Raw genomic sequence first — 55,703 nt, 5'->3', positions numbered from 1 at the left:
TCAGAAACGAAGCCTCTAGTTCTATCGCCGCCTCCCGCAATTTCTGGGAATAGGCGGGGGGTTGAGATGGGGAGAGAGGCGGGGAAACCTTCATTGCTTTCTCCAAAAATTGCATCGAACTTTTTCGATCAAAAGCGAAAGCAGTTAAAATAAACGTAACTTCCTGCAGGCAGGTTTCCGGTCACACAACCGGAGTCGGAGCATAATGCCCAACCCTCTTTCAGTGATGTCATCCTCGCCAACCGCAACCGCCAAACCCCACGGAATCAATCCCGAGCAGGGGGATGAAAGTGGCGCTACGTTTGAGGCCGTGCTCAATCAACACAAAGGTGAGAACAAAGAAGAAGCAGCCGCTCTTACAGGCGCAGAACCGGACGTGGACGTTGAAACGGACGAGGCTGTCTTGCTTGAAGATGCAGAAGTGTCCGCTGATCTCAACCAGAGTGAGCGGACACCCCTTCTGGACACGCGTCTTGAAGTGGGCACAAAACGCGATCCCTCCGAAACACCCGTGTCAGCTGCGTTAACCGACCCGCGCAGTCCGAAAGTGCCTGAAACCGAGCAAACCGGCCTATCCAACAAGGTCGATAGACTGGATGCAGGCATCAATGATTCGCGCATAGTCACCCCGGATTTTCGGCACAGCGCGGCTTTGAGCCCTGCGTCACAACCAATTGCTGCGCGGGGAAAGGTGGACCTTGCGGCTTTTGCGTTGCAACCTGTGGGCGTATCCCGAAAAGAGACCGCAGACCGGACCGTTCATCCAGAGCGGCACCGGCATGAAACGCAACATCCGCCGCAAAGCAATCTTGCACCTCAACAAACGACCAACCCGGATCGCGCACCAAGCATCGCTCAATTGCAGATGTTCGCGCCGGAAAAAACCCGTGCTCAGACTGACGCGCCAGCATTTCACGAGGTCGAAGACGTTCACGCCCTCAGGGCAGATTCGCCCGTTTCGGCGGGGCGGGATCCGGTAACTTTTACACAAGCCATGGCACAGACTGCCCGGGCCGAGACAGCGCGCGCCGTCGCCGGGCAAATGGCTGCCGTCATCACCACACAGCCGAAATCCGGTTCCGTTGAAATCGCGCTGAACCCCGAAGAACTGGGGCGGGTGTCCATCATGTTGAACGGCCGCGATGACGGATTGCATCTGACAATTTCCGCCGAGCGCCCGGAAACCCTCGAGATGATGCGCCGTCATTTGGCGGTGTTGGAGGAAGAGTTCAAAAATTTTGGCTTAGGCGATCTGTCATTTGACCTCGGGACATCCGGAGACGCCGAACAGAATCAGGCCGGCCACCAGGAAGGATCGCCTGCTGAGACCGCGCAACTCACCGATTCCTCTTCAAACGCGTCACCCATTCCCAAAACCGGCCCCGTTGGCCGCATCGACATGAGGTTGTGAAATTGATTACCCCGACCCAATCCAACGCCCAACCGTCAGCCACAGTTCAAACCCAAGACGCGTCAAAGCAAACAGGTCTGGCATCAGACTTTGAGACATTCCTGACAATGTTGACCGTACAGGCCCAGAATCAGGACCCGTTGAAACCGTTGGATGCCTCGGAATATGCATCGCAACTGGCGCAATTCTCGATGGTCGAACAACAGGTTCAGACAAATGATTTGTTGGCGACACTTCGACAGGCGCTGGGTGGCGCAAATTTGGACAAACTCGGCAAATGGATCGGGATGGACGTGCGAGCGCCCGCGGCTTTCCAATATGAGGGCGAGCCTTTGACGCTGTTTGCCACACCCGCACCAGATGCTGACAAGGCGGTCATAGTCATCCGCGACAGTGACGGAGCCGTTGTCGATCGTGTGGCTGTTTCCACGACCGACGATAAAACGGTTTGGACTGGTCAGGGAAGCGATGGGCAGCCTCTGGCGGCGGGGAGTTACTCGGCCACACTGGAAAGTTATGATGGCGACGAGCTGTTATCGACACAGCTGGCAGAGACCTATGGCGAAGTTGTCGAAGCTCAGGTTACGGACAATCAGGTTATGCTGACCCTCGAAAGCGGGAAGGTTGTCGCAGCTACGACGGTAACCGGGGTCAGAGCCGGAACTTGATCTGCCGGGCAAGACAGTTCAAACCTTGGCAGATTCGACTCGCTAACTGCATTGGTGAAACTCCTGCCTGCCCCAACCCGCCCCCCTTCTGATCTGGTCGACGATCTGCGCGCCCGTGACTTTGTTCAGCCCGGCGCAGAGTTTCAAACGTTGTATGGCGGGCGAACAAATCAGGTCTGGAAAGTACTGGGTGGCAGCGGTGACAAGGTTCTGAAGCTGTATCGCGCAACACCGCGCAATCCGCTGTTTCGCAACGACCCGGAACTCGAAGCGCTATGCTTACGCACCCTTGAGCCAACCGGATTTGTTCCTCGCCTGCGTGCGACAGGAACACATGATACAGGCCATTGGGTGTTCTACGATCACGCTCCCGGATCACCGTGGCAAGAAAGGCCTGAGAGTGTCGCTGGTTTACTGAGTGAACTACACAGGCTTGATGTTTTGGTCCAAGCGCCGGATGGCTGCAATGGCAGTCGGGACCTGGCTGAACATGCCGAGCGTATTCTAAGCGTCTGCACCTCTGATACACGAGCACGGCTCGCGCAGCTGCGCCCCAAAGGCCATGTGCCCGCGACCGCACACACATGCCTGATCCATGGCGATACCGTGGCCGGAAACATCCTTGTCGCGGCGACTGGCATGACCCTGATCGACTGGCAGTGCCCGGCTTGGGGCGATCCGTGCGAGGACATTGCGATGTTCCTGTCGCCGGCCATGCAACGGCTTTATCGGGGCGCACCCCTAAGCGTGACCGAGGAAGAGCGGTTTCTGGCTGCATATGGTCACGATGAAACTGTCGCGCGATACCGGGATTTGCGCCCGTGGTATGCGTGGCGCATGGCTGCCTACTGTTTGTGGCGCATCGAAAACGGGGCCGCGGATTATGCCCAAACGCTCGAACTGGAAATCGCCGCGCTTTAGAGCGATAGCCGATCCGCGATTGCCATCGCGGCATAGGCGGGCGGCATCAAGGCGCGCCGCCAGAACCCAAGAGGAAACCGTCCCGGCGGCTGTGCAATCGGCGCGGGCAACTCGGTCTGTTTATCCAAAACCAGGCGGGCAAGGGCGCGCCCGCAATACGTCCCCATGGCAACGCCGTTCCCGTGATAGGCAAAGGCGGCAAACATTCCGGGTTGATCGGGAACCGGCCCGACATAAGGCGTCAGCTTGCGCGACAGGCACACCATTCCGGACCACATATGGGTCACATCCACTTCTTTCCATTCCGGAAACATGGCCTGAAAGTCCCGACGCATTGTCCGGCGAATGGCGGCCTCGGCCCGAGGGGACGACTGTAACCCTCCGCGCATGCCGAACAGGAACCTCCGATCAGGCATCAGGCGGAAATAGTGCAGCAGGTTTCGGGTGTCATAACACATCTGCTCCGAGGTCCACCCCTGCGCTTGCAACTCAGCGTCTGTCAGGGGCCGGGTCACCAGAACCGTGGATTGCGTGGGCATGTAGCGTCCCGACAACCAGGGCGGCATATCCTCGCTGGAGTATCCGTTCGTGCAAATCAGAACATTCGTGGCGCGGATTTGACCTGATCCGGATTCAATATCGAACCCGGCCTGAGTTTTCTTGATGGTTTCAACCGGCGATTTCTGGAAAATCTGTACGCCCCGCGCCTGGGCGGCCCCTGCCAAGCCAAACAGATACTTTCGAGGGTTAAGAGCGAAACCAACCGGATTTGTATATGCACCATGAAAGAAACCGCCCAGACCCAGGCGCTGCAGGTCACCAGAACCGTGCAAGACACCTGATGCTTCTGCGTTACGACGTAGCTTTTCCATCGCCCGTGCCGAATGGGCCAGTTGGGTTTCCCCTTTCGAATGGGTATCGGCGTCGATCTGATGCTGTTCCAGCAAATCTGCGACAAGCTGAACAGCATCTTCTTCCGCTTGTTCGTAGGACTGCGTAGCCTCAACACCAAACCCACGGACCAAAGCCGCATGGCTCAGCTTGGACCCTCCAAGACAACAAAATCCTCCATTCCGGCCCGAGGCACCCCACCCCGGGGTTGCGGCCTCAAGAACCGCAACTTTCACACCTGCCTCGGCCAGATGCAGGGCTGCCGAAAGCCCCGTGAAACCGCCGCCGACGATTGCGACGTCAACGTTCAGATCACCTTTATGGGTCGGCCAATCAGGTGCCGAAATTGTCTGATCCCACCAGCAGTTCTGACGGGGTCCAGGCCCATAGGTGTAGTCCGGAAAAAGACGTTTCATTCGGTGCGCGCAGCGGCAAGTTCATCCTGCTTTTGCCGAACCATTGCGCGTTTCGTCACCAGCGAGGCGGTGATGACGCCAACCGTGACGACTGCAATCATGATGGTAGACAGCGCGTTGATCTCGGGGCTGACGCCCAGACGCACGGCCGAGAATATCTTGATCGGCAGCGTTGTCGCCGACGGGCCCGAGGTAAAGGACGCGATAACCAGATCGTCCAGCGATAGGGTAAAAGCCAGCAGCCAGCCTGAAATCACTGCGGGCGCAATGATCGGCAGTGTCACAAGACGGAACGCCTGCGCTGGCGAACATCCCAGATCCAAAGCGGCCTCTTCCAGCGACTTGTCAAATGTCACAAGGCGCGAGGACACGACGACCGACACAAAGCACATCGAAAAGGTTGTGTGGGCCAGAACGATGGTCAGAATGCCCCTGTCCAGCCCAATGCCGATAAACAGCAGCAGCAACGACAGGCCGGTGATCACTTCGGGCATTACCAGAGGCGCGTAAATCATTCCGGAAAACAGTGTCCTGCCAAAAAACCGCCCGCCACGGACCAGAACATATGCGGCAGCGGTGCCAAGAACCGTAGCCAATGTGGATGAGAACACCGCAACACGTATTGTCACCCAGGCCGCGTTCAGAAATGCCTCGTTCTGGGCAAGCTCACCGTACCATTTGGTCGAGAACCCTGCCCATACTGTGACCAGCTTGCTTTCGTTAAAGCTGAAGATGATCAGGATCACCATCGGGATGTAGAGGAACGCAAATCCCAGTGTCAGAGACACCGCGTTGAACCAACTCAGCCTGTTCATTGCTCGGCCTCCGTCTGTTTCTGCTGGTTGCGCTGGAACAGCACAATCGGGATCACGAGGATAAGCAACAACACAACGGCAACGGCACTGGCGACCGGCCAATCGCGGTTCGAGAAGAACTCTTCCCACAGCACCTTTCCGATCATTAGCGTGCTGGACCCGCCCAACAGCGACGGGATCACGAATTCACCGATCACTGGGATCATCACCAGGAAACAGCCGGCAATGATGCCGGGGCGCGACAGCGGTATAGTCACCAGCCAGAACGCCTTCAGACGAGAACAGCCCAGATCTTCGGCTGCTTCGATCAGGGATTCATCCATGCGCTCCAACGACGAATAAATCGGCAGGATCATGAAGGGCAAATAGGTGTAGACGATACCGATGTAGACGGCAGTGTTGGTGTTCAAAATGGTCAGCGGGGTCGAAATGATACCCAGCCACAACAGAATCTGGTTCAGATAGCCTTCATTGCTGAGAATTCCCATCCACGCGTAAACGCGGATCAGGAACGAGGTCCAGAACGGCAGGATCACCAGCATCATCAGCGTCGGGCGCCATTCGGCTGGCGCACGGGCCATTCCATAGGCAATCGGATAACCCACCAGCAACGTCAGAACCGTCGAGATCAGAGCGATCTTGACGCTGGACAGGTAGGCTTTCCAGTAAAGGTCATCTTCGGTCAGCCAGACGAAGTTTTCGAAATCCAACTGGCTGAAAAAGTCGGTTATCCCAGCCCAACCCTGCGACAGATCCAGTGTCGGCGTATATGGCGGGATCGCCAGTTCGACATCCGACAGCGAAATCTTCAGAACGATAAAAAACGGTATCAGGAACAGGGCCAGCAGCCAGACATAAGGAACAGCGATCAGAAGGGCGCGGCGCATCAGTTTGCCAACAAAACCGCAGCCGTTGCCGTCCATGACAGCCAGACCGGGTCTTCCCATGTAAACGAACGGCGCGAGATTCGGCGGGTGTTGGCCGATTGCGCCTTGATGATCGTGCCATTCGGCAGTTCCACGTAGTACGTGGACAGGTTGCCAAGATAGGCAATGTCAAGCACCTTGCCCTGTACCGCATTGATGGCATCCGCCGGGCGGTCGGCCGAGATCGTCACCTTTTCGGGGCGGATCGCCAGATGGCAGCTTTGCCCTTTTGTAAATTCTGTCGATGAGGTTGCTGTCAGCGGTGATTGCCCTTCGGCCCAGTCGATCTGATAGGCCTCATCACCGTTCGCGGTCGCCCGGCCTTCGATAATGTTCACATCACCTATGAAATCCGCGACGTAGACTGAATTCGGGTTTTCATAGATCCTGTCCGGCGTTGACACCTGCATCAGTTTGCCCTGATCCATCACGGCGACGCGGCTGGCGACAGTCATGGCCTCTTCCTGATCGTGGGTCACGATCACAAAGGTGGTGCCGGTCTTTTCCTGAATATCCATCAGCTCGAACTGGGTGTCCTGCCGCAGTTTTTTGTCCAGCGCACCCAAGGGTTCGTCTAGCAACAGCAGTTTTGGCGCTTTGGCCAGTGACCGTGCCAGCGCGACCCGTTGCCGTTGGCCACCCGAAATCTGGTGCGGTTTACGGCGGGCGAATTGCTCAAGCCGGGTCAGGCGCAACATCTCTTCCACGCGGTCTTCAAGATCCCGCTTGGGCATATTGTCCCGGCGCAGACCGAAGGCGATGTTCTCCCAAATACTGAGGTGAGGAAACAGCGCATAGGACTGGAACATCATGTTCACAGCCCGCTTGTTTGGCGGGATCGGGTCGATGTCCTGCCCGCCCAGCATGATGTGCCCTTCGGTAGGCTTTTCAAACCCTGCCAGCATCCTCATCATGGTCGTCTTGCCGCAGCCGGATGGACCGAGCAAAGCAAAGAATTCCTGTTCAAATATGTCCAGTGACAGGTTGTCGATCGCCGTGAATCCGCCAAAACGTTTGGTCACATTCTGGAATTGGATCAATGGTTTCGCCTGTGGATCTTCCCACGGCGCAAAGACGTTTGTGTTCAAGGCGGCCCCCGTTCGACGGTCTGATTGAAAGGGCAAGGCGGTCGGGCCGCCTTGCTCAGATACTTCGGTTCAGGTGCCCGATTTGATTTTTGTCCACAGGCGGGTCACGCTCCGCTGCGTTTTGACGGGATAAGGCGTCGTGATGTAGAGATTCTCCATCGTGGCATCACTCGGATAGATTGCCTGATCACCAATCACGTCTTCCTCAAGGAACTCCTGAGAAGCCTTGTTGCCATTGGCATAATACACATAGTTCGATGCGGCAGCCATGTTGTTGGCGTCCAGAATGAAGTTCAAGAACTGGTGTGCGCCTTCCGGGTTCGGAGCATCCGCCGGGATAGCCATCTGGTCGAACCACATCAGCGAACCTTCAGCGAATGGGTGGTATTCAATTTCCACGCCATTTTCAGCCTCGGCCGCGCGATCCCGCGCTTGCAGGATGTCACCTGACCAACCGACAGCTACGCAGATATCGCCATTTGCCAGCGCGTTGATGTATTCCGAGCTGTGGAATTTCTGGATATGCGGGCGAACGCCAGCCAGGACTTCTTCGGCTTTACCGATCACATCGGTGTCATGGCTGTCCGGATCTTCACCGATATACTGCAGCACCATCGGAATAATCTCGGCCGGAGCGTCCAGGAAATGGACGCCGCACGAGGCCAGCTTTTCCATATTCTCCGGCTTCAGAACCAAGTCCATGCTGTTCAGAGCAACGTCATCGCCCAGCACTTCCTTAACCTTACCAACGTTAACGCCGAGGCCGGTCGTCCCCCACATGTAGTTGATCGAATAGGCGTTGTTCGGGTCATAGCCTGCGGTACGTTCCTGAATCACGTCCCATAGGTTTCCTGAATTCGAAAGCTTTGCTTCGTCCAGTTCCTGAAAAGCCCCAGCCTGAATCTGACGCTGTAGAAACGTGCCCGACGGCACAACCACGTCATAGCCTGATCCACCGGCCAGCATCTTGGTTTCCAGAACCTCGTTGCTGTCAAACACGTCGTAGATCAGGGTCAGCCCTGTCTCTTCTTCGAATTTTTTCAGTAGATCCTCGTCGATATAGTCGGACCAGTTATAGACGCGCACCTCTTCGGCAAAAGCCGCCGAAGTCCCCAGCGCGACAATCGCTGTCATCGTCAGCGTTTTGATTGACATATTTCTCTCCCTGCAAGTGTACGGGTATTCTCCCGTTTTTTTTGATTTGATCAAGTTTTGCGTTTTCCCCCGATCCATCGTATGGTTTCACGAGGTCAGGCGTCTGGCAAGTCGACACCACGCGAAACAGGGTAAACCACTTGGATTTGATCAAAAATAAAGCATCCAGCTCGAAGGTGGATGAGGGAAAAAGACCGGCGCATGAACAGGTGTACCAAACCCTGAGATCGCAGATCATGTACGGTGATCTGGTCCCGGGACAACCCGTCACGATACAGGGTTTGACCGAATCGCTCGGGGTTGGAATGACCCCCGTCCGCGAGGCGATCCGGCGGCTGATTTCGGACGGCGCGCTGGTGTTTCAGGGCAATCGGCGCGTCTCCGTGCCTTTGTTGTCGGGCACCGATGTCGAGCAGATGATTTTTGCCAGAATATCAATAGAATCAGAGCTTTCCAGACGGGCAACCGCGAATCTAAAGCCTGCTGATGTCGATCAGCTCGAGAAGCTTGATCAGCGATTGGATCAGACCATCACAGACGGCGACGTCAGTGGTTATTTGCGCTTGAACCACCAGTTTCATGAAACGCTCTATGCGCATGCGGATGCTCCAATTCTCAACGATCTAGCCGAGAGGCTTTGGCTGCGGTTCGGCCCCTCACTACGCGTTGTTTGCGGACGATTCGGAACACATAGCCTGCCGGATCGACACAAGGACATCATCGCAAGCTTGCGGGCGAAAGATGCGGAAAAGGTGGCGAAAGCAACCGCTCAGGACATTGAGCAGGGTATGGAATTGATGTCGGACGCTTTGATCCGCGCCTGATTCACGTCGATTCGATTGACAGCAAAAAATTTGATCATATTGTGACAGGTAACCGCCTTTTGCAGGAGATTCTCTGATGTCGACCATCACCAATCACATGCCAACCGCCGAATTGCAGGCGCTGGATGCGGCGCATCATATGCACCCGTTTTCGGCCAACGGATCATTGGGCGAGGAAGGTGCGCGTGTCATCACTCGTGCCAAAGGCGTGTACCTGACCGATAGCGAAGGCGAAGAGATTCTGGACGCCATGGCGGGTCTTTGGTGCGTCAATATCGGTTACGGTCGCGATGAGCTGGCCGACGTTGCGGCCCGTCAGATGCGTGAACTGCCCTATTACAACACGTTCTTCAAAACGACCCATATTCCGGCCATCGCTTTGGCTGCCAAGATTGCGGAACTGGCGCCGGGGAATCTGAACCACGTGTTCTTCGCGGCGGGCGGGTCCGAGGCAAATGACACCAACATTCGTCTGGTTCGCACTTATTGGGCTGAGAAGGGTCAGCCCGACAAGAACATCATCATCAGCCGCCACAATGCCTATCACGGGTCCTCTGTCGGTTCGGCCTCGCTGGGCGGTATGGCGGGCATGCATGCGCAAGGCGGCATCCCAATCCCGAACATCCACCACATCAACCAGCCGAACTGGTGGGCAGAAGGCGGCGACATGGCGCCGGAAGAATTTGGCCTGGCCCGCGCGCGTGAGCTGGAAGAAGCCATTCTGGAACTGGGCGAAGACCGTGTCGCAGCCTTTATTGCCGAACCCGTGCAGGGTGCGGGCGGGGTGATCGTTGCCCCCGATACCTACTGGCCCGAGATCCAGCGCATTTGCGACAAATACGATATCCTGTTGATCGCCGATGAGGTGATCTGCGGCTTTGGACGCACAGGCAACTGGTTCGGGTCCGAAACCGTTGGTATCAAACCGCATATCATGACAATCGCCAAGGGACTCAGCTCGGGTTACGCGCCCATCGGTGGATCCATCGTGAATGACGAGATTGCCGAGGTGATCGGCGGCACCGAGTTCAATCACGGCTATACCTATTCCGGCCACCCGGTTGCGGCGGCTGTCGCGCTAGAGAATCTGCGCATCCTCGAAGAAGAATGCATCGTCGACCACGTCCGCGACGTGGCCGCCCCCTATCTGAAAGAGAAATGGGAGGCCCTGGCCGATCATCCACTCGTCGGTGAGGCCAAGATCGTCGGCATGATGGCCTCGATCGCGTTGACGCCGGACAAGGCCAGCCGCGCCAAATTCGCGTCCGAGCCCGGTACGGTCGGCTACATCTGCCGCGACCGCTGTTTTGCCAACAACCTGATCATGCGCCATGTGGGTGACCGGATGATCATCTCACCCCCGCTGGTCCTGACCCCTGCGGAAATCGACGAGATGTTCGTGCGGATTCACAAGTCACTGGACGAGGCGCAGGCCGAGATCATCGCGCAGGGTCTGATGAAGGCGGCGTCATAGCCCAGATTGCTACTATTCTGGTTTAAGGGGCGCACTGGATGCGCCCCTTCCCACTTTCTGAGTTGCAATTGCCCGTCAATCGATACAGCTCAATTCCTGAACACAACTAGATTCGATCAAATCGAGCGGCAAAAAGAAGTAATTTTGTATCGCGCGACAACCAAAAATTTATCGCGCGATAAATATCTTGATTTGATGTAATTCAGATTCAAGTATGCGAATGCGACTCGGTTAATTGTATTACCTCCACCGGCGTCGCGACCCGCTCTTCTGCTGGGTCCACCTCCCGTCTATCGTAGTGAGTGCCGGTAGTCGGGAGGTTGCACAGCCAATACCTGAGAGAGTATCCGCAGTGCATACCCAGGCAATAGATCAACGCCCCTACATTGTCACCGCAACGCTTCCAAGAGCTTCAGACTGGCGTATCCGTCTGGCAGCAACCCCTGCGCCAATTGATACGCCCGAACAGCTTTGACTGTGTTTGGCCCTGTGCGCCCGTCGACGCCTTGGGTATCAAAGCCAGCCTCGGTCAGGCGGGATTGCAATTCCTTTTTCTCGGTGAAACTCAACACCCGGTCACCACGCGGCCATTCGGTTTGGAACGCCCCCCGTCCGGCAAGACGGTCAGACAGGTGTCCTATCCCGATCACATAGGCGTCGGCACCGTTGTATTTCTCAATCACCTTGAAATTGTCGAAGATCATCAGCGCGACGCCCCGCCCTCCGGCGGGTAACAGAATTGCCGCTTGTCCGTGATCCGAAATGTGGGCGCCACTCGCCGCCACCACGCCACGTGCGGCCCATTGTGAGGGCATCAATGTGTGATCCCGCCTTGCGGTGGAATAGTCGAACACTTTGGGCAGGGTCACCTCAACGCCCCACGGCTGCCCCTTGGTCCACCCATGCCGCGCCAGATAGGCGGCGGCCGAGGCCAGCGCATCGGTTGGATCGTCCGACCAGATATCGCGCCGCCCATCCCCGTCGAAATCAACTGCGTGGTCCAGAAATGAGGTTGGCATGAACTGCGTATGCCCCATCGCCCCAGCCCAGCTACCCACCATATTGCGCGGGCTGACGTCGCCCTCCTGAATGATCTGCAATGCGGCGATCAACTGGGTTTCGAAGAATTGCGCGCGCCGTGCGTCAAACGCCAAAGTTGCCAGAGATCGGATGGTGTGGTCGTTGCCCCGAAACGTTCCAAACGACGTCTCAAGCCCCCAGATCGCTGTCACGACCTCTTTTTCGACACCGTACTTGGCTTCGATGCGGGTCAGTGCTTCGCGATGGCGCTCCAACCCCGCCCGGCCGTTTCTGATGCGCGTGTCTGAGACTGCAGAATCCAAATACTCCCAAATGGGTTTCGAAAACTCTGCCTGGTTGCGGTCGCGCCTGATCACGTCCTTATCGTAGGTCAAACCCGCCAGCGAACCGTCCAGCGTAGAGGCTGTTATCCCCTGCTCGGACGCCCGCTCACGAAATGCTCCAAGCCACGCCTGAAACCGCGCGTTTCCTTCGGTCGACACCCGATACTCCTTAGCTGAGGGTCGTAAAACTGGCCGGATGGATATCGCCACGCCAGCTGACGCCAGCTGTATGGCCTGTGACCCGCCCAGAGTATTGATAGATTCCGCCTGCACAATGGATGCCCATAATGCGGCGGTCATAACGCCACCTATGCATTTACGCATTCCGAATTTTCCTGGTTTCTGCTCAACCTCAGAATACCGCAGAATTGGAATTTTCCAAAGCGTTCAGCTTGACCCTTCGCGATCTTTTGCTTTGTGCTGTGCGCGGATCTGGGCAAGGGCCTCGCGCAACAAAGGGATACGGTTCGGCCTAAAGCTTTCATCTGTCAAGGACATTTCGCGTATCCGGTCCAGCCGAAAGACGCGGAAATCCTGCCTCAGATGGCACCAGGAAATCAGAACGTTGGAGCGATCCATATAGACGATACTCAGCGGGTTCACCTTACGACGGGTGTCATCGCCCTTGGCGTCCGTGTAGGCGAACTCGATCGTGCGCTCATCCCACGTGGCTTGTCGCAAGTCCCCGACCGTGATGGTGGGCTTGGCCGGGCGATCAAATCGCGTCGCTGTCAACACGGCATGTGTCAGGCGGTGCGACTGGCGCTGCGGTAGGCGTCCCTGAAGTTTTCGTAACGCATTGCCCGCCGCATCCGCTAAACCGGGGTCGCCAATGGCCTGAACCTCTCGCAACCCCAACACCAGCGCTTCAAGCTCATCATCTGTGAATCCAAGCGGCGGCAGTGTTGCGTCTTCGATCAGGGTAAAGCCAAAACCGGCCTCACCGTCGATCACCGCCCCAAGCCCGCGTAACGACTCAATATCGCGATGAACGGTGCGCGGCGACACGCCCAGATCCTGCGCCAGTTGTTGGGACGTTCTTGGCGAAGGGCCAGAGCGCAAGGCTTGCATCAATTGGAACAGACGGGCGGTTCGGGACATAATGCAGGTTAATCTAGACCTGATGACAGAAACTGTCATCAGGCAAAGGTATCCCTCGGGCATCCCTGATAATGGAGCCCCCGATGCTGACCCTTTTGATCTACCCTTCTGCTTTCGGCCTGTTCAGCGCCAGCCCCTTCTGCGTCAAAGCCGCATATATGCTGGAGCGGGCGGGCCAGCGCTGGCAGCGGTCCGATATGCTGGACCCCCGCAAAATGCCCCATCAAAAGCTTCCTGTTCTGCGTACGCCCGAGCGTCTTGTCCCGGACAGCGACCTTATTCGCGATTGGCTTGAGGCGCAGGGCGCAAACTTCGACGCTGGGCTAAGCGACATACAAAAGGCGCAGGCACGGACGCTGATCCGCATGGCAGAGGAACATATCTATTTTCAGGTCGTGATGGACAGATGGGCCAATGACGAGGTCTGGCCAATTCTGCGCGACACTTTCTTTTCGGTCATTCCCGCTTTGATCCGCACACCTGTTTCGAACTCCATCCGGAAAAAGGTTGTTCAGGGCCTGGGGTTCCAGGGTGTCGCCCGTTTCTCACCTGTCGAGCGACGGGATCGGCTAGAGCGGGACCTTGAAGCGGTATCCGCCTATCTATGGCAATCACCCTACCTTCTGGGTGACAAGCCGACCTCGGCAGATATGAGCGTTGGGCCAATGCTGGCCGCAATGCGCGCGACACCAGCGGAAACCCCGCTGACCCGGCGGATCAAACAGGATAGGCTGCTCAACGATTACATCGACCGAATGGAACAGGCGATACCGCTGCATGACACCATTTAATGATCCCGCCGTTCAGGCCGCCTTTGAAGCATTCCCCGAATATACGCGTTCGGGCGTGATTGCTTTGCGTGAACTGGTGTTTTCAACAGCCGGGACTTTGCCTAAAGCCCAGCCATTGAATGAAGCACTGCGGTGGGGTCAACCCGCCTACCTGGCGCCCAAAGGGTCAACCATCCGGCTGGGCGGGCACAAAGCGGCATCCTTTGCACTGTTCGTGCATTGTCAGAGCCGACTAATGGGTGATTTCACCACTGCTTTTCCGGGCGAAGATCGGATCGATGGCAACCGGGCCATCTTGTTTGATAACCCGGATCAGATTGATGAAACCCGGCATGGCTGGCTTATCGCACGGGCGCTGACCTATCACCTTTGACGACGTTTGCGTTCGACCTTGCGCTTGATCTTGTCCTTCTTGCGCTTGGTACTGACCGCCTTGCGCCGTGCGCCCCCCCGCTTAGCGGGCCCGCCTCCGCGCGGCAGGGCCTGATCATCGATGGACAGCAGCTCCAGCTCGAGCCCGCCGGTAACGGGCGTGGCCTCGGTCAGGCGCACGGTGACACGCTGACCGATGGCGATGATCAAACCGGTGTCTGATCCCATCAGCGTGCCGGCTTCGCGGTCGAAATGGAAAAACTCGCGCCCCAGTGACCGGACGGGCACCAGGCCGTCCGCGCCAGTTTCATCCATCTTCACAAAGGCGCCGAACCGGGCAATGCCGCTGATACGACCGCTGAACTCATTGCCCACGCGCTCGCTCAGATAGGCGGCCAGATAGCGATCCGTCGTATCACGCTCGGCCATCATCGAGCGGCGCTCGGTGTCCGAGATATGCGTTGCCGTTTCATCGAGTCGCGCGATTTCATCCTCGGTCAACCCGTCGTCACCCCAGCCATGCGCCGTGATCAGCGCCCGGTGCACGATCAGGTCCGCGTAACGGCGGATGGGCGAGGTGAAATGCGCATAGTTGCGCAACGCCAACCCGAAATGGCCGAAATTCTCGGGATTGTAATAAGCCTGTGCCATCGAGCGCAGAGTTGAAAGGTTGATCAGCTCTGCATCCTCGGTCCCGGCGGCCGCGTTCAACAGCGCATTCAGGTGTCGGGTCTGCAGGACCTGCCCCTTAGCCAAATTCAACCCAGCAGCCTGAGCAGTCTCTCGCAGGCTTTCCAGCTTCTCTGGCGCGGGTTCTTCGTGCACGCGGAACAGCAACGGGCGGCGCTTGGCGATCAATGTCTCGGCGGCGGCGACATTGGCGAGGATCATAAACTCCTCGATCAGCTTGTGCGCATCTAGCCGGTCACGGAAGGCCACACTTTGAACCTCGCCCGCGTCGCCGAGAACGATCTTGCGTTCGGGCAAATCCAGCTCCAATGGTTGCCGTTCCGCCCGCGCTTTCTTGAGCGCGGCATAGGCGGAGTAGAGCGGCTTCAAAACAGGTTCCAACAAAAGCCCAGTGCGGTCATTTGTATTGCCGTCGATAGCGTCTTGTACTTCGGCATAGTGCAGCGAGGCGGCCGAACGCATCAGACCACGTACAAAGCGATGACCAATCTTGTTTCCATCCGCATCGATCTGCATCCGCACAGCGATACAGGCGCGCGGAACGCCTTCGTGCAGCGAACACAGGTCTCCAGAGAGGCGATCCGGCAGCATTGGCACCACCCGATCCGGGAAGTAGCTGGAGTTGCCGCGCTTGCGCGCCTCACGATCCAGCGCGGTACCGGGCTGCACATAGGCGGCAACGTCGGCGATGGCGACCCAGATCACATGCCCGCCAGGGTTCTTGGGGTCATCGTCGGCATGGGCATAACAGGCGTCATCATGATCGCGCGCGTCTGACGGATCGATGGTCAGCAGCGGCATGTTCCGCAGATCTTCGCGGCCTTTCAGCCCCACGGGTTTGGCCTTGTCAGCTTCGTCAATCACCTTGTCGGGGAAATCATCCGGAATGCCATGCTGGTGGATGGCGATCAGCGAAACGGCCTTGGGTGCAGACGGATCGCCCAGCCGTTCCACGATACGCGCACGCGGCAAACCCATGCGGTTCTTTGGCCCGGCCTGTTCGGCTTCGACAAGCTCGCCGTCCTTCGCACCCAGTACGGCACCGTCCGCAACCAGCCATTCGGTCTGCCCGGCTTTGTCGATTGGCACGATCCGACCGCCTTCGGCCCCTTTGCGAAAGATGCCGACGATCTTGCGCGGGTTGGTTCCGATACGGCGGATCAGTCGTGCCTCGTAATTGTGGTCTTCCTCATGCACCACCGTCAGGCGGGCCAGAATTCGGTCGCCCTCTCCCAATGCAGGATCGCTGGCGCGGGTGATGATCAGAACAATGGGCTCGACGCCTTCGCCATGCCATTCCAAAGGCCGCGCGAACAGGTCGCCATCCGCATTCGGAGCCTTCACCTGCAGCACGCTGACCGGTGGCAGGCGGTCCGGGTCGCGATAGCTGCGCTTGCGCTTTTCCAGATGCCCCTCGGCCTCTAGCTCTTTCAGAATGCGTTTCAGATCGATCCGGTCCGCGCCCTTGATACCAAAGGCTTTAGCGATATCGCGTTTCGAGGTCAGGGTGGGGTTCGCCGAGATCCAATCGAGGACCTCCTGCTTGGTGGGTATCCGAGTCATACTTCCGGCCTATCATGGGTATGCGACGGCGTCATGATCAAAAAGCTCAGGGGTTCAGGTCTGCCACCGTGTCAACATCGCGCAGATGGTCCAGCAATCCGACACGACACCCCGGAACCGAAGCCAGAGTGTCGGCCAGGGCGGTTTCGGTAGACCAGCGCACATTGCGAAACAAGTTGTTCGGCAACGCCCCGTATCGTTGGGCCCCTACCAGCCAATAGCCCCCGTCCGGCGCAGGGCCAAAAACGAATTGCGACCGCCCCAATTCCTTGAAGGCCCGTGCGACATGCTGCGATGTGATCCCGGGAATGTCCGCGCCAATCAGACAGACCGGTCCCCGCGGCATGCCGCGCAGCATTCGCCCCATGCGGTCGCCCAGATCACCGCGCCCTTGCGCCGCGCGGGGCAGATCAACGGGCCAGATGCGGCTGGTCAGGCCTTCTCGATCCGGAGCGACGGCCAGCACTATCTGCCAGCGTGGGTCCCGCAATCGCCGGATCAGCGCGCGTGTCTGATGGCGGAACCACCACGCGGCACCAACCATGCCGATGTCGCGCCCCAACCGTGTCTTGACCCGACCCGGGCGGGGTTCTTTCACCATGATGACCAATGTGCGCTGCATGGTTCAGGCGAAATAGTCCTGAAGGATACGCGTGTAGATCGCCTTGAGCTGTTCAATCTGCGCCACCTCGACGCATTCATCGACCTGATGCATCGTTCGGCCAACAAGGCCGAACTCAACCACTGGGCAATGGTCTTTGACAAACCGCGCATCAGATGTGCCACCTGTTGTCGACATCTCGGGGCGCACACCGGTTTCGGTCTCGACCGCTTTCGCGACCAGATCAGACAGGGGGCCGGGCGGGGTCAGAAAGCTCTCGCCTGAGATCTTGATCCGGACGTCGATCGCGACATCGTAGGTTTCAGCCACGGCTTTGGCTTCGGCCTGCAACCACTCACTGATGCTGGCGCCCGAGTGCAGATCGTTAAAGCGGATATTCACGGCTCCGGTACATTGCGCCGGGATCACGTTGGTAGCTGCGTTGCCCGTATCAATGTTCACAACAGCCAGGGTTGAGGCATCGAAATGGTCCGATCCCTGGTCCAGTTCGTGGCTGGCCAATTGATGCATCAACCGCGCCATAGCCGGCAAAGGGTTCTTGGCCCGATGCGGATAAGCCGAATGTCCCTGTACCCCGGTTACCGTGAACCAGGCGGTCATCGAGCCGCGCCGCCCGATCTTCATCATCTCGCCCATTGTGTTGGGACAGGTCGGCTCTCCCACCAAACAGGCGGACATGCGCTCCCCGACCTCAGACATGTAATCAAGCAGTGCCGTTGTGCCATCCACGGCGTCACCCTCTTCGTCGCCCGTGATCGCAAGAATGATCGCCCCATCCGGTGGTGTGTCACGCACGAAGTCCACAGCGGCCGCCGCAAAGGCTGCCACGCCGGATTTCATATCCGTGGTCCCGCGCCCGTACATCACGCCTTCGCGGATTTCTGCGCCGAACGGGGGCATCGTCCAGGCCGCCTCATCTCCGACCGGTACAACATCGGTATGTCCGTTGAATCCAAAGCTGCGCGGATGCGCTTTCGACCCCCAGCGCGCATACAGATTGCTAACATCACCCCGGTCCACACGGGTGCAATCAAAGCCTGCCGCCGACAATACCTGCTCCAGCAACACAAGCGCGCCGCCTTCCTCAGGTGTGACTGATGGGCAACGGATCAGGTCCGCCGTCAACTTCACCGGATCTGTCATTTCTGGGCCCTTTTGGTTGGTTCAATCGCGGGATCGTGCACAGATTCAACGAATTGGACCAATTGCCAACCCCTCGCCACTGGTTTCCGGGCGCTTTTTTTCGCGAGTCTTGAAATGACACCCCAATAAAACATGGCGGTTTACCTTGCGGCCACCTTGCCGTGCCTTTCAAATCTGCGTTAGAGGGCCGCGAAACAGGTGAATTGACGATGATACGTGCGCTTCTCGTTTGGATCTGCCTGACTTTCGCCGTTCTTGCACAGCAAAGCCAGGCGCAGACGCTTTCGGTCACAACCGTGACCCGCCCCCCGTTTTCCTATGTCGAGGACGGGACCCAAACTGGTTTTTCCATGGACCTACTGCAGGCTCTGGCTGAGGCTCTGAACTGGGATTACTCAGTCAACCGGGTCGAGGCGTTCGGCGGCATGCTAGATGCCGTGCAGAACGGAACAGCCGACATGGCTGTGGCCAATATCTCGATCACGGCTGCGCGCGAAACACAGATGGACTTCAGTCAGCCCATATTCGAGGCCGGCCTGCAGATCATGGTGCCATCGGATGCAGCCCGCAGACCTTCGCTGCTACACGCTTTGCTGTCTGTCGAGCTGTTCATTGCCATTGGTCTGGCCTTTGCGATCCTGCTTGGCGGCGGGATGCTGATGTGGGGGTTTGAGCGTCGGGCCCAGCCGTATTTCGACCGCAAGCTGAATGAGGCATGGTTCCCTTCTTTCTGGTGGGCGCTGAATCTTGTGGTCAACGGCGGGTTCGAGGAACGCATGCCGCGCACTCCGTTCGGACGTTTGCTGGGCGTGGTTCTGGTTGTGTCCTCACTGTTCATCGTATCGGTCTTCACGGCGCGGATCACGTCGGTCATGACCGTGGATGCCATCAGCGGCAACGTGAACTCGGTCAACGATCTTTATGGCAAACAGGTGGGCACAATCTCGAACTCGACTGCCGCAAACTTCCTGAACCGACGCGAGATCGAGTTTTCCGGTTATGAAAACCTGGATGATGTGCTGACCGCATTCCAGGATAAGGAGTTGGACGCCGTTGTCTTTGACGCGCCGATCCTGTCCTATTACGCGGCGCATGAAGGACGTCGGATCGCATCGATGACTGGCGGTGTTTTTCTGCGAGAGAATTACGGGATCGCGTTCCCGACCGGATCACCATTGGTCGAGGACGTGAACCAGGCCCTGTTGGCGCTGCGCGAAGACGGCACCTATGACGAGATTTATCGCAAATGGTTCGGGGTCCGGAACTAAGCCGGTTCTTCATCCCCGAAAAACGGCGTCATTTGCGCCACGATAACGGCGTTTTCGTCCAAGGCCCGCTGCATCAGGTCGCGTTCGTCCGGGTCGATGTCGTGCCCCTGCGCCTCACGCTCGGCCAGAGTTCCATAGCCGGTGACGTCCAGTGGCGCAGTGTCGGCCTGTTTCAGGATCGCCACGGTTTCACGCACCGCTTCAGCCTCATCCACGCCGCTAGCAAAACACATCAGCGCTGCTCCGGTCGCACCTTCGGGCAGACCGTCGCCTTCTTTGCGGCCAATCTGAACGAGCAATGTATAAACTTGCTGACGGGACGGTTTCTTTTGCTTTTCCATGCAGGGGGCCATAGCCGCGCGCCTGTCCGTGGTCAAGCAGCCGGGAATTGCGGGAAGCTGCAAGCGCGTCCATAGTACGCGCGAAAACCCATTTCAAACTGCAAAGGATTTTTCATGGCCTACCCAGATTTCATCACAGACTTCCCAAGCCTCGACGTCCCATTCCCCGAGGACGTGGTGCAAACCGCCGTCATCCGGTCAGATGCGGGTTTGGTCGCGTTCTTCACGTTCCTCAAAGATTTCGAACTGCCACCGCATTCACACAAGGCGCAATGGGGCACGGTGGTCGAGGGCGAGGTTGAACTGACAATCGGTAGAGAGACTAAGACCTATCGACCCGGCGACAGCTATTCGATTCCGTCGGGCGTGGAACATGGCGGAAAAATCAAGGCGGGCTCGCGGGTGATCGACGTATTCGAGGAACCCGACCGCTATCCAATCAAAGGATAAACAAAAAGGGCTGCAGCGAGATACGCCACAGCCCCGTTTCATACCTGCACTTGCTTTAGTCGCGCAGCAGTTCGTTGATCCCGGTTTTCGAACGGGTCTTCTCGTCCACGCGCTTTACGATCACGGCGCAATACAGGTTGACGTTGTTCTTGGATGGCATCGAGCCCGCGACAACAACCGAATAGGGCGGCACTTCGCCATACATAACTTCACCGGTTTCGCGATCCACGATCTTGGTCGACTTGCCGATGAAGACACCCATCCCCAGAACCGAACCTTCGCGGACGATACAGCCTTCGACCACTTCAGAGCGTGCGCCGATAAAGCAATTGTCTTCGATGATTGTCGGGCCAGCCTGCATTGGCTCCAAAACTCCGCCGATGCCAACACCGCCTGACAGGTGTACGTTTTTACCAATCTGCGCGCAGGAACCAACGGTGGCCCAAGTGTCGACCATGGTGCCTTCGTCGACATAGGCGCCCAGGTTCACGAAGGACGGCATCAGAACCACGCCGGGTGCGACATAGGCCGATTTTCGCACAACACAGTTCGGCACCGCGCGGAAACCAGCGGCACGCCACTGGTTTTCACCCCAACCGGCGAACTTGCTGTCCACCTTGTCCCACCAGCCGCCGTCCTGCGGACCACCGGTCTGGATTTCCATATCCTTGATGCGGAAGCCCAGCAGAACCGCCTTCTTGGCCCACTGGTTCACATGCCAATCACCGCTCTCCGGCTTTTCAGCAACCCGCAACGTGCCGCTGTCCAGCGCGTTCAGCGTGTCTTCGATCGCTTCACGTTGTTCGCCGGTGGTGGCGGGCGTGATGGTGTCTCGCGCCTCCCAGGCGGCTTCGATAGCGGTTTCCAGTTGCGCGTTGGACATCGGATGGCTCCCTGCAGAATCTGTTCACGTTTGTTTGGCCTATACGCAACTGCATCTCGCGGTGCAATGCGACGCAGAAGGTACGATTTGCGGCTAGCTTGACCTGTGATCAGCTTGCGCGGCGGATATGGCGCGTCAGAATGGCCGTCGCCGTGGCCGCGTCCTTGCGCTTGAGCGCCTGAACGATGGCTGCGTGGTCACCATCCGCACGGTGTACCCACTTGGGGCGCCAATGGGCAAACAGGTGGCGCGCGCCGGCGATATGAAGGTCATCGATTGCATGCAGCAGGCGTGGCAACCCGCAAGGTGTCAGGATCGAGCGATGAAAGGTACGGTTGCACGCTTCCCACTCGGGCATCGTTTGCGCAGCATCACAGGCGATCCGAGCATCATCCGCCTCTTTCAGCGCGGCGGGGGTCATATTCTGTACCGAATGCTGCAAGGCTAGGGATTCCAACGCGACGCGCATTTCAACCACTTCGCGCACTTCTGCCGGGTCCAGCGCCGAAACACGCATACCGCGGCGCGACTCACTTTGGGCCAACCCGTGCGCTTCCAGACGCAGCAAAGCTTCGCGCACCGGTACATGGCTAGTCTCAAATGCCCGCGCGATGTGATCCTGACGCAGCTTTTCACCGGCAAGCAATTCGCCGGTGATAATCTTCTGTCTAAGGTTTTGGTAAATTGTGTCGGCGATCGTAGTGGTCATAAATTATCGATAAAATCCTTAACCACCTTCCACAAGTCGATAATTCACTCCATCAACGGGTCCGGCGCAATATTTCCCCCGCACACCAGAACCGCCACGCGTTCGTCTGGTTCTGGCTCGTAAACACCTGAGGTCAAAGCCGCCAACGCGGTCGCCCCGGCCGGTTCGACCAATATGCGATGGGTCTGCCACAGAGCCTTTTGCGCGTCGGTAATCGCCTCGTCTGAGACAAGAACAGATGTCATTCCTTGCGCAAGGTCGAAACAAATCCCTCCGATCCGCCGCGCACCCAGCGCGTTGGCTGCAATCCCCGAGACCGAGACATCCACCGGTTCACCCGCCTGCAGCGCCGCGTTCAGCGCGCAGGAGGTTTCTGGTTCGACCGCAACGACCTTGCGCGCGCCATCAAACCAACCCAAAGCCCCGCCAATCAGACCACCGCCGCCCACAGCAACCAGAATGGTGTCAGCCTGCAGCCCCTGTGCCTCCCATTCGGCAAAACACGTGCCCTGCCCTGCTACGGTTGCCGGTGCATCATAGGCGTGGATTTGCATCGCCCCGGTCGCAGCCTCATGCGCTTTGGCCTCGCTCAGCGCGTTCGCGTATTCACCCTGTACAACTGTCAGATCTGCGCCCGTCTGTTCAATCAGGGCGATCTTGGATGGTCCGGCAAGGTCTGGCACGAAAATCTTGGCCGGATACCCCAGCGTTTGTGCCGCATACGCCGCCGCCGCACCATGATTGCCGCCAGATGCTGCCACAACGCCAGCCTCGGGCACGTCCAAACTGAGCAGCGTATTAAACGCCCCACGCGCCTTGAAGCTGCCAGTATGCTGCATGTGCTCCAGCTTCATTTCGACCGGATGATCCAATCCGGGCACGCGGCTTTCAATCACCGGGGTCACCTGCGCATACCCATTGATCCGTTCGGCGGCGGCGGAAATTTCACTCTTCCAATTCATTCTTGTTCTTCCGTGACTGGCACTCTGCCTGCGAACCCTATAGCTGTTTTATGAACACGCAAGCAGGGAACCATCACCCATGAGAGAAGACCGCCTCAGCCCTTTCCGCGACGCTCAGACTGACCGCTCGACCGCGAGCGAGGTGCCGGACACGCCGCAGACGCGCTCACCCGCCTATCGCCTTGCCTTCGCAGACGATGATTTCCTATGTCGGGATGAGCTACGCCCCGTGCGTTTGCAGCTGGAGTTGCTGAAGCCCGAGATGATCATGACCGAGCGCGAGATCACCTCGACCATCGTCATGTTCGGCGGCGCACGCATTCCTGAGCCGTCGCAGAAACACACCGCGCGAACCCAGACGCTGGCCAACCTGTCGCAATATTACGACGAAGCGCGGGAATTCGCCCGTCTGATGACCGAAAAATCCAATGAAACCGGCTGCCGCGAGAACGTGATCGTCACCGGCGGTGGCCCGGGCGTGATGGAGGCCGGAAATCGCGGTGCCCAGGATGCTGGCGGTTGTTCGATTGGCCTGAATATTGTGCTGCCGCACGAGCAGGCGCCGAACCTGTATGTAACGCCCGATCTCAGCTTTAACTTCCACTATTTCGCCATCCGCAAGATGCATTTCCTGATGCGCGCCCGCGCCATCACCATTTTCCCCGGCGGCTTCGGCACGATGGACGAGCTGTTCGAATCCCTGACGCTGATCCAAACCGGCCGGATGGAGCGTGTGCCCTTCCTGTTGTTTGGCCGTGAGTTCTGGGAGAAAGTCATCAACTGGGAGGCGCTGGCCGATGCGGGCACGATCTCGGACGAGGATCTCGACCTGTTCCGCTTCGTGGATACCGCGCAAGAGGCGGTCGATATTATTGAAAACTGGGAACCGGCCCCACCCCGCGATGAAATTCCGGGGCGCTGAGACATGAAGCCGCCAAAGACCGGTGAGATGTTGCACCTGCGCGGGAACGCGCTGAACAAGGGCGATCCGGTGGCCCTGCCACTGACGCAAAGCAGCATGTACCATCTGCCCGGCGCACCGGACGGGCATCCGACCTATGGTCGGGTCGACAACCCGACATGGGTGCATCTGGAACATGTGCTGGCACATTTGGAAGAAGCGCCCTGTCTGACCTTTCCGTCAGGTATGGGGGCGATCTCTGCGGCTTTGTTCGCGACGGTCAAAGCCGGGTCCCATATCCTGATCCCCTCGGACGGGTATTATGTCACACGATTGCTGGCCGATCGGTTCCTATCCAATCTGAGCGTCTCCGTTACTGAGCGTCCGACGACGGCGTTCGCAGAAGGCGGGTTCGACGGGTTTGACGTGGTCTTTTTGGAAAGCCCCTCGAACCCCGGTCTGGATATGATGGACCTGCCCGCGATCGCCACTGCCGTTCGCGCGGCGGGCGGTCTCACGATTGCCGACAACACAACGATGACCCCATTGGGTCAACGCCCGTTGGATTTGGGCATCGACGTGGTCGTCGCTTCGGATACCAAGGCAATGGGCGGACATTCGGACCTGCTAATGGGTCATGTCGCCAGCCGCAACGCGCAGATCATGGAACGGGTCGAAGAATGGCGGCGCGTTTCCGGCGCGATCCCTGGCCCGCATGAGGCATGGCTGCTGCATCGCGGGTTGGAAACGCTGGACGTTCGTTTCGACCGGATGTGTGCATCGGCGCAAGTGCTCGCGGAACGGTTGGCAGAACATGAGGCCGTGAAACAGATCCGCTATCCCGGCCTGTCGGATGACCCGTCCTATGCTCTGGCCAAAGCGCAGACGTCCCGGTTCGGGTTCTTGTTGTCGATCACGTTAGAGACCGAGGAAAAGGCCGAAACTTTCATCAACACCTGCCCGATGCTGCGACCGGCCACATCGTTCGGCGGTGTTCACAGTTCAGCCGAACGACGCGCACGCTGGGGCGATGACGTCGATCCGGCCTTTATCCGTCTTTCAATAGGTTGCGAACCAACGGATGAACTGTGGCAGGCGATGGAAACCTGCCTGAACGCGTTATGATTTCTTCTTAGGCTCGCGCAGTTCGGTGAACACATAGATCGGCAGCACAATGCTGGCGATCAGTGCGCCTAGCCAAACCAGCAGAGTCGCCGCCAACAGGTTGGCAACGCCGCCAACGGTCAACCCGGCCGTAATCAGATCGGTCACCAACAGGCCGACAAACGTCACGATCAAGGCAATCCCACCTTTGATCGAGGGGGCTTTTTTTTCACCCAGTTTCAGGATTAGCGGCTCGGCTACCACCTGCACCAGAGTGAACACGATCACCACGACGATGAATGAAATCGGTTTGATCGCAAACCCCGACAATAACAGCGTCGCAAGCAGTAGCCCTATGGCATTGCCGACCAAAAGGGCCAGTGCGGACTTGATTCTGCGCGTCATGGGGTTCTCCGTGAGTGATCAGTTAGAAACATGCAGATGTTAACAGACCCGAAGGAATTTGCGAGCGGTTTCAAAAGCCACTTCCTTTTGGGTCATTGAAATCGCATGATAAAACACATTCATTCTGTTCAGACCGACCCGCGAGAGGTGAGATGAGCGACGATCCCTATACCATCCTTGGCGTCGCCAAAGACGCCAGCGCCGCCGAGATCAAAAAGGCATATCGGCGCATTGCAAAAGAATGCCACCCGGATCTCAAGCCCGGGGATGCCGAGGCAGAGGCAAAGTTCAAAGACGCGGCGTCGGCCTATGACCTATTGAAAGACCCGGACACGCGCGCGCGGTACGATAGTGGTGAGATTGATGCCTCGGGTCAGGAACGTCCCCAGCAGCAGTATTATCGCGAATATGCCGAGGCCGCCGGGAATCCTTATCGTGGGCGCGCAGCAGACCCCGATGACATGTCAGACATCTTTGCCGAATTCATGCGGGGCCGCGGAGGATACCAACAGCGCACGCACGAATTCCACGCGCCGGGCCACAATCGCGCTTACAATCTGCAGATCAGTTTTCTGGACGCGGTGTTCGGCGCCAGCCAAAAGCTGACGCTGCCAGATGGTGACCGGATCGAGGTGAAGATTCCTGCGGGCATCACCGATGGACAAACCATCCGCCTGCGCGGCAAAGGCGATCCGGGTTTTGGCGAAGGCCCGCCCGGCGATGCTTTGGTCACTGTGTCAGTGGCAAAGCATCCGGTCTTTGATCGCAAGGGCGACGATATTCATATCACACTACCGATCACGATCGATGAGGCCATTCTGGGTGGCAAGGTTCCTGCCCCCACGATTGACGGTGGCGTCAATGTCAGTGTCCCGGCTGGCACCAGCAGCGGTAAAACCCTGCGCTTGCGTGGCAAGGGAGTTAAGAAGCGCGGCTCGTCTGATCGCGGGGATCAGTTGATCGAACTGACCGTGTCCATGCCGGACCAAATTGATGATGATCTGAAGCAATTCATGGAGACATGGCGCGAAACCCACAGCTATGATCCGCGGAAAGGAATGCCGTCATGACCCGCACCCTGACCGAAGAGCAGCTGATCGCAACCGTCACCCGCCTGACCTCGACCCGCCTGACCGAATACCTGGCTGCCGAAATCGTCATTCCCGAGCAAACCGAGCAGGGGCTGGTGTATCACACCCTTGACGTTGCGCGGCTGGAGCTGGCGTGCGAGCTGCACGACCAATACGAGATGGAGCCTGATGCGCTGTCGATGATGATCTCACTGATCGACCAGATGCACGGCCTTCGGGCCGAGTTACGAGAGGTTCTGAATGCGGTAGAAACGCAACCGGAGCCGGTGCGTCAGACATTGATCAAGGTGATCGGAACGGCGCGATTCGGTCGCGAATGACCCGCGCTTAGTTGCCGACAACATACTCTTCGGGAACAAAGAAAGTGTAATCCCGATCAGCCACCGCTTCGTGACAATCATGGCAATAGACGACAGCGTCCGAACGCGCGCCCATCGTGTCACCAAACAGGGACCCATCCGGCATCACCATTATATAGCGCCAGTCCGCAGTTTCCGGGTTGGTGCCTTGGGCCAGTTTTTCCATCACGAACAGGGCACCGGGATGGACATTGCCCTCGTCCGTGACTGTGACGCTGTCCTTGGCCAGCACTGACCCCATCGGTAGCTTTTCACCCTCGGCCAAAGTGCCATAGTTGTGCGCCATGCGGTTGGCGTAGCTGTTCACATAGCGCTGCCCATGGGTTGCCGAGATGTAAGGCGCGTCGTTGAACAGCGGCCATGCCTGATAATTCATCAACAAATCCAGCTGCGCGGCGGCATAGCCCCGCTCCATCCGGCGCTGCAGGGACTTGTAGACGCCTAGGGCTTCTTCTTTGGACAGCTTGGCAGGATTTTCTATGGCAAGGTGAGCATCCTCACCACTGGATTGAGCGACAGCCTGATGCGCAGCAAGCCCCACCACAAACAAAGCCGCAATAGATGTCGGAAACAGTCTTGAAAATCGTACAAACATTTATTTGGCCCACCTGGTTCAAAAGGTTCGCCTGAACGCCGCAAGTTTCGTCTAAAATGATAGCGGCCATGAACAAACGCGCCACGACCGGAATGCGACTCTCACTGCTTTGTGCGCAAGCGTGAGGCCTAGGCAGCCGGTTTCAGCCCACAAAACATATCAAATTGTGCATACAAATAACAGCGGCCAGAACATTAATTTCTTGGCGTAGTTTGCACGAAAGTTGCGTGTATTAGCTCTGCAATCCCGCTTCGGCTTCGATCTGCTTGCGCGACTTGCGCGCACGCTCTGTGGCCGATTTTAACTGACCACAAGCCGCCATAATATCCTCACCCCGTGTTTTGCGAATGGGAGAGGCATAGCCCGCCTGATAAATAATATTCGCAAACGCCCGAATGCGGTTATTCGAGCTGCGCTTATAAGGCGCCCCGGGCCATTCGTTGAACGGGATCAGGTTGATCTTGGCGGGAATGTTGTGACTTTTGATGTGGTCGATCAGGCGATGCGCATCTTCGTCACTGTCGTTCACGCCATCCAGCATCACGTATTCAAAGGTGATCCGCTCGGAATTCGACACTTTGGGATAGTTTGCCAATGCCTGCAGCAGCTCCTCAATGTTCCAACGCTTGTTGATGGGCACCAGAACGTCGCGGGTTTCATTCGTGGTCGCGTGGAACGAGATCGCCAGCAGGCAACCGATTTCCTCGGCCGTACGCGCAATTTCTGGCACTACGCCAGACGTCGACAGGGTGATCCGACGGCGCGACAGGGAAATCCCTTCGGGATCCATCGCAATCTTCATCGCATCACGGACGTTTTCGAAGTTATACAGCGGCTCACCCATGCCCATCAGAACGATGTTCGACAGAAGGCGGGTTTCATCCTTGGGCGCGCCGGGAACGGGCCATTCTTCCAGATCATCGCGGGCCATCATCACCTGACCGACGATTTCCGCAGCCGTCAGGTTGCGCACCAGTTTCTGCGTGCCCGTGTGGCAGAAGGAACAGGTCAGCGTGCAGCCAACCTGAGACGAGATGCACAGCGTCCCGCGATCCTCTTCGGGGATGTAGACAACCTCAACCTCATGGCCACCCGCGATGCGGCACAGATACTTGCGCGTGCCGTCCTCGGACACCTGCCGGGTCACGACCTCGGGGATTTCCACAACGAAATTCTCAGCCAGTTGCGCACGATACGCTTTGGCGAGGTTGGTCATCTCGGCAAAATCGCGCACGCCCCATTGATAGATCCACTGCCAGATCTGCCCGGTCCGCATCTTGGCCTGCTTTTCCGGCGTGCCATGTTCGATCAGAGCGTCACGCAACTGATCACGGGTCAACCCTACAAGGTTGATCTTCCCCTCGGGCAATTTGCGAGGGATGGTCATGACATCTTGAGTGATCGGCGCTTTGGGCGACATGTTGCTATCTCAACGAATTCAGGCTTGGGATGCGCCTCTATATAGGATCGCGCGCAAAGATCAAAAGAATTCGTATCATTTAATTTGCCATGCGCAGCAATTCATCCACCCGCGCCCGGCCCAGATCGACGCGGCAGGACGCAATTGCAATACCGGTACCAGAGCCGCCTCCGTATGAAGCACCCACAGCTTCGCACTGCGTATCGCGATACCTGCCCCATGCCTCTTGCGCAGCCTCAAGCGCCGGTTGTGCGACCACACGATCTGTTACCTCGTCCAGCTCAATTGCGGACTGCACGGCAAAGCCGTAGCTTGCCTCAACAGCCATATTCACGCGTTTCTCCATTTCCCCAACGCAGGTTCCGATTTCGACCTGCGAACCTGCGTCGAGACATTCCAGGCTGGGATCTGCCCACGCGGTCGAGGAGAAAAGCACTGCAATCAAGACGTTACGCATTATCCGTTTCCACATATGAACCCTTGTATGTGGCCACCGTAGCACGCGTTGCGCTGTGGTCCCAATTGCAAGTCGGCCGCAAAGGCCAAACCGATGCGGCCGAACTATCTGCATTACGATTGCGAGGAATCAGATCAGGTGAACATGTCAGATCCCTGCAGGTAGGATGTCGCAATCATCCGCGTCCAAAGTTTGCACGGGGTCTTTCGGGCCGCATTGCTCGCCAGATACCGGATATGTTTCGTTGTTTTTTTCACATGCACTCAGAAGTAAGGCGGCGACAACCAACACGGCAGCAAGAGGTTTGTTCAGCATGGATAAGCTCCTTCCATATATTTGAACTGATTGGTTCAGAAAAATGGGTCGCTTGCCTTGATGCGGATCAATTGGGGGGTGGACGTAGCGTAAAGATCAGATGACACGTATGATCGGCCACAAAAAAGCCCCGCCAAATGACGGGGCTGCGTGAACCTGTTGTCCTTGCTTATTGGGTGCAGCGCTTTTCGGCGTCTTCGATCGCAGCACTGAAACCCAACAGCGAGAAGGTGTCTTTGGTCTGGGTGCCGCGCTCGGACCGGGCGGTCAGAACAGCCTCGGTGCCGCGCTTCATCGCTGCGACGACCTTCAGATCTTCGCCTTCGGTTGCCGGCCAGGCCCATTCACCTTCGGTGATCAAAGCGAACTCGGTGCCGTCAATCTCAAGGGTGACCGTCGATCCTGCCGCGAAAGGATAGCCGCCGGTAAAGGTCACCTGACCTTTGACTTCCGCATTCGGGCGGTAGAATACGAACAACAGGATGTCGCTGCGGCGCACAGAAACCACGCGTCCACCTTTGGTGTTCACAGTCTCTTTGGGTGCGGATACGCTCCAGCATTCTGTGGGATCTTTCTCCACAAAAACGCTCCAGTCGGTCTTCGCAGCAACCCGATTGGTGCTGGTCGCCTGCTGAGCGATTGCGGTTGTGGCCATTCCTGCCACGCACAGACCCGCAATTGTGCGGACGAGTTTTAATCCCATCTGTCCAGCCTCCTAGCTCGACCTAATACCTCATACCCATCGAGACCGCATACGAACTCTGTCGGTTCGTCTGTAAGTTGCGTATTCCGATGATTGTCGACATACACACACTAACGCAGGTTTCGCCACAGGCGAAAGGGCGATTGGCAGATTTTTGCGCATATAATGGAGGGGCCAGATGACGCAGCCGGTACCAATGACAGAACTATGGCGAGGCCCCTTGTTGGAAAGCCTGCATCTGGGCCACGCAGTGATCTGCGATGACAGCGGCCAAATCGTACGCAGCTGGGGCAATCCGGACGCGGTGATTTACCCTCGGTCGTCTGCGAAAATGATCCAGGGGCTGCCGCTGATCACATCGGGTGCAGCCGCCAAATACGGCCTGAACTCCGAGCATCTGGCCCTCGCCTGTGCCTCGCATAGCGGCGCACATATCCATACCGACAGGGTTACTGCCTGGCTGGATCACCTGGGCCTGACCGAACACGATCTGCGTTGCGGTCCGCAAGAACCGCAGGACATGGCCGCGCGCGACGGGCTGATCCTTGCCGACGACACGCCCTGCCAGATCCACAACAATTGCTCGGGCAAACATTGCGGGTTTCTGACGGTCGCACAGCACATGGGCGCGGGACCGGAATACCTTGAGATCGACCACCCCGTACAGCAGGCCTGCCTGTCCGCGCTGGAAGAAACCACTGGGGAAACCAGCCCTGCCTATGGAATCGACGGATGTTCAGCCCCGAACTTTGCGACATCACTGGTGGGACTGGCGCGTTCGATGGCGTGGTTTGCCTCGGCCGCTGACCGGTCGGACCGTGCCAGCGACGCAGCGCAACAACTTACGACTGCGATGATCAAGCACCCCGAACTGGTGGCGGGCGAAAGCCGCGCCTGTACCGAGTTGATGCGCGCTATGGACGGTCGCGCCGCAATCAAAACCGGCGCTGAGGCGGTGTTCATTGCCATCATCCCGGAAAAACGAATGGGTGTTGCGCTGAAAATCACTGATGGCACCACCCGCGCCAGCGAATGCGCAATTGCAGCCATTCTTGTCAGCCTAGGTGTGCTGGAGGCCGATCACCCGGCCACCCGCAAATTCATGAATGCCACGCAATACAGCCGTCGCGGGCTGGAATGCGGCGAGATCAGACCTGCGCCGGGATTCCCCGGCTAACGATCACATCTCGATTTCATGCACCTCGGCCACCTCGACCGAGCCTGAACCGTTGACCACCATGGGACAGCCCTTGGCCATTTCGGTCGCGGCATCAATGCTGTCGGCCTTAATGACGGTAAAACCGGACGCCGGGTTTGCGCCGCCATTGTCGACGACGCTTCCGTTGCTGACCGTATAGGATTGACCAACCGGATTGCCGGGTATGTCCAGCGCCTCACCCATGCCTTGAAACCATGCACCCCAGGCGGCCATAGTTGCTTCGACTTCGGCAGGGTCGGTTGGTGTGGTTCCACCATGATAGACAAACAAATATTGTGGCATTTTATTTCCTCCCTAATGAAAACTTATCCAAACTGCGCCTCAAGCTTGGCCAGCGATGATGTCCAGCCCATGTTGTGGTTTGCTGCGGCCTCGGCATCTGCCAGTTCGCGGTGATCCAGAACTAGCCGCGCCCCGTTTTCGGTCGCAACGACCGAAAACGTCACGTGACTTTCCGGCCCGCGCTGATCCTGATCGTCATGCCAGGCCCAGGTGAACCCAAGGGAATTGGGCGGATCAACATGGGTGACATAACCGGACACTTTGAATGTCTGGCCTTCTGCGTTCTTCATTATTGAATACCAAGGCCCTGTGCGTGAGAAATTCAGGTCATGCTCGGGCACATGCACCCCTTCGGGCCCCCACCACTGCAACAGTTTCGCCCCATCACTGATCCAGGCAAACAGGTTTTCTGGGGTGGTCGGGAACTCGCGTTCCAGTTTCAGGTCGGCCATGAGTTTTCCCTTTCAATCAGGTCGCCCAGACGATCGAGGCTGTTTTCCCAGAACTGACGTTTCGAGATCGTCCATTCCGCTATCGCCCGCAGTCCGTCAGGCTGGATGGAATACATCCGCTGGGTGCCGTGGACGCGCTGATGCACCAATCCGGCCTCGCGCAGCACTTTCAGATGGCGCGAAATCGCTGCGCCCGACATGCCGCGCCCTTGGATCAGGTCACCGGCAGGCAGCTCTCCGTCCTGCATCAGTTGCTCAACGATCGAGAACCGAGTGGAATCGGCCAAAGCAGAAAAAGCATTTATCAGAGTGTTCATAGCCTTTATTTAACATGTGCGTTAAATAAAGGGAAGACCTTTAACCGGACACGAATTCCGAGCGGCTATAGCCCTGAACGTACAGCAATGCCGTCAGATCACCATGGTTGATCCGAACCTCGCATTGCTCGGCAACCGTGGGCTTGGCATGCAGGGCCACCCCTGTTCCCGCGCGGTGCAGCATCCCCAGATCGTTGGCCCCGTCGCCTACGGCAATAACGTCTTCTTCACGCAAGCCCAGTCGCGCGGTGATCTGTTCCAAGGCATCCACCTTGGCTTGACGCCCCAAAATGGGCCGCAGTACATCCCCGGTCAGTTTTCCGTTTTGGGCCAGCAGGGTGTTGGCACGGTTCTCGTCAAAGCCCAGCACCTCGGCCACTTTTGCGGTAAACGCCGTGAAACCGCCCGAGACCAAGGCGGCATAGCCTCCGTTCTGGCGCATCGTTGCGACCAGTTCCTTGCCGCCCGGCATCAGAGTGATGCGTTCGTCCAGTACTTTGCCGATCACCGCCTCATCCAGACCTTCCAGCAGGCCGACCCGCTCGGTCAGCGCGCCTTCAAAGTCCAACTCGCCATTCATCGCACGTGCGGTAATGTCCTTGACGCGTTCGCCGACGCCGGCCTCATCCGCAAGTTCGTCGATGCATTCCTGTTGGATCATGGTGCTGTCCATATCGGCCAACAGCATCTTCTTACGGCGGCCCTCAGACTGTTGGACAACCATATCCACGCCCATTTTCTGAAGGTCCACCCAGACATCCCACCGGTTGCCCGGCATTTCGCTAAGATGGAACTCTGCTGCTTCATCCGGGCTGAGCCACACAATCTCACCGCCTCCCCATGCATTCCGCAATGACTCGACCAGCGACAATTCCAGATTAGACACATCGGGGTCGGTCAACAGGGTGGCAACGTACATATTCGATCTCCGGCAAGCTCACCTGCGAATATCGCAGGTGCAGCATTTTCGCCAGAGACAGTTTCGAACTAGCCCAAAATACCCGGCAGGCGCAGCCCGTGGGTCCGCGCGCAATCCTTGGCAATGTCGTACCCTGCATCCGCATGGCGCCAAACGCCCGAGGCCGGGTCGTTCCACAGAACGCGCTCCAACCGACGCGCGGCATCTTCGGTGCCATCGGCGCAGATCACCACGCCCGCATGTTGGCTAAAGCCCATCCCGACGCCACCGCCATGGTGCAGCGAGACCCACGTCGCCCCACTGGCTGTGTTGATCAGCGCATTCAGCAACGGCCAGTCGCTCACGGCGTCCGAGCCGTCAAGCATCGCTTCAGTCTCGCGGTTGGGGCTGGCCACCGATCCCGAGTCCAGATGGTCACGTCCAATCACGACCGGCGCCTTCAGCTCGCCATTGGCGACCATCTCATTGAACGCCAGCCCAGCGCGGTGTCGGTCGCCAAGCCCTATCCAGCAGATACGCGCAGGTAGACCCTGAAACGCGATCCGCTCTTGCGCCATGTCGATCCAGCGATGCAGGTGCTCATTCTCGGGGAACAGTTCCTTCATCTTGGCATCGGTTTTGTAGATGTCCTCGGGGTCGCCCGACAGAGCACACCAGCGGAACGGGCCGATGCCTTTACAAAACAGCGGGCGGATATAGGCGGGTACAAAGCCGGGGAAGGCAAAGGCGTTCTCAAGCCCCTCATCCTGAGCGACCTGCCGGATGTTATTGCCGTAATCCAGCGTCGGAACGTCCGCGTTCCAGAAATCCACCATCGCCGCGACATGCTGCTTCATCGAAGCGCGAGCGGCTTTTTCCACCGATTTAGGGTCTGTTTCACGCTTCTCGCGCCACTCTCCCATAGTCCAGCCCAATGGCAGATAACCGTTAATCGGATCATGCGCGCTGGTTTGGTCGGTGACGATATCGGGACGCATCCCGCCCGCCTGCATCCGAGCATAGATCTCGGGGAAAACCTCTGCCGCATTGCCCAGCAGACCAACCGACTTCGCTTCGCCAGCCTTGGTCCAGCGGTCAATCATCTCCAGCGCTTCGTCCAGCGTTTCGGCCTTTTCGTCGAGGTATTTGGTCCGTAGGCGGAAATCGATGCTGTCCGGGTTACACTCAACAGCCAGACATGAGGCGCCTGCGAACACGGCCGCCAGCGGTTGCGCGCCGCCCATTCCACCCAGCCCTCCGGTCAGAATCCACTTGCCTGTCAGGTCACCGTCGTAGTGCTGACGCCCTGCCTCGGCAAAGGTCTCATAGGTGCCCTGAACGATACCCTGCGTACCGATGTAAATCCACGAGCCAGCGGTCATCTGGCCGTACATCATCAGGCCCTTCTTATCGAGCTCGTTGAAGTGATCCCAGGTCGCCCAATGTGGAACGAGGTTGGAATTGGCGATCAGCACCCGCGGCGAATCCTTGTGCGTGCGGATGATCGCGACCGGCTTGCCGGACTGGACGATCAGCGTTTCGTCTTCCTCCAAATCCTTCAGACCGGCAACAATAGTGTCGAAATCCTCCCACGTGCGGGCCGCGCGACCGATACCACCATAGACCACCAACTCATGCGGGTTCTCGGCCACATCCGGGTGCAGGTTGTTCATCAGCATCCGCAGCGGGGCCTCGGTCACCCAGCTTTTGGCGTTCAACTCGGGGCCGGTCGGTGGATAGATATCGCGGGTGTTTTTGCGCGGATCGCTCATTTCTGGGCTCCTTGTCTGGTCAATTCGCCCGAGGGGGCAAGATCGTTGAGGCGGGTCAGCATAGTTGTCAAATGGGGGCGCAGTTTCGCAGCGCGGTCCTCGCGCCATGTCCACGGAGATGTCTCGTCCATGTAAGCCCGTTGCGCGATCTCCATCTGGATGGCGTGTATGCCATCAGAAGGGCGACCATAGTGGCGGGTGGTCCATCCCCCGCGAAACCGGCCATTCAGGACCGAAGTGAAACCTTCGGCCTTGCTCGCCACGTCGTGCACGGCTTGCTCAATGGCCGTGTCGCTCGTCAGCCCATCATTGGTTCCAGTGTTGAACACCGGCAATTCGCCTTCGAACAGAAACGGGATCAGCGACCGGATCGAGTGGCAGTCAAACAAGATCGCCACACCGTGCCGGTCCCGAACGCGGCTCAGTTCATCCAGAAGGGCAGCGTGATAAGGTGCGTGGTATTTGCGCCGTCGATATTCGACTTCATCCTCGGACGGAGATTGCCCGTCATTCCAGATCTGCTGCCCATCGAAATCGGTCAGAGGCACAAGGGTGGTGGTATTCTGGCCGGGATATAGCGAGGCTCCGAATGGATCACGATTGGCGTCGATGACATAGCGATGAACATGCGACTGCACGACCGTGACATCGTCCAATACCCCTTTATAGAGCCTGTTTATATGCCAGTCCGTATCCGCCAAACCGCGCCCGTTGTCATTCAGACGGGCCGCTATTTCGTCTGGTACATAAGTTCCGCCATGGGGTTGCCCCAGCACAATGGGACCGTCCCCGCGCTGCACGCTGAACACCTGCATCAGAACAGCCCCGGCATCTGGGCACCCACTGCCCCAAGGATGTCACCCTCAGCCACCAAGCACTTGGATGTTTCCAGATCGGGTGCCAAATAGCGGTCTTCGTTCAGTGTTGGGATCTCTGCCCGTACTCTGTGCATGACGCGTTGCAATGGTTCGCTGGTTGCCAGCGGTGCGCGGAACTCCACGCCCTGAGCGGCACAGAGCAACTCAACCCCCAGAATGTAGTTCAGGTTCTCGACCATCCGCGTCAGACGCCGCGCGCCATGTGCAGCCATCGACACGTGATCCTCCTGGTTTGCCGAGGTCGGCGTGCTGTCAGTCACGCAAGGATTGGCAAGGTGCTTGTTCTCGCTCATCAAGGCGGCGGTCGTGACTTCGGCAATCATCAGACCCGAGTTCAACCCGGGATCAGGCGTCAGGAACGGCGGCAGATCAAAGCTGAGCGTCGGGTCGACCATCAACGCAATGCGCCGCTGCGCAATTGCACCAACTTCGGACACAGCCAGTGCGATCATGTCTGCGGCAAAGCCGACCGGTTCGGCATGAAAGTTTCCACCTGAAACGATGGCACCCGCCTCATTCAGAACCAGCGGGTTGTCGGTGGCCGCGTTCGCCTCGATCTCAAGCGTGGTGGCCGCTTGGCGCATGACGTCCATGGCCGCGCCAGTGACCTGCGGTTGGCAGCGGATGCAATATGGGTCCTGAACGCGCGTGTCGCCATCCCGGTGGCTTTCGCGGATCTCGGACCCGGCCAATGTGGCACGCATGGCACTGGCGGCTTCGGTCTGGCCGCGGTGCCCTCGCAGGGTATGGATTTCGGGCTGCAAGGGCGCAGTCGACCCCATGATCGCATCCGTCGACAGGGCCGAGATGACCAGCGCGCTTTGGGCTGCACGCCAGGCTTCGAACAAACCGACCAGCGCAAAAGCAGTCGAGAATTGCGTGCCGTTGATAAAGGCAAGCCCTTCCTTTGGACCGAGTTGAACAGGCTCTAATCCAACTGATTTTAGGGCTTCTTCGCCTGACAGGATGGTTCCGTCAACTTCGGCTTCACCAGCGCCGATGACTACGGCTGTCATATGCGCCAGGGGCGCAAGGTCGCCAGAGGCCCCGACCGACCCCTGCGCCGGAATAACCGGGGTCACACCCTTGGCCAGCATCTGCTGCAGCAGGTCGATCAGCTCCCAACGCACACCCGATGCTCCGCGTCCGAAGGACAACAGTTTTAGCGTCATCATCAGCCGGGTCACACGGCGTGGCACGGCCGAACCAACGCCGCAGCAATGGCTAAGGATCAGGTTGCGCTGAAGGGTCGAAGTATCCTTGGCCGCGATCTTGTGGCTGGCCAGCTTTCCGAACCCGGTGTTAACGCCATAAACCGGGTCTTCCCCGGCCGCAGCTTCGAGAATGCGTTTGGCTGCGGCCTCTACCTTGGGTTTGCACCCGTCATCCAGCGATACTGCGGGCTGCGACCAATACACTTCGGACAGATCCGACAGCGTGACCTGACCGGGCACAAGCGACAGGGTCTTCATTACAAACCTCCGAAAATGCGGGTGTGCAGCGGGTTGAAGCCGATCCGATAGGACAGCTCGGCTGGGTGCGTGATGTCCCATACCGTCAGGTCCGCGCGTTTGCCTGCAGCTATTGTGCCAGTGTCGGTTAGGCCCAAGGCTTGCGCCGCATTGCGAGTCACGCCAGCCAATGCCTCTTCCGGCGTCAGGCGGAAAAGGGTGCAAGCCATATTCATGGTCAGCAGAAGCGACGTCAGAGGAGACGAACCGGGGTTGCAATCCGTCGCCAGCGCAATCGGCACCCCATACTGGCGCAGCAGTTCAACCGGCGGCACCTGTGTTTCGTGCAGCGTATAGAACGCCCCCGGCAGCAGCACACCCACGGTTCCGGCCTGTGCCATGGCGGCCACACCTACCTGGTCCAGATATTCGATATGATCTGCCGACAACGCCCCGTAAGAAGCCGCCAGGGCTGCCCCTCCGAGGTTCGAAAGCTGCTCTGCATGCAACTTGACCGGAAGGTTCAGTTCTTTCGCCACATCGAAGACCTTAGCGATCTGAGACGGATCAAAGGCGATCCCCTCACAAAAGCCATCAACGGCATCCACCAGCCCCTCTTCATGCGCCAAACGCAGAGTCGGGATGCAAACATCGCGAATGTAGGTATCAGCGCGCGCCTGAAACTCAGGCGGCACCGCATGTGCTCCTAGAAAACTTGTTTTCACTCGCACCGGGCGCACTTGGCCGATCCGGCGCGCGACGCGCAGCATCTTGAGCTCTGAGTCGGTGTCCAGACCATAGCCCGATTTGACCTCGATGCACGACACGCCGTCGGCCATCAGGGCGTCCACTCGCGTCAAGGCATCCTCTAACAGGGCCTCTTCGCTGGCCGAACGGGTCGCTGTGACAGTCGACAGAATTCCACCACCTGCGCGCGCGATCTCTTCATACGAGGCACCATTCAGACGCATTTCGAACTCGACCGCCCTGTTGCCACCAAAGACGACATGGGTGTGGGCGTCGATTGGCGCCGGCGTTATCAGCCGGTCGCCATAGTCCGCGGTCGGCCAGTCAGAATAGTCAGCAGGCAGTGCATTCCGAGGCCCGATCCAGGCAATTTTCTCACCATCAACAACAAGTGCTGCGTCCTGAACTATCCCATAAGGTTCGGCGCCATCGTCCATGGTCGCCACCCGCGTGCTCAAAAGGACAGATTTTTTGGCCATATCGATTCTTTTGGGCTCCCTTTGTCGTTAGATTTTTCGTATACGTATAAAAGTTTAAAGTCTACACAAAATGGAAATGCGATGACCATCCATGCAAAAACGGCTTTATTAGGCTCTGATTGGATCAGTAACTTGCGGGTAGAAATCGCGCGCGGTCAGATCCAAAGCTTGGAATCACAAGCGTCCGCGCGGTCCGGAGACACACAGGTTGATGTCTTGCTGCCAGCCTTGGGAAACCTGCACAGCCACGCCTTTCAGCGTGCTATGGCCGGTATGACAGAAGTGCGCGCCGCCGGGCGCGAGAGCTTTTGGACCTGGCGCACTCTGATGTACCGGTTCCTGGACAGATTGACGCCGGATCACGTAGAGCCCATTGCCGCTTTGGTCTATCTGGAGATGCAAGAGGCCGGATATGCCTCGGTCGGTGAGTTTCACTATATCCATCATCAGCCGGGCGGCGGGCGCTACGACCACGTGTCGGAACTGAGTCAGCGCATATTTGCTGCGGCCACCCAAACTGGAATCGGTTTGACGCACCTTCCGGTTCTCTACACCTACGGCGGTGTCGAACAACAACCCTTGGCGGGCGGTCAGCTGCGCTTTGGCAATTCTGTGGATCAGTTTCTGAACCTGGTCGAAGAATGCCGCTTGGCCCTACCGCATGCGGATTCTGTGATCGGAATCGCCCCGCATTCTCTGCGGGCAACATCGCCTGACGATTTGCGCGAGCTTCTGAATGCCACTTCTGATGGTCCCGTCCACATCCACATCGCCGAACAGCTTAAGGAAGTGGCCGATGTAGAGGCCGCGCTTGGACAGCGGCCGGTCGAGTGGCTGCTGGACCATGTCGACGTCGATGACCGGTGGTGCCTTATCCACGCAACTCATATGACAGATGCCGAAACACGCGCCGTTGCGCGTTCGGGCGCCGTTGCCGGGTTGTGCCCGATTACCGAGGCGAATTTGGGCGACGGTATTTTCAACGGTGCAGTTTATGTCGAAGAAGGTGGTCGCTTTGGCGTGGGATCAGACTCTAACGTGAGAATTTCTCTGCCTGAGGAACTGCGGACTTTGGAATATTCCCAACGCCTGCGGGACCATGCGCGGACGGTTTTGGTCAAAAATGAAGGCTCAGTCGGTCAGGCGTTGTATACGGGGGCCGCACAAGGGGGCGCGCAGGCATTGGGACGAAATGCAGGGGAAATCGCAGTCGGCAAGCTGGCCGACCTTGTGGCGATCGACCGATCTCATCCCACGATCTGCGCACTGACTGACGAACAGGTGCTTGACGGGCTGTGCTTTGCAGCGCCGGACGGGTTGGTGACGGATCTTTGGTCAGCGGGGCGTCACATGGTGCAACAAGGCCGCCACATCGAACGGGATCGGATCATTCCCGCGTACCGGTCGGCGATTGCCGATCTTTTGGCAGACGTCTAAACGACCTTATCCAGGACACCAAAGGCACCATGACCCAACCGAACGAAACTACCAGCTACAGGGACATTAAGGAAACCGTGCTGGCGCGCATTCGGTCTGGTGAGTGGCAGCCGGATACGCTGCTGCCCAACGAACAGGATCTTGCCGTCGAATTCTCGTGCACCAGAACGACCGTGAACCGCGCAATGCGAGAGCTGGCGGACGAAGGATTTCTGGAGCGTCGCCGCAAAGCCGGTACAAGGGTTCTAAGCGCGCCGCAAAGGCAGGCCCGTTTCACGATACCCAAGGTGCGGGACGAGGTAGAGGCGTTGGGCGGAATCTATCGCTATGCGCTGGTCTCGGCAGTTGCCGGGCAAGCGCCCGATTGGCTGTCTGCAAGACTGGCGCTGAAACCGGACCAAAACGTGATGCATGTTCGCTGCATGCACTTTAACGGCAATACTCCGTTTCAATACGAAGACCGATGGATCGTCATAGACTCGGTTCCACAGGTGGTGAATGCGGACTTCGCCTCAATAGGCCCAAATGAATGGCTTATACAGACCGTTCCCTTCACCAATGTCGAGCTGAGCTTCCTGGCCAGTCGCGCCGATGAATCGGTGGCCGCTTTCCTGGACCTGCCCATCGGCGAGCCGGTGTTCACGGGCGAACGGATCACATGGCTTGAGGGCCAGCCTGTCACCTTTGCAAAGATGTACTTCGCCGCAGGGTACCGGATGACCACTCAGTTCTAAACCTGACCAAGATTTCCGCTTTACCGTGCCTCTAATCCACGCCAGATTCGGGGCAATCTGGTCCTGCGAGAAGGAAGTATGGGATGGGTAACCCGCTCTATGATCGGTTGTTTGGTATCCATGCGGGCAAGGATACGCCGTTTCTTCACCTGCCTGACGGCCAAACCATTACCCATGCAGCCTTTCTGGACATGGCGTCGCGCATAGCAAACGCGTTGAACGGGTACGAGCTTGAGCCCGGAGACCGAGTTGCTGTTCAGGTGGAAAAGTCACCAGAAGCGCTGGCGCTCTACGCGGCTTGCGCCCAAACCGGATTGATTTTTTTGCCGCTGAATACCGCCTATACATCCGGCGAGCTCAGCTATTTCATCGAAAACAGTGGGGCTGCGCTGGTGGTTTGCGATGCCGCCAAACAAGCGGAACTGACGCCCATCGCCGAGGCGCAAAACGCAAGGTTAGAGACGCTCAACGCTGACGGCTCGGGCAGCCTGATGCGGCGGGCTTTAGGCATGCTTCCTGCTTTCGGACCGATTAAGCGGACAGAGAATGATCTTGCCGCGTTCCTATATACGTCTGGGACGACAGGACGGTCAAAAGGCGCGATGCTGACACAAGCCAACCTGCTGTCCAATGCCGAAACACTGGTGCAGGAGTGGCAGTTTACACAGGATGATGTGTTGCTGCATGCCCTGCCGATCTTTCACACCCACGGGCTGTTTGTAGCGACGAACGTTATTCTGGCCTCGGGCGGATCGATGATCTTTTTGCCGAAGTTTGATCTGGATGACATTCTGCGCCTGATGCCCAATGCGACCTCGATGATGGGCGTGCCGACCTTCTATACCCGATTGCTGGCGGATGATCGGTTCACCGGTGATCTGGCGCAGCACATGCGGCTGTTCATCTCGGGTTCGGCCCCGCTGCTGGCCGAAACGCATGAACGTTTCGAAGACCGGACCGGACACCGCATCCTGGAACGCTATGGGATGACGGAAACTAACATGAACACCTCGAACCCTTATGACAGTGAACGTCGCGCAGGAACTGTCGGGTTCCCGTTGCCGGGTGTCGAGCTAAAGGTAACCGACCCTGACTCCGGTGAGGCGTTGCCACTGGGTGAAATTGGCATGATCGAAGTGCGCGGACCAAACGTCTTCGAAGGCTATTGGCAAATGCCCGAAAAAACCGCCGCGGAATTGCGCGAAGACGGGTACTTTATCACCGGTGATCTCGGGCGCGTGGATGCGGATGGTTACGTACACATCGTGGGTCGCGGCAAAGACCTGATCATTTCGGGTGGGTTCAACATCTACCCCAAAGAGGTCGAGCTGGTTCTGGATGGCCAGCCCGGCGTGCTTGAAAGCGCCGTGATTGGCGTACCACACGCTGACTTCGGCGAAACCGTTCTGGGTATTCTGGTTGCAGAACCGGGCCGAGCGCTTGACCTTGATGCCATCATGGCCAGCGTTCAGAACCAACTGGCGCGGTTCAAACATCCCAGCAAACTGATTGTGCTGAATGAACTGCCCCGAAACACCATGGGGAAAGTGCAAAAGAACGCCTTGCGCGAGCTTTACAAAGATATGTTTACTGCGGATTAGGCTCTAACAGGACACGGCCAGTGTCCGTCAGCAACCAGCATTGACGCCCTTCGAACACAGCTGTGGCCAGTGGTCGACAATAACCGGCCCCTGCGTCCAGATTGACTCGATTTCCGCAATGCTCGGCCCGGTCCACCGGAGTATGCCCATGCACAATCAGCCAGGGGTACGTGCGTGCATCGTGCAGGAACTCCTGGCGTATCCAAACCAGATCATCCTCGGATTGCTGCGCCAAAGGGACACCAGGCCGGATGCCAGCGTGAACGAACAAAAGCTCGCCCTCTTGATGAAAGGTCGGCAGAGCATTGATAAAGTCTAGATGTGCCGGCGGCACAGCGGCGCAGGCCCGTTCGTGAACCTGAAAGATCCGGTCATTGTCCGTGATCTCGACACCGTAAGATGCCAGCGTCTCCTGACCACCAAGCCGGGGATTCAGCCAGTTCAAAGTAATCGGCAACTGCTTGTCTGCAATCTCGCAATCCTGCACGAAACGGACCATCATTCGGTCGTGGTTGCCTTTGACCATAACCCAGTTTCGCCCGGCGCGTTGGCCTTCGATCAGCAGATCCAGCACCTCGCGGCTGTTCGGGCCACGATCCACGTAGTCCCCCAGAAAGACAACCCGCGCATCCGGCCCGCCATCCGCCTCGATAAGGGATAGCGCGTTTTGCAACATGCCCAGTTGCCCATGGATATCGCCGACCGCGTAAATTGGGATGCTCAAAACGTTGCCTCTTGGAATATGTCAGACACTTTGTGCAACAACTCGGTTGCAGAAAAAAGACAATGCCCGCACAAATTTTGCACGGGCATCGCTATGGTCACAATCTTCGGGCCAAAACTCAGGCCACGTCAAATTCCAGCGGCTTGATCTGAGTGAACAACCCAGTTTCCGCCAGTTTCGCCCGCGCTTCAGCGGGAACCGGTTCGTCCACATAAAGGAGCGCAATCGCCTCGCCACCAGCCTCGGCTCGGCCCAGCGTAAAGTTAGCGATGTTTACGTTGTTCTCGCCCATGGTCTGACCCAGCGCGCCGATGATGCCCGGAACGTCTTCGTTGGTGGTATAAAGCATATGGGCACCGACCTCGGCATCGATATTGATGCCTTTGATCTGGATAAAGCGCGGCTTGCCATCGCTGAAAACCGTACCCCCGATTGAGCGTTCGCGCTTGTCGGTTACCACAGTCACCTTGATGTAGCCGTCAAAAACACCGGTCTTGTCCTGATTGGTGGTCGACAGCTGAATCCCGCGCTCTTTCGCTACAACCGGGGCCGACACCATGTTCACTTCCGGGTTGAACTTTTTCATGATCCCGGCAACCACGGCGCAGTTCAGGGCAGCCAGGTTCATCTCAGCCGCGACGCCATCATACAGGATGTTGATTGCCTTAACTGGTTCATCGGTCATCTGACCAATGAAACTGCCCAGGTGACCGGCCAGCTTGATCCATGGACCCATGATCTTGGCCTCTTCGGCAGTGACGCTGGGCATGTTCAGCGCGTTTTCCACCGCGCCAGTCAGCAGATAGTTCGAGATCTGTTCGGCCACCTGCAGGGCAACATTTTCCTGTGCCTCGGTCGTTGCTGCGCCAAGGTGTGGCGTGCAAACGACGTTCGGCAAGTTGAACAGCGGGTTGTCCTTTGCCGGTTCTTCTTTGAACACATCAAACGCGGCCCCTGCGACATGCCCGGATTGCAACATCTCGGCCAGTGCCTCTTCGTCGACCAGACCACCACGGGCGCAGTTGACGATGCGCACGCCAGGCTTGGTCTTGGCCAGGTTTTCGCGGCTCAGGATATTACGGGTCTGGTCTGTCAGCGGTACGTGCAGGGTGATGAAATCGGCGCGGGCCAGCAATTCGTCCAGCTCGACCTTTTCGACGCCCATCTTGGCGGCTTTCTCTTCGCCCAGATAGGGATCGTAGGCGACGACTTTCATCTTCAGGCCCAGCGCGCGTTCACAGACGATGCCGCCAATGTTGCCCGCGCCAATGACGCCGAGAGTTTTATTGGTCAGCTCGATGCCCATGAATTTGGACTTTTCCCATTTGCCTGCATGCGTCGACGTGCTGGCCTCGGGGATCTGGCGCGCGACGGCGAACATCATCGCAATTGCGTGTTCGGCGGTGGTGATCATGTTGCCAAACGGCGTGTTCATGACGATCACACCCTTTTTCGACGCGGCATCCTTATCGACATTGTCGGTGCCGATACCGGCGCGGCCGATGACCTTCAGATTGTCGGCTTTTTCCAACAGCGTCGGCGTGACCTTTGTGGCCGAGCGGATAGCCAGACCGTCATATTGGCCAATCAGCTCGGCCAGCTTGTCCTTGTCCTTGCCCAGGTCGGGCATGAAATCCACGTCGATGCCGCGGTCGCGGAAGATCTGCACGGCGGTTTCGCTGAGTTTGTCGGATACGAGTACTTTGGGGGCCATGTTTGTGGTCCTTGAATGTCATGAAAAATCCGGGCCTGAGACGGCCCGGTAAAGAGGGTCAGGCGGCTTCTGTCTGCGCCGCGATCTCGGCCTCAAAGGCCCATGCCAGCCAGGGCAACATCGCCTCGATATCCGAGGTTTCAACCGTGCCGCCGCACCAGATGCGCAGGCCTGCGGGTGCGTCTCGGTATGCACCGATATCCAATGCGATATTCTCAGCCTCAAGCCGCTTGGCCACAGCTTTGGCGAATGTCGCACCGTCCTGAATGCGTGCGTCGGTGAACTTCAGGCAGACCGAAGTGTTCGACTGTGTCGCCGCATCCTCTGCCAGATTGGCGATCCAGTCATTTTGGTCGCAGAACGCGTGAACCGCACCGGCATTGGCATTCGCACGGGCGGTCAGGCCCTGCAGGCCACCAACCGAACGCGCCCAGTCCAGCGCAAAAAGGTAATCTTCGACCGCCAGCATCGAGGGCGTGTTGATCGTTGCACCGGTAAAGATACCGTCGATCAGCTTGCCGCCCTTGGTCAGGCGGAAAATCTTGGGCAGGGGCCATGCGGGGGTGTAGCTTTCCAGCCGCTCCACTGCACGGGGGCTCAGGATCAACATCCCGTGCGCCGCTTCACCGCCCAGCACTTTCTGCCAGCTGAACGTAGTCACATCCAGCTTATCCCACGGTAGGTCCATCGCAAACGCAGCCGAGGTTGCGTCACAGATCGTCAGGCCCTGACGATCATCCGCGATCCAGTCGCCATTGGGAACCCGGACGCCCGAGGTGGTGCCGTTCCATGTAAAGACAACGTCATTGGCAAAATCAACCGAGGCCAAATCAACGAGCTGACCGTAATCCGCCGTCTTCACCTCGGCGTCGATTTTCAACTGCTTGACTACGTCGGTCACCCAGCCAGAGCCAAAGCTTTCCCAGGCCAGCATCTCAACCTTGCGTTCGCCCAGCAACGACCACAGAGCCATCTCAACCGCACCAGTGTCCGAAGCGGGAACGATACCGATCTTGTAGTCTGCCGGAATGCCCAGCACTTCGCGCGTGCCTTCGATGGCCGCCTTCAGCTTGTCCTTGCCGACGGCGGCACGGTGCGACCGGCCCAGCGCAGCATCGGCCAATTTGGTCAGATCAAATGTGGGGGGTTTGGCGCAGGGGCCCGAGGAAAAACGCGGATTTTCCGGCCGCGTCGCCGGTTGTTCAATGCTCATGTGTATTACCCTTCCAGATACACGCCCCTCGTTGGGGAGGGGTGTCCCACGGACAGAGCTATTGCGTCGCAAAACGCTCAGCAAGCGGAAAAGACGCATCGGGTGCCAAAAACGACACCCGATTATGTGCGTATCTGGAACGCAGGTTTCCTATCGGCATCAAGACGAGAGGCGCACTGTTTCTCCGGTTTCCAATGCCTGTTGCGCTGCCAAACCGATGCGCACGGCCCAAAGGCCATCGTTCAGAGTCACGTCAGGTTGTGCCTTTTCGCCTCGTAGCACAGCTAAGAACCCCTGATGTTGGTAGAAAGTCGAACCATTGTGGTCCCCGGCGGCCAACAGGCGCGGATCGACGGGGATCTCTTTGGTGACCGGACCTTTTGGGGCACGTGGGCTAACGATGATCTGCGGGACCGGCGGCGTGCCAAGATGTTCCGGCCAGAACCGCCCCGGCCCTGGCACCAACGCTTCGATCTTGGCGTCCGGCCCAACGGCCGAGATTTCCTCCTGATATCGGGACCCTTCCGCAAACATGCACAGCTCTAGCATCGCACGCGCGCCCGAGGCGAAGTCCACGATGACATAGCCATGGTCAAGGATATCGGGCGTTTCGCCGTGATAGGTCTCGTCCAGATGATTGACCGCCTGCCCACCACTTGCAGTGACGCGCACCGGGTCGGATTGCAGGATTAGGCGCATCAGGTCGAAGAAATGGCAGCATTTTTCGACAAACGTGCCACCCGTGTTGCGATTGAACCGATTCCAGTTGCCGACCTTTTCCAGAAACGGAAACCGATGCTCGCGGATCGACAGCATCTTAACACCGCCCGTGGCTTCGGCCTCGGCAATCAGCGCGGCAATGGGCGGCATATAGCGATATTCCATCGCCACCCAGATCGGATGCGGATAGTCGCGCTGGAGCCTCTCAAGCCGCTCCACATCCGTCGGATCGGTGAACAGAGGTTTCTCGACCAACAACGGCAACGGGCGCGTCCGGGCAATCTCTTCGATCTGATCCACATGCAGGTGGTTGGGGCTAACGATGACAAGGCAGTCCAGATCGTCGACCGCAAGCAATTCTTCGACTGAAGACAGCATCACCGCATCAGGCGCAATCGCCTGCGCAGCTTTCGCCATCTCGGCGTCAGGCTCAAAAATCGCTGAAACGCGCGTGTCGTCCAGCAGGGCAATATTGTGCAGGTGTTCCTGCCCCATCATACCGCATCCGATCAGCCCGTAGTGAATGGTCCGGGTCATGCGCAGTTCCTTTTACTTCAGTCGTTGGACATAGGTGGCTCGATCCGGGTCGAACCATGTTTTTGAAAACTCAACCGGTTCGGGTTTTTCCGACCAGCTGAACCGTTCGATGTAGCCAACCGTATCTCCGGCTGGCCTGGTGAAATCAGGCGGCGTCCAACCCGGCAACGTCCCGAGGGAAACCCTGTCTTCAGCACGCGTGATCCAGAACCCCAACTGGTGCTGGTAGTACCGATAAAGCGAGTCAGACAGCAGCTGTCGATCAATCAAACCAGCAGACTCATCCAGCCAGATTTCTTCAACCGCGATAATTGTATCATTCAGGTAGCGCATTCGGCGCACCCGCGAGCCCATGTCCGACGAACCAAATCGCGGCAAATCTGCGGGCTTTTTCAGATGGTCAACTGACAGGATATCCGCCCGCGGCAACCCGCCACCCTCGGGCAATTCCAAACGAAACATTGCATAGACGCTGTTCTGCGTTCCGGTCTCGCGTACATAATTGCCCGAACCCTGAATACGCTCCAGCATCCCCTTTTTCTCAAGCTCGGCGAGCGATTTTCGCAGAGTACCGACTGAAACTTTCAATTCCGCAGCAAGGTCTCGTTCGGGCGGCAAGCGCTCGCCATCGATCAGGCGACCGGCAGCGATGTCGCGGATCAAAAGCTCGGCAATCTGAACATAAACCGGCAGGGCGTTCGGGTTTCGGTTGGCTGACGACATCTTTTGGCGCTTCACTCGGTCGCAGGAAAAATTGATACACCATTGATCTACATCAATGTGATTGCTACGCAAGAGGAAAGTCACAGTCGCTTGGAGAACGAATCAGATGACCATCGTCCCCATCACCTCACCCGATCTGGATGCGGCCGAGGTTTCGTGGTTTGCGGCGCTGTGCTCGGACGACTACCAGTTTCTTGGAATGCCCGACGGTGATCTGCGATCCAGCTGGGACCACTGCTCGGGCATCGTGAAAGAGGCCGAGGCGCAAGGGTTCAGAAATATCCTCTGCCCGTCGTCCTATCAGGTGGGGCAAGACACGTTGAGCTTTGTCGCCGGCTGCGCGCCGATCACCGACAAGATCAACATGTTGGCCGCTGTGCGTTGCGGCGAGATGCAACCCATCATGCTGGCCCGCACTATCGCGACACTGGATCACATGCTGCAGGGACGGCTAACGGTCAATATCATCTCGTCCGATTTCCCCGGCGAGAAAGCCGACAGCGCCTATCGCTATCAGCGTTCGCGCGAAGTGGTGGAAATCCTGAAACAGGCGTGGACACAGGACGAGATCAATCATGCCGGTGAGGTCTATAACTTCTCAGGGCTCACAACCGACCCGGCGAAGCCATATCAGACAGGTGGCCCACTGCTGTATTTCGGTGGTTATTCCCCATCCGCTCTGGATCTGTGTGGCGAGCATTGCGACGTCTACCTGATGTGGCCCGAAACCAAGGATCAACTGGCCGAACGGATGAAAGCCGTCCACGCGGTTGCCGAGAACTATAACCGCACACTCGATTACGGCCTACGCGTGCACATGATCGTCCGCGATACCGAGGCCGAAGCGCAGGAATACGCCGACTACATCGTATCGAAACTGGATGACGAATACGGTCGCGCCATCCGTGAGCGTGCTTTGGATTCGACATCACTGGGCGTCGCACATCAGGCCAAGAACCGCGATCTGGCGGATGAGTATGGCTATGTCGAACCCGGCCTTTGGACCGGCGTTGGCCGCGCGCGGTCTGGGTGCGGCGCAGCTCTGGTCGGATCGACCGATCAGGTCATGTCCAAGATCGAGAAATATCAAAAGATGGGCATCCGCGCCTTCATCTTCTCGGGATATCCCCACATCGACGAAGCTCGCCATTTTGGCAGCCGTGTTATGCCTAATCTGAAAACCTGTTCCCTTCCCGAAGCCTACGGAAGGGTCCCTGCAAATACCCCGGCCACACCGCTGGGCAACGGAGTTCGTCGCTGATGCAACGTGTGAAACTATCTGACTCGCTGGACATGAGCCGCATTGTGTACGGCATGTGGCGGCTGGGCGACGACGACGACACTTCGACAGGTCATGTCGAAGCCAAGATTCAGGCCTGTCTGGATCAGGGCATCACCTCCTTCGATCAGGCCGATATCTATGGCGGCTACGCGGCCGAGGCTGTTCTCGGCAACGCCTTGCGCGCAAATCCGGGCCTGCGTCAGCAGATGGAAATCGTCACCAAATGTGACATCGTCGCGCCGATGGGTCGGTATGCGGACGCCAACTGCAAATACTATGACACGTCGCGCGCGCATATACTTAAATCGGTTGACACATCGCTGTCCGAAATGGCCATCGATCATATCGACCTGCTGCTGATTCACCGCCCCGATCCATTCATGGATCATCACGAAACAGGTGCCGCGCTGGACGAAGTTATCGCCAGCGGCAAGGTCGGCGCGGTTGGCGTGTCCAATTTCCGCCCTTGGGACTGGAGCCTGCTGCAATCGGCGATGAACACCCAATTGGTGACCAACCAGATCGAGATTTCTCTGGGCGAAATCGGCCCCTTTACCAACGGTGATCTGGCGTTTCATCAGCAGCATGGCCAGTCGGTGATGGCGTGGTCACCCTTGGGTGGCGGGTTGCTGATGGCTGGAAACCCTCCGGTCGGGGTTGTAGCGGACGAAATCGCCGAGGAATTCGGCGTGGATCGCGCCGCCGTGGCGGTGGCGTTTCTTCTGGCCCACCCTGCAGGCATTCTTCCGGTTTTGGGCACCAACAATCTGGACCGGATCAAGCGCATCTCTGACGCGCTGAAAGTCAATTTGGATCGCGAGAGCTGGTACCGCCTTTATGAGGCGGCACTGGGGCATGAGGTACCATGATGAATGCAATCTCAAAGGACATGACCCGCACATTCGTTCCCCACAGGGACGACACCCGAACCTTGCGCGACGCTTTTGGTCGTTTTGCCACCGGTGTCACTGTTGTCACCTGCGACAGCACAGACGGGCCGGTTTGCATCACCGCCAACAGTTTCTCGTCCCTTTCGCTGGACCCACCACTTGTCATGTGGGCAGGCGATCGCAACTCGCGCCGGTTCCGTTATTTCCAAGAAGCACGACATTTCAGTGTTCACGTCCTTTCAGCGGAACAGGCCGAGCTTTGCTTTGGATGCTCGAAAGATGCGTTTGCGCTTCAGGACATCGACCACGAGCGCTGTGAAAACGGAACCCCGCTGCTGCCCGATTGTCTGGCCCGTTTCGAATGTGAACAGCACGCGTATCACGATGCCGGCGACCACGTTATCGTTATTGGAAAGGTTTTGCGTGCCAGTATGGCAGAGGGAGACGCACTGACATTCTACGCCGGAAAGCTCGGCCAATTCGCGCATCAATAAGCGCGGGATAACTGTCGCGGGAATACTCGCGGCTGAAAAGGGAGGATCCGCATGGGCGGATTGACGTCGGCGCTTGCGCCGATCGCGTTTGCAAATGAAGCCGTGCTGCGATTGGGCCGCGCGGTTGGTGTCGTTGCGATTGCACTGATGGTAATCGCAATCTTGATACAGGTGTTCTTCAGATACGTTTTGGGCAACGCGCTGCCCTGGCCGGATGAGGCCGCTCGGTTCTGCATGTTATGGATGACGGGCCTGATGGCCCCCACGGCATTTCGGCGCGGCGGGTTCGTCGCCATCGACATGGTGCCCCTGATGCTGCCGCGTGGGATCGGGCAGACCCTGAACATCCTGCTGCTGCTGGTTTCGCTGGCCGTGTTGCTGGTCGCCGTCAAAATCGGCTGGTCCGAGGTCACCGGGTTTGGCGGCAAATTCGCCACCGCTGCGCTGTATCTGCCAACGTCCTTTGGATTTGACGAGTGGTATCGCATCCCGCGCAGCTGGATGATGGCATCGCTGCTGGTTGGCGTCATCCTGCTGATCTCAGTCAATATCGAGCTGATCTTGCGCGCCATCGTAACCCTGTTGGGCGGCGGACATCTGCTGCCAGAGATTGCCGATGCACCCGTGGGGGCCGAATAAATGTTGATATGGTTCCTACCCACATTTCTGGTGTTTCTGCTGATCGGTCTGCCGGTCTTTTTCGCATTGCTGGCCGCGCCCGGCATTCTTCTGTGGTTGAACGGTCAGACGGCCGACATCACGCTGCTGTATCGCAATGTCTATAACGGCATGGACAGCTTTCCTCTGATGGCCATCCCCTTCTTCATGCTGGCCGGAGAGCTGATGAACCGCGGCGGCATCACAATCCGTCTGGTTGAGTTCAGCCAAGCCCTGATGGGACATTTCCGTGGCGGTCTGGCGCATGTAAATGTGCTGAGTTCCATCCTGTTTGCGGGGCTGTCAGGCTCGGCCGTGGCCGACACCTCGGCCTTGGGTTCGATGCTGATCCCAGCGATGGAAAAACAGGGCTACACTCGGAAATTCGCTGCTGCGATCACGGCGGCCAGTTCCGTGATCGGCCCGATCATCCCACCCTCAGGCATCATGATCATCTACGCCTATGTCATGGGCGAAAGCGTGGCCGCGCTGTTTCTTGCCGGCATCGTGCCCGGCGTGATGGTCGGCGTCGGCCTGATGCTGATGATCAAGGTGATGGCCGACAAATACGACTTTCCTGTCGCCAGTCGAAAATACACCTGGGGCGAGCGCCGACAGGCTAGCCTCAAAGCGTTCTTCCCACTGCTGACGCCTGTCATCATTCTGGGCGGTATTCTGGGTGGTATCTTCACCCCAACCGAGGCCGCGGCGGTCGCCGTCGGCTATGCGTTCCTCATCGGCTTTTTTGTCTTGCGCACGCTGACGCTGAAAGAGGTGCCTGAAATTCTCAGCAATGCGGGTCTGACCTCGGCCGTCGTTTTGTTGCTGGTCGGCGCGGCGATGGCCTTCAAAACCGTGGTCAGCCTCAGCCACGCGCCTGAACAACTGGCCGAGTTGATCCTCAGCCTTTCGGAAAACCCGCTGATCCTGCTGTTCCTGATTAACCTGCTGCTGTTTGTCGTCGGCATGTTCCTGGACGCAGGTCCCGCGATCATCATCCTTGGCCCAATCCTGGCCCCGATCTTTACCAGCCTCGGCGTTGACCCGATCCACTTTGCCATCATCATGAGCGTCAACCTGACCGTAGGCCTTGCTACGCCGCCTATGGGGTTGGTCCTGTTTGTGGCCGCCGCCGTGTCGCGCGAAAAAGTTGAAACCATCGCCAAGGCCATCCTGCCATTCCTGGCCGTCGAAATCATAGTGATCTTTCTGATCACCTATGTCCCCGCACTATCCATGACGATCCCACGCATAACGGGATTTGCAAACTGACTGAGTATCACAGGGAGGAAACGCATGCTCGGAAGATTTATCAAAACAGCAGCCCTAGCGACATCGCTGGTTGCCGCGTCCGCGATCGCGGCAACTGCAGCTGACTACACGCTGCGCGCGACTGCAAACTCTAATGAAAACGATGAGGATTATGACGGTCTGATCGTTTTCAAGAACTTCGTCGAAGCGGCCTCGAACGGAGCGATCGAAGTCGAATTGTTCATCGGCACGCAGCTATGTTCAAACGGCGCCGAGTGCCTGCAGGGCGTGGCTGACGGTACCATCGACATCTACATCTCCACCTCGGGCGGTGCCTCGGGGATCTTCCCCTACGTTCAGGTTCTAGACCTGCCCTACCTGATGGCCGATGATCGCGTGGCCGAGCGTGTTTTGTCCGGTGACTTCACGCGCACAATGCGCGAAATGGCACTCGAGGATTCCGGCGGTGCGATCCGCCTGATGACCATCGGCAATACCGGTGGCTGGCGTAACTTCGCGAACACGCAACGCCGCATTGCCGAACCCGCCGACATGGAAGGGTTGAAGATCCGCACCGTGGTCGCCGACCTGCCGCAGGAACTGGTAAAGGCACTGGGCGCTTCGCCGACCCCGATCCCGTGGCCCGAGCTGTTCACAAGCTTCCAAACCGGCGTTGTTGAAGGATCCAAGAACGGCATCACCGATATCATGGGTATGAAGTTCCCGGATGCGGGTCTGCAATACGTCACGCTGGACGGCCACGCCTATATGGGTGCGCTGTGGTGGATGAATAACGCCAAGTTCCAGGAGATGCCCGAGGATCTGCGCCGCGTTGTCGTAGACGGCTTCTACGCCCTGCAGCAGGCCACTTTTGCCTCGCCCAAGCGCAAGTCGATCCAGGCTTATGAAGATTTCGTTGCGGGCGGCGGTGACCTCTACGTCCCGACACCCGATCAGAAAGCCGCGTTCAAAGATGCGGCCACGCCTGTTTACGAGTGGTTCCAGTCCAACGTAGCTCGTGGTGATGAGATCTTTGCCGCGCTGACCGAAGCCGTTTCGATTGCGGAAGGCGAGATCAATGCGTCACGCGATGCGGACCTGAACTAATCGATTGTGGGTCGGGCTTTTTGGCCCGGCCCTTTCACCGAAATGGGTACATCCACCCTTTGTAGTCGTTGACCAGAACATGCGCCCTTTCAATCTGCTCCGGCGACATTTTCTTGACCACTTCTTCAAGGCTGATCGCCGCGTCGGGATCGCCTCCAATGGCGCTGAGCGTGTACCACATGTAAGCCCGCACCAAATCAGGCGCGGGCATGCCAAGGCCCAGTTCATAATACCAGCCGACGCCGGATTGCGCCCCGGGATGCCCCTTCATCGAGGCGCGCAGATACCATTCAAAAGCCCGCTCATAGTCCTGCTCGACACCCAAACCAAGGCCGTACATCACTCCGATCAGTTCCTCGGCCTCGGCGTTGCCAGAACGCGCGGCAGGCCAAAGTTCCTCGCGCGCGGCCTCGAACTCTCCGGCCTCCATCATATCGCGGGCCTGCTCCAGCTCGGCCAGTGCCGGGGTGGTAAAAAGACAAAAGGCAAAAACAAACTGGCGCATGGGATGGCTGCTTTCCTCTGGGCCGGGATGGCAATGGCGCAAGAGCTACCACGACCGCTGACAGATGACGATTTCCTGTTCTTTGATATGGAGCAGGCCGCCATCGGTCATCAACTGTTTTACGACCCGATCCTGTCCGGCAATCAGAACATCGCCTGCGCCCATTGCCATCACCCCGATTTCGGAACATCCGATGGATTGTCGCTGGGCATCGGCGAAGGCGGTCAGGGCTTGGGACCCGACCGCACTCCGGGCACCGGAGCCGACAAGATTCGAAAACGTATCCCCCGAAATTCTCCGGGCCTTTGGAATCTTGGGGCGAAGGACATTCACACCCTGTTCCACGATGGCCGCCTGAGTATTTCGGATGATTATGGCAATGGCTTCAACTCGCCTGCACAGGAATGGTTGCCCGAGGGGCTGAATTCACTGCTGGCCGCGCAGGTGCTTTTTCCGCTGACTTCGCAGTTCGAAATGGCGGGCAACGTGGCCGAGAACCAGGTCACAGGCGCTGTACATGACCGGATCGACAAAGGCTGGCCAATATTGGCCAAACGCGTCCGTACCGATCCTCGTTATGGCCCGGCCATCATGGCCGCGTATGATGATGTTGAAACGACCGAGGACATCTCGATCACACAGATCGCCAACGCGTTGGCCGCCTTCATGGCCATTGAATGGCGCAGCACTGACAGCCCGTTTGATCGATATTTAGCCGGGGAAACCAATGCCCTGTCGCCGGAACAAGTGAATGGGATGGATTTGTTCTACGGCAAAGCCCGTTGCTCGGCCTGCCATTCTGGCCCGCTGATGTCCGATCAGGAGTTTCACGCTCTGGCCCTGCCGCCCTTTGGTCCCGGCCGCACCCGGCAGTGGGACCCTTATGTCAGGGACGTTGGACGTATGGGCGAAAGTGACCGGCTAGAGGATGCCTATCGCTTCCGCACTCCGATGCTGCGCAACGTGGCCCTGACCGCACCTTACGGCCACAACGGAGCCTTCCCGGATCTCGAAAGCATGATCCGCCATCATTTGGACCCTGTAGCAAGTTTCGCAAACTGGACACCCGAGACGGCAGCACTGCCCAACGTACCATGGCTAAAAAAGGCAGATTTCATTGTACGGCACGACCGATTTGAAATGCAGCGTGTACGCAGCAAAATCGACATTACCCCGCTGGAATTGTCTGAAGATGAGATCAACAGCCTCGTCGAATTTTTGCATGCCCTTACCGGTACCAGCGTGGACACACCGCCATTTGGCGTGCCCGTTGGCTTCACACCCTAGGATAAACCCCCGCTTTGAAACGGGGGCTCCAAATTTACTCAGCGGCTTCTTCGTATGCGTCCATTGGGGGGCATGTGCAGATTAGGTTTCTGTCGCCATATGCGTTGTCGACGCGGTTTACGGGGGACCAGTAT

General features: G+C 58.0%; 59 protein-coding genes (1 of these 59 running past the window's edge). 24 read left to right on the top strand and 35 right to left on the bottom strand.

All coding sequences use genetic code 11. The features are described 5' to 3' along the window. A protein-coding gene (locus tag AC2FJC_RS09800; RefSeq protein WP_496726536.1) for a rod-binding protein crosses the window boundary here: on the bottom strand, window positions 1-94 show its 5' end (the start). It extends 188 nt beyond the left edge of the window; the window shows 94 of its 282 coding nt (coding positions 1-94); the start codon lies at window positions 92-94; its stop codon lies off the left edge, out of view. A 111-nt stretch (window positions 95-205) separates the two neighbouring features. Between AC2FJC_RS09800 and AC2FJC_RS09795 the strand changes: the two genes are divergently transcribed. From AC2FJC_RS09795 to AC2FJC_RS09785, 3 genes are read left to right on the top strand one after another with little or no spacing between them, the layout of a single operon-like run. After that, window positions 206-1,411: a flagellar hook-length control protein FliK gene (locus AC2FJC_RS09795; RefSeq protein WP_496739362.1), complete on the top strand. Its 1,206-nt coding sequence runs from the start codon at window positions 206-208 to the stop codon at window positions 1,409-1,411. Then, entirely contained in the window at window positions 1,408-2,079 is a 672-nt protein-coding gene (locus AC2FJC_RS09790; RefSeq protein ID WP_496739361.1) for a flagellar hook capping FlgD N-terminal domain-containing protein, read from the top strand. The genes AC2FJC_RS09795 and AC2FJC_RS09790 overlap by 4 nt, the downstream gene beginning before the upstream one ends. A gap of 54 nt (window positions 2,080-2,133) precedes the next feature. Further along, a complete protein-coding gene (locus AC2FJC_RS09785) occupies window positions 2,134-3,000 on the top strand; it encodes a phosphotransferase (protein WP_496739360.1) in 867 nt (288 codons plus the stop codon). On the opposite strand, the gene AC2FJC_RS09780 is transcribed toward AC2FJC_RS09785, so the two are convergent. The 5 genes from AC2FJC_RS09780 to AC2FJC_RS09760 form a co-directional block, all read right to left on the bottom strand. Next, window positions 2,997-4,307, bottom strand: a complete 1,311-nt coding sequence (locus AC2FJC_RS09780) for an NAD(P)/FAD-dependent oxidoreductase (RefSeq protein ID WP_496739359.1) — start codon at window positions 4,305-4,307, stop codon at window positions 2,997-2,999. The two genes, AC2FJC_RS09785 and AC2FJC_RS09780, sit on opposite strands and share 4 nt — an antisense overlap. After that, entirely contained in the window at window positions 4,304-5,122 is an 819-nt protein-coding gene (locus AC2FJC_RS09775) for an ABC transporter permease (RefSeq protein ID WP_058272596.1), read from the bottom strand. Before AC2FJC_RS09775 ends, AC2FJC_RS09780 begins: the two co-directional genes overlap by 4 nt. Continuing rightward, a complete protein-coding gene (locus tag AC2FJC_RS09770; RefSeq protein ID WP_109310741.1) occupies window positions 5,119-6,009 on the bottom strand; it encodes an ABC transporter permease subunit in 891 nt (296 codons plus the stop codon). Before AC2FJC_RS09770 ends, AC2FJC_RS09775 begins: the two co-directional genes overlap by 4 nt. Next, window positions 6,009-7,136: an ABC transporter ATP-binding protein gene (locus AC2FJC_RS09765; RefSeq protein WP_496739358.1), complete on the bottom strand. Its 1,128-nt coding sequence runs from the start codon at window positions 7,134-7,136 to the stop codon at window positions 6,009-6,011. The genes AC2FJC_RS09770 and AC2FJC_RS09765 overlap by 1 nt, the downstream gene beginning before the upstream one ends. A 69-nt stretch (window positions 7,137-7,205) precedes the next feature. Further along, entirely contained in the window at window positions 7,206-8,291 is a 1,086-nt protein-coding gene (locus tag AC2FJC_RS09760) for a polyamine ABC transporter substrate-binding protein (RefSeq protein WP_496739356.1), read from the bottom strand. Window positions 8,292-8,431: 140 nt separating this feature from the next. Here AC2FJC_RS09760 and AC2FJC_RS09755 point away from each other — a divergent pair, with 140 nt between their 5' ends. Together AC2FJC_RS09755 and AC2FJC_RS09750 are read left to right on the top strand one after the other, a co-directional pair. Then, complete coding sequence (locus AC2FJC_RS09755; protein ID WP_496739355.1) at window positions 8,432-9,115, top strand: GntR family transcriptional regulator; 684 nt, start codon at window positions 8,432-8,434, stop codon at window positions 9,113-9,115. 76 nt (window positions 9,116-9,191) lie between these two features. After that, a complete protein-coding gene (locus AC2FJC_RS09750; protein WP_496739354.1) occupies window positions 9,192-10,589 on the top strand; it encodes an aspartate aminotransferase family protein in 1,398 nt (465 codons plus the stop codon). A gap of 389 nt (window positions 10,590-10,978) precedes the next feature. Here AC2FJC_RS09750 and AC2FJC_RS09745 read toward each other — a convergent pair whose 3' ends face one another. Both AC2FJC_RS09745 and AC2FJC_RS09740 read right to left on the bottom strand, forming a co-directional pair. Next, the gene (locus AC2FJC_RS09745; protein ID WP_496739353.1) at window positions 10,979-12,277 is read right to left on the bottom strand and encodes a lytic murein transglycosylase; all 1,299 of its coding nucleotides are present in this window, start codon (window positions 12,275-12,277) and stop codon (window positions 10,979-10,981) included. A gap of 63 nt (window positions 12,278-12,340) precedes the next feature. Beyond that, complete coding sequence (locus AC2FJC_RS09740) at window positions 12,341-13,054, bottom strand: helix-turn-helix transcriptional regulator (protein WP_496739352.1); 714 nt, start codon at window positions 13,052-13,054, stop codon at window positions 12,341-12,343. 83 nt (window positions 13,055-13,137) lie between these two features. Here AC2FJC_RS09740 and AC2FJC_RS09735 point away from each other — a divergent pair, with 83 nt between their 5' ends. Next, complete coding sequence (locus tag AC2FJC_RS09735) at window positions 13,138-13,845, top strand: glutathione S-transferase family protein (RefSeq protein ID WP_496739351.1); 708 nt, start codon at window positions 13,138-13,140, stop codon at window positions 13,843-13,845. Then, the gene (locus tag AC2FJC_RS09730) at window positions 13,832-14,218 is read left to right on the top strand and encodes a DUF1801 domain-containing protein (protein WP_496739350.1); all 387 of its coding nucleotides are present in this window, start codon (window positions 13,832-13,834) and stop codon (window positions 14,216-14,218) included. Before AC2FJC_RS09735 ends, AC2FJC_RS09730 begins: the two co-directional genes overlap by 14 nt. Here the strand turns inward: AC2FJC_RS09730 and rnr are convergent. The 3 genes from rnr to dapE are packed head-to-tail and all read right to left on the bottom strand — an operon-like array spanning window position 14,209 to window position 18,235. Then, window positions 14,209-16,470, bottom strand: a complete 2,262-nt coding sequence (gene rnr, locus AC2FJC_RS09725; RefSeq protein ID WP_496739349.1) for a ribonuclease R — start codon at window positions 16,468-16,470, stop codon at window positions 14,209-14,211. The two genes, AC2FJC_RS09730 and rnr, sit on opposite strands and share 10 nt — an antisense overlap. Before the next feature lie 46 nt (window positions 16,471-16,516). After that, window positions 16,517-17,092, bottom strand: a complete 576-nt coding sequence (locus AC2FJC_RS09720; protein ID WP_496739348.1) for a TIGR04282 family arsenosugar biosynthesis glycosyltransferase — start codon at window positions 17,090-17,092, stop codon at window positions 16,517-16,519. 3 nt (window positions 17,093-17,095) lie between these two features. Next, a complete protein-coding gene (gene dapE / locus AC2FJC_RS09715) occupies window positions 17,096-18,235 on the bottom strand; it encodes a succinyl-diaminopimelate desuccinylase (protein ID WP_496739347.1) in 1,140 nt (379 codons plus the stop codon). 209 nt (window positions 18,236-18,444) lie between these two features. Between dapE and AC2FJC_RS09710 the strand changes: the two genes are divergently transcribed. Continuing rightward, complete coding sequence (locus AC2FJC_RS09710; protein WP_496739346.1) at window positions 18,445-19,503, top strand: transporter substrate-binding domain-containing protein; 1,059 nt, start codon at window positions 18,445-18,447, stop codon at window positions 19,501-19,503. On the opposite strand, the gene AC2FJC_RS09705 is transcribed toward AC2FJC_RS09710, so the two are convergent. Next, window positions 19,500-19,844, bottom strand: coding sequence for a DUF8846 family protein (locus AC2FJC_RS09705; RefSeq protein WP_058279829.1), 345 nt, complete (start codon window positions 19,842-19,844; stop codon window positions 19,500-19,502). The genes AC2FJC_RS09710 and AC2FJC_RS09705 overlap by 4 nt on opposite strands. A gap of 114 nt (window positions 19,845-19,958) precedes the next feature. Between AC2FJC_RS09705 and AC2FJC_RS09700 the strand changes: the two genes are divergently transcribed. Further along, the gene (locus tag AC2FJC_RS09700) at window positions 19,959-20,294 is read left to right on the top strand and encodes a cupin domain-containing protein (RefSeq protein ID WP_496739345.1); all 336 of its coding nucleotides are present in this window, start codon (window positions 19,959-19,961) and stop codon (window positions 20,292-20,294) included. Between the two features lie 55 nt (window positions 20,295-20,349). Here AC2FJC_RS09700 and dapD read toward each other — a convergent pair whose 3' ends face one another. The 3 genes from dapD to AC2FJC_RS09685 all read right to left on the bottom strand — a co-directional run bounded on the left by dapD (window position 20,350) and on the right by AC2FJC_RS09685 (window position 22,848). After that, complete coding sequence (gene dapD, locus AC2FJC_RS09695; protein WP_496739344.1) at window positions 20,350-21,177, bottom strand: 2,3,4,5-tetrahydropyridine-2,6-dicarboxylate N-succinyltransferase; 828 nt, start codon at window positions 21,175-21,177, stop codon at window positions 20,350-20,352. Between the two features lie 109 nt (window positions 21,178-21,286). Continuing rightward, entirely contained in the window at window positions 21,287-21,886 is a 600-nt protein-coding gene (locus AC2FJC_RS09690; protein ID WP_496739343.1) for a GntR family transcriptional regulator, read from the bottom strand. A 44-nt stretch (window positions 21,887-21,930) separates the two neighbouring features. Then, on the bottom strand, window positions 21,931-22,848 hold the full coding sequence (locus AC2FJC_RS09685; RefSeq protein WP_496739342.1) for a threonine/serine dehydratase: 918 nt from the start codon (window positions 22,846-22,848) through the stop codon (window positions 21,931-21,933). Between the two features lie 79 nt (window positions 22,849-22,927). Between AC2FJC_RS09685 and AC2FJC_RS09680 the strand changes: the two genes are divergently transcribed. Both AC2FJC_RS09680 and AC2FJC_RS09675 read left to right on the top strand, forming a co-directional pair. Beyond that, a complete protein-coding gene (locus AC2FJC_RS09680) occupies window positions 22,928-23,770 on the top strand; it encodes an LOG family protein (RefSeq protein WP_170417358.1) in 843 nt (280 codons plus the stop codon). Window positions 23,771-23,773: 3 nt separating this feature from the next. Further along, a complete protein-coding gene (locus AC2FJC_RS09675; protein WP_496739341.1) occupies window positions 23,774-24,874 on the top strand; it encodes a cystathionine gamma-lyase in 1,101 nt (366 codons plus the stop codon). Here the strand turns inward: AC2FJC_RS09675 and AC2FJC_RS09670 are convergent. Next, window positions 24,869-25,258, bottom strand: a complete 390-nt coding sequence (locus AC2FJC_RS09670) for a hypothetical protein (protein WP_496739340.1) — start codon at window positions 25,256-25,258, stop codon at window positions 24,869-24,871. The two genes, AC2FJC_RS09675 and AC2FJC_RS09670, sit on opposite strands and share 6 nt — an antisense overlap. A 152-nt stretch (window positions 25,259-25,410) precedes the next feature. Between AC2FJC_RS09670 and AC2FJC_RS09665 the strand changes: the two genes are divergently transcribed. Both AC2FJC_RS09665 and AC2FJC_RS09660 read left to right on the top strand, forming a co-directional pair. Further along, window positions 25,411-26,328: a DnaJ C-terminal domain-containing protein gene (locus AC2FJC_RS09665; RefSeq protein ID WP_496739339.1), complete on the top strand. Its 918-nt coding sequence runs from the start codon at window positions 25,411-25,413 to the stop codon at window positions 26,326-26,328. Then, the gene (locus tag AC2FJC_RS09660; protein ID WP_496739338.1) at window positions 26,325-26,669 is read left to right on the top strand and encodes a hypothetical protein; all 345 of its coding nucleotides are present in this window, start codon (window positions 26,325-26,327) and stop codon (window positions 26,667-26,669) included. The genes AC2FJC_RS09665 and AC2FJC_RS09660 overlap by 4 nt, the downstream gene beginning before the upstream one ends. Before the next feature lie 7 nt (window positions 26,670-26,676). Here the strand turns inward: AC2FJC_RS09660 and AC2FJC_RS09655 are convergent, their stop codons facing one another. The 5 genes from AC2FJC_RS09655 to AC2FJC_RS09635 all read right to left on the bottom strand — a co-directional run bounded on the left by AC2FJC_RS09655 (window position 26,677) and on the right by AC2FJC_RS09635 (window position 30,198). Further along, window positions 26,677-27,303: a cytochrome P460 family protein gene (locus tag AC2FJC_RS09655; protein WP_496739337.1), complete on the bottom strand. Its 627-nt coding sequence runs from the start codon at window positions 27,301-27,303 to the stop codon at window positions 26,677-26,679. Between the two features lie 232 nt (window positions 27,304-27,535). Next, entirely contained in the window at window positions 27,536-28,723 is a 1,188-nt protein-coding gene (gene rlmN / locus AC2FJC_RS09650) for a dual-specificity RNA methyltransferase RlmN (protein ID WP_496739336.1), read from the bottom strand. A 79-nt stretch (window positions 28,724-28,802) separates the two neighbouring features. After that, window positions 28,803-29,180, bottom strand: coding sequence for a lysozyme inhibitor LprI family protein (locus AC2FJC_RS09645; protein WP_496739335.1), 378 nt, complete (start codon window positions 29,178-29,180; stop codon window positions 28,803-28,805). 147 nt (window positions 29,181-29,327) lie between these two features. Further along, the gene (locus AC2FJC_RS09640) at window positions 29,328-29,495 is read right to left on the bottom strand and encodes a hypothetical protein (protein WP_496739334.1); all 168 of its coding nucleotides are present in this window, start codon (window positions 29,493-29,495) and stop codon (window positions 29,328-29,330) included. Between the two features lie 169 nt (window positions 29,496-29,664). Next, window positions 29,665-30,198 carry an invasion associated locus B family protein gene (locus AC2FJC_RS09635; protein ID WP_058272619.1) on the bottom strand — a complete coding sequence of 178 codons (534 nt, stop codon included), beginning with the start codon at window positions 30,196-30,198 and terminating at the stop codon, window positions 29,665-29,667. Between the two features lie 178 nt (window positions 30,199-30,376). Between AC2FJC_RS09635 and AC2FJC_RS09630 the strand changes: the two genes are divergently transcribed. After that, complete coding sequence (locus AC2FJC_RS09630; RefSeq protein ID WP_496739332.1) at window positions 30,377-31,375, top strand: asparaginase; 999 nt, start codon at window positions 30,377-30,379, stop codon at window positions 31,373-31,375. Between the two features lie 3 nt (window positions 31,376-31,378). On the opposite strand, the gene AC2FJC_RS09625 is transcribed toward AC2FJC_RS09630, so the two are convergent. From AC2FJC_RS09625 to hutI, 8 genes are all read right to left on the bottom strand, one after another. Next, window positions 31,379-31,699 (bottom strand): YciI family protein, encoded by a 321-nt coding sequence (locus AC2FJC_RS09625; RefSeq protein ID WP_282170537.1) that lies wholly within the window; start codon window positions 31,697-31,699, stop codon window positions 31,379-31,381. Window positions 31,700-31,722: 23 nt separating this feature from the next. Then, a complete protein-coding gene (locus tag AC2FJC_RS09620; protein WP_496739331.1) occupies window positions 31,723-32,151 on the bottom strand; it encodes an SRPBCC family protein in 429 nt (142 codons plus the stop codon). After that, window positions 32,139-32,468, bottom strand: coding sequence for an ArsR/SmtB family transcription factor (locus tag AC2FJC_RS09615; protein WP_496739330.1), 330 nt, complete (start codon window positions 32,466-32,468; stop codon window positions 32,139-32,141). Before AC2FJC_RS09615 ends, AC2FJC_RS09620 begins: the two co-directional genes overlap by 13 nt. A gap of 40 nt (window positions 32,469-32,508) precedes the next feature. Beyond that, the gene (gene serB, locus AC2FJC_RS09610; protein WP_496739329.1) at window positions 32,509-33,387 is read right to left on the bottom strand and encodes a phosphoserine phosphatase SerB; all 879 of its coding nucleotides are present in this window, start codon (window positions 33,385-33,387) and stop codon (window positions 32,509-32,511) included. A gap of 68 nt (window positions 33,388-33,455) precedes the next feature. After that, window positions 33,456-35,138, bottom strand: a complete 1,683-nt coding sequence (gene hutU / locus AC2FJC_RS09605) for a urocanate hydratase (RefSeq protein WP_496739328.1) — start codon at window positions 35,136-35,138, stop codon at window positions 33,456-33,458. Next, window positions 35,135-35,953 (bottom strand): N-formylglutamate deformylase, encoded by an 819-nt coding sequence (hutG, locus tag AC2FJC_RS09600; protein WP_496739327.1) that lies wholly within the window; start codon window positions 35,951-35,953, stop codon window positions 35,135-35,137. The genes hutU and hutG overlap by 4 nt, the downstream gene beginning before the upstream one ends. Beyond that, on the bottom strand, window positions 35,953-37,488 hold the full coding sequence (hutH, locus tag AC2FJC_RS09595) for a histidine ammonia-lyase (RefSeq protein WP_496739326.1): 1,536 nt from the start codon (window positions 37,486-37,488) through the stop codon (window positions 35,953-35,955). Before hutH ends, hutG begins: the two co-directional genes overlap by 1 nt. After that, on the bottom strand, window positions 37,488-38,693 hold the full coding sequence (hutI, locus tag AC2FJC_RS09590) for an imidazolonepropionase (RefSeq protein ID WP_496739325.1): 1,206 nt from the start codon (window positions 38,691-38,693) through the stop codon (window positions 37,488-37,490). The genes hutH and hutI overlap by 1 nt, the downstream gene beginning before the upstream one ends. A gap of 81 nt (window positions 38,694-38,774) precedes the next feature. Here hutI and AC2FJC_RS09585 point away from each other — a divergent pair, with 81 nt between their 5' ends. The 3 genes from AC2FJC_RS09585 (at window position 38,775) to AC2FJC_RS09575 (ending at window position 42,465) form a co-directional block, all read left to right on the top strand. Continuing rightward, window positions 38,775-40,130: a formimidoylglutamate deiminase gene (locus tag AC2FJC_RS09585; RefSeq protein ID WP_496739324.1), complete on the top strand. Its 1,356-nt coding sequence runs from the start codon at window positions 38,775-38,777 to the stop codon at window positions 40,128-40,130. Window positions 40,131-40,159: 29 nt separating this feature from the next. Next, window positions 40,160-40,864, top strand: coding sequence for a histidine utilization transcriptional repressor HutC (gene hutC, locus AC2FJC_RS09580; RefSeq protein WP_496739323.1), 705 nt, complete (start codon window positions 40,160-40,162; stop codon window positions 40,862-40,864). A gap of 83 nt (window positions 40,865-40,947) precedes the next feature. Next, window positions 40,948-42,465, top strand: coding sequence for a malonate--CoA ligase (locus tag AC2FJC_RS09575; protein ID WP_496739322.1), 1,518 nt, complete (start codon window positions 40,948-40,950; stop codon window positions 42,463-42,465). On the opposite strand, the gene AC2FJC_RS09570 is transcribed toward AC2FJC_RS09575, so the two are convergent. The 5 genes from AC2FJC_RS09570 to AC2FJC_RS09550 form a co-directional block, all read right to left on the bottom strand. Then, complete coding sequence (locus AC2FJC_RS09570) at window positions 42,452-43,189, bottom strand: metallophosphoesterase family protein (protein ID WP_496739321.1); 738 nt, start codon at window positions 43,187-43,189, stop codon at window positions 42,452-42,454. The two genes, AC2FJC_RS09575 and AC2FJC_RS09570, sit on opposite strands and share 14 nt — an antisense overlap. Before the next feature lie 118 nt (window positions 43,190-43,307). Next, window positions 43,308-44,903, bottom strand: a complete 1,596-nt coding sequence (serA, locus tag AC2FJC_RS09565; protein WP_496726497.1) for a phosphoglycerate dehydrogenase — start codon at window positions 44,901-44,903, stop codon at window positions 43,308-43,310. A gap of 58 nt (window positions 44,904-44,961) precedes the next feature. After that, window positions 44,962-46,116, bottom strand: a complete 1,155-nt coding sequence (locus tag AC2FJC_RS09560; RefSeq protein ID WP_496739320.1) for a phosphoserine transaminase — start codon at window positions 46,114-46,116, stop codon at window positions 44,962-44,964. A 159-nt stretch (window positions 46,117-46,275) separates the two neighbouring features. Further along, window positions 46,276-47,373: a Gfo/Idh/MocA family protein gene (locus AC2FJC_RS09555; protein WP_496739319.1), complete on the bottom strand. Its 1,098-nt coding sequence runs from the start codon at window positions 47,371-47,373 to the stop codon at window positions 46,276-46,278. Window positions 47,374-47,385: 12 nt separating this feature from the next. Continuing rightward, a complete protein-coding gene (locus tag AC2FJC_RS09550; RefSeq protein WP_496739318.1) occupies window positions 47,386-48,096 on the bottom strand; it encodes a GntR family transcriptional regulator in 711 nt (236 codons plus the stop codon). Between the two features lie 106 nt (window positions 48,097-48,202). Between AC2FJC_RS09550 and AC2FJC_RS09545 the strand changes: the two genes are divergently transcribed. The 6 genes from AC2FJC_RS09545 to AC2FJC_RS09520 are packed head-to-tail and all read left to right on the top strand — an operon-like array spanning window position 48,203 to window position 53,777. Continuing rightward, entirely contained in the window at window positions 48,203-49,357 is a 1,155-nt protein-coding gene (locus tag AC2FJC_RS09545) for an LLM class flavin-dependent oxidoreductase (RefSeq protein WP_496739317.1), read from the top strand. Beyond that, entirely contained in the window at window positions 49,357-50,247 is an 891-nt protein-coding gene (locus AC2FJC_RS09540) for an aldo/keto reductase (protein WP_496739316.1), read from the top strand. Before AC2FJC_RS09545 ends, AC2FJC_RS09540 begins: the two co-directional genes overlap by 1 nt. Beyond that, window positions 50,244-50,762: a flavin reductase family protein gene (locus tag AC2FJC_RS09535; RefSeq protein WP_496739315.1), complete on the top strand. Its 519-nt coding sequence runs from the start codon at window positions 50,244-50,246 to the stop codon at window positions 50,760-50,762. The genes AC2FJC_RS09540 and AC2FJC_RS09535 overlap by 4 nt, the downstream gene beginning before the upstream one ends. Before the next feature lie 51 nt (window positions 50,763-50,813). Next, entirely contained in the window at window positions 50,814-51,401 is a 588-nt protein-coding gene (locus AC2FJC_RS09530) for a TRAP transporter small permease (protein ID WP_496739314.1), read from the top strand. Next, window positions 51,402-52,691 (top strand): TRAP transporter large permease, encoded by a 1,290-nt coding sequence (locus tag AC2FJC_RS09525; protein ID WP_496706483.1) that lies wholly within the window; start codon window positions 51,402-51,404, stop codon window positions 52,689-52,691. 24 nt (window positions 52,692-52,715) lie between these two features. After that, window positions 52,716-53,777: a TRAP transporter substrate-binding protein gene (locus tag AC2FJC_RS09520; RefSeq protein WP_170417451.1), complete on the top strand. Its 1,062-nt coding sequence runs from the start codon at window positions 52,716-52,718 to the stop codon at window positions 53,775-53,777. Window positions 53,778-53,811: 34 nt separating this feature from the next. On the opposite strand, the gene AC2FJC_RS09515 is transcribed toward AC2FJC_RS09520, so the two are convergent. Further along, window positions 53,812-54,282, bottom strand: coding sequence for a tetratricopeptide repeat protein (locus tag AC2FJC_RS09515; RefSeq protein WP_496726487.1), 471 nt, complete (start codon window positions 54,280-54,282; stop codon window positions 53,812-53,814). A gap of 3 nt (window positions 54,283-54,285) precedes the next feature. Between AC2FJC_RS09515 and AC2FJC_RS09510 the strand changes: the two genes are divergently transcribed. After that, complete coding sequence (locus tag AC2FJC_RS09510) at window positions 54,286-55,569, top strand: cytochrome-c peroxidase (protein ID WP_496739313.1); 1,284 nt, start codon at window positions 54,286-54,288, stop codon at window positions 55,567-55,569. Window positions 55,570-55,703 lie beyond the last annotated feature (134 nt).

The organism is Ruegeria sp. CDSB117, assembly GCF_059611005.1.
Note: the sequence above shows the minus strand (reverse complement) of the source record. Positions and strands in the feature narration are given on the sequence as shown.

Coding starts and splice junctions, on each gene's coding strand:
- AC2FJC_RS09795 (WP_496739362.1), top strand. CDS start 206: ATGCCCAACCCTCTTTCAGTGATGTCATCCTCGCCAACCGCAACCGCC.
- AC2FJC_RS09780 (WP_496739359.1), bottom strand. CDS start 4,307: ATGAAACGTCTTTTTCCGGACTACACCTATGGGCCTGGACCCCGTCAG.
- AC2FJC_RS09775 (WP_058272596.1), bottom strand. CDS start 5,122: ATGAACAGGCTGAGTTGGTTCAACGCGGTGTCTCTGACACTGGGATTT.
- AC2FJC_RS09770 (WP_109310741.1), bottom strand. CDS start 6,009: ATGCGCCGCGCCCTTCTGATCGCTGTTCCTTATGTCTGGCTGCTGGCC.
- AC2FJC_RS09760 (WP_496739356.1), bottom strand. CDS start 8,291: ATGTCAATCAAAACGCTGACGATGACAGCGATTGTCGCGCTGGGGACT.
- AC2FJC_RS09750 (WP_496739354.1), top strand. CDS start 9,192: ATGTCGACCATCACCAATCACATGCCAACCGCCGAATTGCAGGCGCTG.
- AC2FJC_RS09745 (WP_496739353.1), bottom strand. CDS start 12,277: ATGCGTAAATGCATAGGTGGCGTTATGACCGCCGCATTATGGGCATCC.
- AC2FJC_RS09740 (WP_496739352.1), bottom strand. CDS start 13,054: ATGTCCCGAACCGCCCGTCTGTTCCAATTGATGCAAGCCTTGCGCTCT.
- AC2FJC_RS09735 (WP_496739351.1), top strand. CDS start 13,138: ATGCTGACCCTTTTGATCTACCCTTCTGCTTTCGGCCTGTTCAGCGCC.
- AC2FJC_RS09730 (WP_496739350.1), top strand. CDS start 13,832: ATGACACCATTTAATGATCCCGCCGTTCAGGCCGCCTTTGAAGCATTC.
- rnr (WP_496739349.1), bottom strand. CDS start 16,470: ATGACTCGGATACCCACCAAGCAGGAGGTCCTCGATTGGATCTCGGCG.
- AC2FJC_RS09720 (WP_496739348.1), bottom strand. CDS start 17,092: ATGCAGCGCACATTGGTCATCATGGTGAAAGAACCCCGCCCGGGTCGG.
- dapE (WP_496739347.1), bottom strand. CDS start 18,235: ATGACAGATCCGGTGAAGTTGACGGCGGACCTGATCCGTTGCCCATCA.
- AC2FJC_RS09710 (WP_496739346.1), top strand. CDS start 18,445: ATGATACGTGCGCTTCTCGTTTGGATCTGCCTGACTTTCGCCGTTCTT.
- AC2FJC_RS09705 (WP_058279829.1), bottom strand. CDS start 19,844: ATGGAAAAGCAAAAGAAACCGTCCCGTCAGCAAGTTTATACATTGCTC.
- AC2FJC_RS09700 (WP_496739345.1), top strand. CDS start 19,959: ATGGCCTACCCAGATTTCATCACAGACTTCCCAAGCCTCGACGTCCCA.
- dapD (WP_496739344.1), bottom strand. CDS start 21,177: ATGTCCAACGCGCAACTGGAAACCGCTATCGAAGCCGCCTGGGAGGCG.
- AC2FJC_RS09690 (WP_496739343.1), bottom strand. CDS start 21,886: ATGACCACTACGATCGCCGACACAATTTACCAAAACCTTAGACAGAAG.
- AC2FJC_RS09685 (WP_496739342.1), bottom strand. CDS start 22,848: ATGAATTGGAAGAGTGAAATTTCCGCCGCCGCCGAACGGATCAATGGG.
- AC2FJC_RS09680 (WP_170417358.1), top strand. CDS start 22,928: ATGAGAGAAGACCGCCTCAGCCCTTTCCGCGACGCTCAGACTGACCGC.
- AC2FJC_RS09675 (WP_496739341.1), top strand. CDS start 23,774: ATGAAGCCGCCAAAGACCGGTGAGATGTTGCACCTGCGCGGGAACGCG.
- AC2FJC_RS09670 (WP_496739340.1), bottom strand. CDS start 25,258: ATGACGCGCAGAATCAAGTCCGCACTGGCCCTTTTGGTCGGCAATGCC.
- AC2FJC_RS09665 (WP_496739339.1), top strand. CDS start 25,411: ATGAGCGACGATCCCTATACCATCCTTGGCGTCGCCAAAGACGCCAGC.
- AC2FJC_RS09660 (WP_496739338.1), top strand. CDS start 26,325: ATGACCCGCACCCTGACCGAAGAGCAGCTGATCGCAACCGTCACCCGC.
- AC2FJC_RS09655 (WP_496739337.1), bottom strand. CDS start 27,303: ATGTTTGTACGATTTTCAAGACTGTTTCCGACATCTATTGCGGCTTTG.
- rlmN (WP_496739336.1), bottom strand. CDS start 28,723: ATGTCGCCCAAAGCGCCGATCACTCAAGATGTCATGACCATCCCTCGC.
- AC2FJC_RS09645 (WP_496739335.1), bottom strand. CDS start 29,180: ATGCGTAACGTCTTGATTGCAGTGCTTTTCTCCTCGACCGCGTGGGCA.
- AC2FJC_RS09640 (WP_496739334.1), bottom strand. CDS start 29,495: ATGCTGAACAAACCTCTTGCTGCCGTGTTGGTTGTCGCCGCCTTACTT.
- AC2FJC_RS09635 (WP_058272619.1), bottom strand. CDS start 30,198: ATGGGATTAAAACTCGTCCGCACAATTGCGGGTCTGTGCGTGGCAGGA.
- AC2FJC_RS09630 (WP_496739332.1), top strand. CDS start 30,377: ATGACGCAGCCGGTACCAATGACAGAACTATGGCGAGGCCCCTTGTTG.
- AC2FJC_RS09625 (WP_282170537.1), bottom strand. CDS start 31,699: ATGCCACAATATTTGTTTGTCTATCATGGTGGAACCACACCAACCGAC.
- AC2FJC_RS09620 (WP_496739331.1), bottom strand. CDS start 32,151: ATGGCCGACCTGAAACTGGAACGCGAGTTCCCGACCACCCCAGAAAAC.
- AC2FJC_RS09615 (WP_496739330.1), bottom strand. CDS start 32,468: ATGAACACTCTGATAAATGCTTTTTCTGCTTTGGCCGATTCCACTCGG.
- serB (WP_496739329.1), bottom strand. CDS start 33,387: ATGTACGTTGCCACCCTGTTGACCGACCCCGATGTGTCTAATCTGGAA.
- hutU (WP_496739328.1), bottom strand. CDS start 35,138: ATGAGCGATCCGCGCAAAAACACCCGCGATATCTATCCACCGACCGGC.
- hutG (WP_496739327.1), bottom strand. CDS start 35,953: ATGCAGGTGTTCAGCGTGCAGCGCGGGGACGGTCCCATTGTGCTGGGG.
- hutH (WP_496739326.1), bottom strand. CDS start 37,488: ATGAAGACCCTGTCGCTTGTGCCCGGTCAGGTCACGCTGTCGGATCTG.
- hutI (WP_496739325.1), bottom strand. CDS start 38,693: ATGGCCAAAAAATCTGTCCTTTTGAGCACGCGGGTGGCGACCATGGAC.
- AC2FJC_RS09585 (WP_496739324.1), top strand. CDS start 38,775: ATGACCATCCATGCAAAAACGGCTTTATTAGGCTCTGATTGGATCAGT.
- hutC (WP_496739323.1), top strand. CDS start 40,160: ATGACCCAACCGAACGAAACTACCAGCTACAGGGACATTAAGGAAACC.
- AC2FJC_RS09575 (WP_496739322.1), top strand. CDS start 40,948: ATGGGTAACCCGCTCTATGATCGGTTGTTTGGTATCCATGCGGGCAAG.
- serA (WP_496726497.1), bottom strand. CDS start 44,903: ATGGCCCCCAAAGTACTCGTATCCGACAAACTCAGCGAAACCGCCGTG.
- AC2FJC_RS09560 (WP_496739320.1), bottom strand. CDS start 46,116: ATGAGCATTGAACAACCGGCGACGCGGCCGGAAAATCCGCGTTTTTCC.
- AC2FJC_RS09555 (WP_496739319.1), bottom strand. CDS start 47,373: ATGACCCGGACCATTCACTACGGGCTGATCGGATGCGGTATGATGGGG.
- AC2FJC_RS09550 (WP_496739318.1), bottom strand. CDS start 48,096: ATGTCGTCAGCCAACCGAAACCCGAACGCCCTGCCGGTTTATGTTCAG.
- AC2FJC_RS09545 (WP_496739317.1), top strand. CDS start 48,203: ATGACCATCGTCCCCATCACCTCACCCGATCTGGATGCGGCCGAGGTT.
- AC2FJC_RS09540 (WP_496739316.1), top strand. CDS start 49,357: ATGCAACGTGTGAAACTATCTGACTCGCTGGACATGAGCCGCATTGTG.
- AC2FJC_RS09535 (WP_496739315.1), top strand. CDS start 50,244: ATGATGAATGCAATCTCAAAGGACATGACCCGCACATTCGTTCCCCAC.
- AC2FJC_RS09530 (WP_496739314.1), top strand. CDS start 50,814: ATGGGCGGATTGACGTCGGCGCTTGCGCCGATCGCGTTTGCAAATGAA.
- AC2FJC_RS09525 (WP_496706483.1), top strand. CDS start 51,402: ATGTTGATATGGTTCCTACCCACATTTCTGGTGTTTCTGCTGATCGGT.
- AC2FJC_RS09520 (WP_170417451.1), top strand. CDS start 52,716: ATGCTCGGAAGATTTATCAAAACAGCAGCCCTAGCGACATCGCTGGTT.
- AC2FJC_RS09515 (WP_496726487.1), bottom strand. CDS start 54,282: ATGCGCCAGTTTGTTTTTGCCTTTTGTCTTTTTACCACCCCGGCACTG.
- AC2FJC_RS09510 (WP_496739313.1), top strand. CDS start 54,286: ATGGCTGCTTTCCTCTGGGCCGGGATGGCAATGGCGCAAGAGCTACCA.